Raw genomic sequence first — 57,671 nt, 5'->3', positions numbered from 1 at the left:
GACGGCCGACCTGCTGGTGACGCAAATGCAGCACGACAACGGCCTGATCACCAAAGAGGACCTGCAGGATTACAAGGCGGTCTGGCGCAAGCCGCTGCACGTGAACTTCAACGGCAACACGCTTTACACCGCGCCGCTGCCCAGTTCCGGCGGCATAGCGCTGGCGCAATTGATCGGCATGAAGCAGCTGCTTGCCGATGATTTCAAGGACGTGCCGCTCAACTCGGCGCGCTACATCCACTTGCTCGCTGAAATTGAAAAACGTGTGTTCGCCGATCGCGCCAATTACTTGGGCGATCCGGACTTTTCCGTGGCACCGGTGAATCAGCTGACCGACAACGCCTACCTGGCCAAGCGCGCCCATGAGGTCAACCCGACGGCCATTTCGCCCACGGAAAACGTAAAGGCCGGGCTTGAATCCCACCAGACCACGCACTTCTCCATCGTCGATGCCAAGGGCAATGCGGTCAGCAACACCTACACCCTGAACTGGGATTACGGCAGCGGCGTGGTGGTCAAGGGCGCGGGCTTTCTGCTGAACGACGAGATGGATGATTTCAGCTCCAAGCCAGGCGTTGCCAATGCGTTCGGTGTGGTCGGCGGAGATGCCAATGCCATTCAGCCCGGCAAGCGCATGTTGTCGTCGATGAGCCCGAGTCTGGTCACCCGCGACGGTGCCGTGACACTGGTGCTGGGCACGCCGGGTGGCTCACGGATTTTCACCACGGTGTTTCAGGTGCTGAACAACCTCTATGACTTCCACATGCCGCTTAAAGACGCGGTCGCGGCGCAGCGGGTTCATCACCAGTTGCTGCCGAAAGACACGATTTACACCGAGAAGTTTGCACCGCTGGCCGCACCGGTGGCCGACGAGCTGACGGCCATGGGTTACACGCTGAAGGATCAGGGTTGGTCGATGGGCAATGTGCAGGCGATCAAGATCGACGGCACCAAAGTCGAAACCGCGTCCGATCCGCGTGGGCGGGGCGTGGGGATGGTGGTGAAGTAACGAGAGGCTCACTCCCACATGTCCAGCGGCGCGGCCGAGATCCTGTGGGAGCGAGCTTGCTCGCGAATGCGTCAGTTCAGGCTACTCATACTGTCTGTCATGCCGCTTTCGCGAGCAAGCTCGCTCCCACAAGCGTGGGAACGATCGCATGACGGGGGTAAGCCTTAGTGATGCTCCCGCGTTGCGCGGAATTTCACGTCGGGCCAGCGCTCTTCCATCAAGGCCAGGTTGACCCGCGTTGGCGCGAGGTAGGTCAGGTGACCTCCGCCGTCCACAGCCAGGTTTTCCACGGCTTTGTTCTCGAATTCCTCGAGCTTCTTCTTGTCGCTGCAATCGATCCAGCGGGCTGACCACACGGTGATCGGCTCGTAGGCGCACTCGACTTTGTATTCTTCCTTCAAGCGGCTGGCGACCACATCGAACTGCAGCACACCGACGGCGCCGAGGATGATGTCGTTGCTGCGCTGGGGGAAAAACACCTGCGTGGCGCCTTCCTCGGCCAGTTGCTGCAGACCCTGACGCAGCTGCTTGGATTTCAGCGGATCCTTCAGGCGCACGCGGCGGAACAGCTCCGGGGCGAAGTGCGGGATGCCCGTGAAGCCCAGCGCCTCGCCTTCAGTGAACGTATCGCCGATCTGAATCGTGCCGTGGTTGTGCAGGCCGATGATGTCGCCGGCGTAGGCTTCTTCCAATTGCTCACGCTCGCTGGAGAAGAACGTCAGCGCGTCACCGATGCGCACGTCCTTGCCGGTGCGCACATGGCGCATCTTCATGCCCTTGTCGTATTTGCCCGAACAGATGCGCATGAACGCGATGCGGTCGCGGTGTTTCGGGTCCATGTTCGCCTGAATCTTGAACACGAAGCCGGCGAATTTTTCCTCTACCGGCTCGACCGTGCGCTCGTTGGCAACGCGGGCCAGTGGCTTCGGCGCCCAGTTCACGACCGCATCCAGTACGTGGTCGACACCGAAGTTGCCCAGCGCCGTGCCGAAGAACACCGGGGTCAACTGGCCGTCGAGGAATTCCTGCTGGTTGAACTCATGGCAGGCGCCTTGCACCAGTTCCAGCTGATCGACAAAGCGATCGTACTCATCGCCCAAGTGAGCGCGCGCTTCGTCCGAGTCGAGCTTCTCGATGATTTTCACCTCGGTGCGCTCGTGACCGTGACCGGCGGTGTAGACGATGATGTAGTCGTCGGCGAGGTGATAGACACCCTTGAAGTCGCGGTAGCAACCGATCGGCCAGGTGATGGGCGCAGCCTTGATCTTCAGGACCGCTTCGATCTCGTCAAGCAGCTCGATCGGGTCGCGAATGTCGCGGTCGAGCTTGTTGATGAAGCTCACGATCGGCGTGTCGCGCAGGCGGCAGACGTCCATCAGTGCGATGGTGCGGGGCTCAACCCCTTTACCGCCATCGAGCACCATCAGCGCCGAGTCGACGGCGGTCAACGTGCGGTAGGTGTCTTCGGAGAAGTCTTCGTGGCCCGGGGTGTCGAGCAGGTTGATCATGTGATCGCGATACGGGAACTGCATGACCGAGGTGGTGATGGAAATACCGCGCTGCTTTTCCATTTCCATCCAGTCGGAGGTGGCGTGACGGTCGGATTTACGCGACTTCACCGTACCGGCGACGGAAATGGCCTTGCCCATCAGCAAGAGCTTTTCAGTGATGGTGGTCTTACCCGCATCGGGGTGGGAAATGATGGCGAAAGTGCGGCGTTTCGCGACTTCGGCGGCCTGTCTGGTCATGGGAAATCGCCCGAGAGGTGATTCAAAAAAAGGGCGGCGATTATAGCCCAAACCAAAGCAATAACCGAACCGTTCAGTCAATAAGGGGTGGCCAGATACCATCGCACGTGGGAACCTTTGCGGTTACGGAGACGTCCATTCCCTGGTATCGCAAGACGCCAAGGGTTGCAAAATCAGCAAGTTAGCTTGACGAAGCTGCGCTCATGGCTTGTGTATTCGCCCAGGTTTAACCTTTCCGGCGACCCACCCGCTGCTCTTCGCGAACGTTCGCGTGCTGCCTGAACAGGCCGGTTCCACGCCAGACGTTCGCCGACTGAAATAAGGAGTCCGCCCGTGGCAAATCGCTATGGCAAGGGGCTGTTGGGAGGTGTGATTGTCATCGCACTTCTGGCCCTGCTGGTCCAATGGATCGGCATCAGTACCATCAGGCAATATCAGGATGATCTGCTGTTTTATCTGCAAGCCCATGTCTGGCTTGTGCTGGCTTCGATGCTGGCGGCACTGGTGGTCGGGATCCCGACCGGCATTGTCCTTAGCCGACCGAACATGGTTGGCCGCGCCGAACGCTTCATGCAGATCTTCAACATCGGTAACACCGTTCCTCCTCTCGCCGTGCTGGCCATCGCTCTGGGTATTCTGGGCATCGGCAGCGGTCCGGCGATCTTCGCTTTGTTCCTCGCTTCGTTGTTGCCCATCGTGCGCAACACCTACGAAGGCCTGAAAAACGTTCAGGGTTCCCTCAAAGAAGCCGCTCGCGGCATCGGCATGACACCGCGCCAGGTGCTGTGGCGTGTCGAGTTGCCCAATGCCGTGCCCATCATCATCGGCGGTGTGCGCGTGGCGCTGGCGATCAACGTCGGGACCGCGCCATTGGCCTTCCTCATTGGCGCGAACAGTCTGGGCAGCCTGATTTTCCCCGGCATCGCCCTGAACAATCAGCCGCAACTGGTGCTGGGCGCCGCGTGTACCGCGTTGCTCGCGCTGTTGCTCGATGGCGCCGTGACCCTGGCAAGCCGTCTCTGGCTGGAACGCGGCCTGGCTCGATAACTCGAGCCCCGCTGAGAAAGGAATTGCTATGAAGAAGTTATGCACATTAATCATGGGCCTCGGGATGTTGCTGTCCGGTCTCGCCCATGCAGCCGCTGAAACGCCGGTTCTGCGGATCGGCGCGCGGGTGTTCACCGAGCAGACCATGCTGGCCGAACTGACCGCGCAATACCTGCGCGACAAGGGCTACGACATCCAGATCACCGGCGGCCTGGGCAGTAACCTGGCGCGCAGTGCTCAGGAAAGCGGCCAGCTGGATCTGCTGTGGGAATACACCGGCGTGTCGCTGGTGGCCTACAACCATGTCGACGAGAAGCTCGACAGCGAGCAGACCTACCAGCGCGTCAAGGAACTGGACGCCAAGAAGGGCCTGGTCTGGCTCTCCCCCTCCAAGTTCAACAACACCTACGCGCTGGCACTGCCGGACAAAATTGCCCAGCAGTATCCACAGGTCAACACCATGTCTGACCTGACCACGGTGCTAAAGGCTGAAGCTGACAAGGGCCACATCGTCGCGCTGGACACCGAGTTCGCCAACCGTTCCGACGGTCTGGTGGGCATGGTCAAGCATTACGGCATGAACCTGGGGCGTGAAAACACTCGTCAGATGGACGCCGGACTGGTCTACACCGCGTTGCGCAACGGGCAGGTTTTTGCGGGCCTCGTCTACACCACCGATGGCCGTTTGAACGCGTTCAAACTCAAGGTGCTAGCGGACGACAAGCACTACTTCCCGGACTACACCGCCGCACCAGTCATCCGCAAAGAGTACCTGGACAAGCACCCGGAACTGGCCGATCTGCTCAAGCCGCTTGCTGCGCTGCTGGATAACCAGACCATGCGTACGCTGAACGCGCGCATCGACGTCGACCACGAAAGCCCTACGGTCGTGGCGGCAGAATTCCTGCGCGAGCATCCGATCAATCCTTCCGCCGACAGCGTGCCGGTCCCGCCAGCGCCGGCGGCAAAACAGGAGGAGAAACCATGAGTTTCCTCAGCGCTTTCTCCCATCTGGACTGGAATCAGGTCATGCACCTGACCCTGCAGCACATCACCCTCGTTGGTATCGCGGTCACGCTGGCGATTGTCGTCGGCGTGCCGCTCGGCGTGTTGATGACGCGCTTCCCAACCCTCGCCGGGCCGTTGCAGGCCAGCGCCACCGTGCTGCTGACCATCCCGTCGATTGCCCTGTTCGGCTTGCTGCTGCCGTTCTATTCGAAGTTCGGTCAGGGCCTCGGCCCGATGCCGGCGATCACCGCAGTGTTTCTCTACTCACTGCTGCCGATCATGCGCAATACCTACCTGGCGCTCACTGGCGTCGAGCCCGGCATTCGGGAAGCCGCCAAGGGCATCGGCATGACCTTCGGCCAGCGCCTGCGCATGGTTGAACTGCCGATCGCCGTGCCGGTGATCCTCGCCGGCGTACGCACCGCCGTGGTCATGAACATCGGTGTCATGACCATCGCCGCCACCATTGGCGCGGGCGGTCTGGGCGTACTCATCCTCGCTTCCATCAGCCGCAGCGATATGTCGATGCTGATCGTCGGCGCCGTACTGGTCAGCATTCTGGCCATCTTCGCCGACCTGCTTCTGCAATGGCTGCAACGCTCGCTGACTCCAAAAGGACTCCTGAAATGATCGCCAAACAAATGATTGAGCTGCAGAACCTCACCAAGACTTTCCAGAGCAACGGCAAGGAAGTGAAAGCCGTCGATTCAGTGAGCCTGACCGTCAATGAAGGCGAGATCTGCGTGTTCCTGGGTCCGTCGGGCTGCGGCAAAAGTACGACGCTGAAAATGATCAACCGGCTGATCATGCCGACCTCCGGCAAAGTGCTGATCAATGGCGAGGACACCACCGGTCTCGACGAAGTCACCCTGCGCCGCAACATCGGCTACGTGATTCAGCAGATCGGACTGTTCCCCAACATGACCATCGAGGAAAACATCGTGGTCGTGCCCAAGCTCCTGGGCTGGGACAAACAGAAATGTCACGACCGTGCCCGCGAACTGATGAGCATGATCAAGCTGGAACCCAAGCAGTACCTGCATCGCTATCCGCGCGAGTTGTCGGGTGGTCAGCAACAGCGGATCGGTGTAATTCGTGCGCTGGCCGCAGACGCGCCGCTGCTGCTGATGGACGAGCCGTTCGGTGCGGTCGACCCGATCAACCGCGAGATGATCCAGAACGAGTTTTTCGAGATGCAACGCGCGCTGAACAAGACCGTGATCATGGTCAGCCACGACATCGACGAAGCCATCAAGCTGGGCGACAAGATTGCGATCTTCCGCGCCGGCAAGCTGCTACAGATCGACCATCCGGACACGCTGCTGGCGCACCCGGCGGATGATTTCGTCAGTAACTTCGTCGGCCAGGACAGCACGCTCAAGCGCCTGCTGCTGGTCAAGGCCGAAGACGCGGCGGACAACGCGCCGTCCGTGAGCCCGGAGACGCCCGTCGCCGATGCCCTGGAAATCATGGACGAAAACGACCGCCGCTACGTGGTCGTCACCGATGCCGAAAACAAGGCAATGGGTTACGTCCGCCGCCGCGACCTGCATCGTCAGGCCGGCACATGCGACCAATACCTGCGACCGTTCAACGCCACCGCCGCTTACGACGAGCACCTGCGCATCCTGCTGTCGCGCATGTACGAGTTCAACCGCTCGTGGCTACCGGTGCTGGATGCCGAGAATGTGTTTTTGGGTGAGGTGACGCAGGAATCGATCGCGGCTTACCTGAGTTCCGGCCAGTCGCGCGGGATGAAGACCAGCATTGTTTCGCCGGCTGAGTTGGTTGAACAGGCTGCGCTGAGTTGATGTGAGTGGCCCGGGTGCTATTGGTGCCCGGGCTGGCTTTAAGCGAATGGATTCGCTTATAAAATTGAATGCAGGTCAACTGTGAAGCGGATCTCCTTGCGCGATAAAATCGGTGCCAATCATAGCTACCGCTTTTAGTATCTGCAGAAATCGATTGCGAACCGTCGCTCCTCGTCCTCCAGATAGCCGTTCCAGTTATCTTCGTGATCAGCGCGGAATACGTTGATAAAACTGACTTTGAAGGTAGGGCTCTTCTTAATGAAAAATATTAACTGATCGTCTTCTATCCATCGTGTCTGGAAATAGCTCACGACGAAATTTACCACGATCATGCCGATGGCAGCCGCTGCGAGTACAAGTCTGATACATACGAGCTTTGCTGAAAAGGGGTTAGCGCCTGTTGCACTGCTCAAGATCTTTTTGAGTATCCAGCGTGGTTTCGATTCCATGATGATATTTGCAGTACCTTCTTACCAACTGACGTTCCCCAAATGTCAGATCTGTTAATTGTTTAGGGTCGCTTTGATTTGCAAAAATGTTGTCGAATTTGACCTGAAATGTCGGTGTTTTTTTGAAAAAGAAACGCGTGTACATTTCGGTCTCACCAGTGATTCGGTAATAGCCTATAAAAAGTGCGGCCGTTTGGGATAGCAGCATAACAAGAATGATCTTCTTCATTCTCGTAGTGGTTTTTGTAGTCCGGTCGTGGCACGTACGACTTTCACAAAATTCATCCCAATATTTCCGGGGCAAATTTTGTGCTCTTCCTCCGTTTGATGAGGAAACTCTTTATGTCCTCCGAAAGGTTCGATGAGAAAAGCACTGTTCAAGGTCCTGATAAGATTGATTGTGGCAGCTTGCTGAGCATTGGGAACTTGCATCGTAGTGTTTATACCGAAATGAGTAAAAGTGGTCCGGGCCAGCGCAGTCAGCCCTCCACCCTCCTCAGGACTAGTAAGGTTATCCAAAAGCACAATCCCTATCACATTGGAGTTATAAAGCCTAAGGTGCTCGCCCTTAAAGCGAATGTCTCGACCTTCAAATATGTTGCCGAGACAATCGATTCCATAATGGTAACCAATATCATCGAACCTCTTTTTTTGAAACGTTTGCACAGATCGCATTTGTTCGGCCCCGTTACCGCATGCGTAGCTCCTCCCAGCGTTGTGCAGCGCAATCATTGTGTAGTCCCAGTCACGAACCAACGCCTTCTTAGGCGGTTTTGCATGCCACTCCGACCGCTCGACAAACCTGTGCCCCAACTCCCGCACCTTCCGAATAATCGCCTCGCGCGTCGCGGCTCGATCATTCACGGTGATCACCATGAGCTTGGGCGTATCCCCGTGGATCAACGTCTCGACACGCGTTGTGGTTGTAACTTCGCGCGTAGTCATTCCCGCAAGCTCACTCAACTCGCGCGCGGGCGAGCGGAACACGACGTGGAGAGACACGACGGACTCCGCTGAAGAACCCTCAACGCGCGCCATTCCATTACTGTTGGTGGTACCTGACTTTTGCTGACCATCCACCGTCGCCGTGAATGGCCGGTTCGCGAGCGCCTGCCCCGTTTCGCTGTCGCGGATGACGAACGTACGGGCGAAGATTTTCCCTGGCGCCGGAGTGGTGTGGGGATAAAGAGAGGGCAGGGTATTCGATGTGTGCGTAACGTGGCGTGGCGTCGCAGCGGCGGAGGGTGCGGCTCGACTGGCCCCCGCGCGCCCTGACCGCGAAGAAATCAATCGATTCGTGCCCGGCGGACACGCGCACAACACAAGCGCGTCATGCACGGCGGTCGGGATGCCTAGCCACACGAAGCGACTGTCCCCCTCGACGATTTCGCCGATCTGCCCACACACGCCGCAAGGGCTGGTCTTGTCGCCAACGCGCAATGCCATGCGGCCATTTTCCAGAGAGCTTTGGACGAGGCTGGCGTGGCAGATTGCGCCGGTGGTGGTCGCGTCTCCGTCGAGGCCTTGTTCCCGATTGTGGATGCCGAAGAATCCCATGCATCAACACTCCGCAGCAGGCAGGAAATCGTCCGGCCACGCGAAATCCTTGCGTTGGCTCACCTGAGCCAGTGCTGCCGGACTGAACGTGGTGAGAGCCTCTTCCGAAAAGGGCGGCCGATCCAGATCACGCAGGTACTCGGCGGTAACGTCATTGGTGTACAGCGGGGAGAGGACGTTCTCTCGCATGACTCTGATCCTTGGTTGGGTTGATTCAGCTCCTCGCACAGCTCGTGCGAGGCGAATGGACGCCAACCCTAGTGATCAGGATCAATGGGATACGTGGGGGAGAGAGATCCGGTGCGTAGGGCATTTCGGGTGATTGGGTAGCCGAGGTCTGACGGACAGGTGGCTTTCGTGGCGAGTCCATGACAGGTCGCTGCGGGTGGCAACGTCCTGTCAGGCAGCGGATGGCTACTGGTTCAGTAAACGACGCACAAACTTGAGCACCCATGCTTGCACCCGACGGCACAGGCTGCAGGATCCCCAGACCGGCGCTGCGACGTTGAATGTCGTCTCCGCCGGAAGAGAGGCCTGATTGAAGATATCGGTGACAGTGATTGTCACCTCGTAATCTCCGGGGGCTAATTCGGCCGTGTTAAAAATGGATGAGCGTTTTTGAGGGAGCGCTTCAGAATAAAACGCCACGAGCTCATCTCCCGGGAGGGCGCGGATTTCTATTGCGTAGCTCAACTGAGGGGGTGTCGATTCGTCATTCTTCCAGGCGAAGATCACTTTCTCGGTACCCACTTGCGGAACGACAGATACCGACAAGATAGCAGCCGTGAACATCGCCGGTTTCGGCTTAGGATCAAACTGGTTGGGCTCCAACCGGATCGTGCTTTCGGTATTGCCATAACTGCCACCGGCAATCAGCATGATGTTGGCGTCGCCATCATCCTCGCCGTCACCCACCAGCATGGCATTCCAGGTGTCTGGCTCACCCCCGGCAGTTGCTTGATAGGCGTACGGTTTTTGCCACGAACCGTCGTTGCTCATCCGGAAATGCTGGCCGTAATAACCGTGGTAGCCCAGCGCGTCGCCATTGAAACGCTCCAGGAAGCCCGTGCAGGTATTGCCTGACAGAGGAATGTCAGGGCCGGAAACGGAAGCGGACATATAGTGCGTCCATTTCGTATCGGTGTAGGAATACATGAACATGCCCATGCGCGTGACCGACTCGCCGGGTATGAACCAACGTCGAATCACGATGGCGTACCACTGATCCAGGCGCCATGGCATAGGGTGCGAGGTATGCAGACCAGTGCCCTCGCCGCCGAAATGGCCGGAATACAGGCCTTCAATTCCATAATCCAGACGGACCTCGGCTTCAGCCGGATCGGAGGCGAGGTCCCAGATCGAACAGATATTGTTGTAAGTGAAAATCTGGCCTCCTACCAAATTATCGTTTTGATGCTGGATGCCTGCGTATCCCCCGCGCTCACCAAAATAGAAATTACAGCCTGACCAATAAATATGGATGTTGTCCCCGGCCCAGGGAACGTATTGCTCGACGTATAGAAGCTCCGCCTCGTTTTCCGAGAACCAGGAAGTTATCGACGGGCCGGAAGTCGGTACATCGGCTCGGTCTTTGGGGTAGTTGTCAGGTGGTATTTTCATGGGGCGCATCCTCTCGTCATGAGGCGCCAGTGTTGAGCATTTACGATCGTTTGAAACCTGTCAGAAGTGACAGCTGAGGGCGGATGGCACGGGGGGGGGGCGGCGAGCTGTCTTGAGCAATGGCCACCGATTTTTTGCGCGAGGGTGAACATCACCCTGTCACATCGGTCGGTTACTACGGGTTGATTGAACGCGCGTGGATTCCCGTCTGGCAAAAACGGGCAGAAATGCGACATTTTTAGTTGATCTCCGGCCCCTCAGGTCCTACAGTTCGCGCCGAACGTCCATGCTGGAAACGATCCATCCGGCTCAAGTACTGACGACGAGACAGCAAGGCCACGGGACATAGCGTTCCCATGGCCTTTTTGCTTTCGGCCGAGCAGCCTTGGGAAGTAGGCGAACCAAAGTGGGGATACGGAGGACGTTCACGAGCCGCGCGCTCACACCCATTGTTTTTTACCGTTTGCCAACAGGAGTCCCCGCATGTCGATCCAGGTCGAAGATTATTTCGAGAAAAGCACCTTCGATAAAATGAAGGCGTTTGCCGACAAGCAAGAAACCCCGTTCGTGGTCATCGACACCGCGATGATCAGCAAGGCCTACGACGACCTGCGTGCAGGCTTCGAATTCGCCAAAGTGTATTACGCCGTGAAAGCCAACCCGGCGGTCGAAATCATCGACCTGCTGAAGGACAAGGGCTCGAGTTTCGACATCGCCTCGATCTACGAGCTGGATAAAGTGATGGACCGCGGCGTCAGCCCGGATCGCATCAGCTACGGCAACACCATCAAGAAATCCAAGGACATTCGCTACTTCTACGAGAAGGGCGTGCGTCTGTTCTCCACCGACTCCGAAGCCGACCTGCGCAACATCGCCAAGGCTGCGCCGGGCTCGAAAGTCTACGTCCGCATCCTCACCGAAGGCTCGACCACGGCTGACTGGCCGCTGTCACGCAAGTTCGGTTGCCAGACCGACATGGCGATGGACCTGCTGATTCTGGCCCGTGAACTGGGCCTGGTGCCTTACGGCATTTCGTTTCACGTCGGTTCGCAGCAGCGCGACATCAGCGTCTGGGACGCTGCGATCGCCAAAGTGAAAGTGATCTTCGAGCGTCTGAAAGAAGAAGACGGCATCGTGCTCAAGCTGATCAACATGGGCGGCGGCTTCCCGGCCAACTACATCACCCGCACCAACAGCCTGGAAACCTACGCTGAAGAAATCATCCGCTATCTGAAAGAAGACTTCGGTGATGACCTGCCGGAAATCATTCTGGAGCCGGGCCGTTCGTTGATCGCCAACGCCGGTATTCTGGTCAGCGAAGTGGTGCTGGTGTCGCGTAAATCCCGCACCGCCGTCGAGCGTTGGGTGTACACGGACGTGGGCAAGTTCTCCGGTCTGATCGAAACCATGGACGAAGCCATCAAGTTTCCGATCTGGACCGAGAAAAAAGGCGAGATGGAAGAAGTCGTTATTGCCGGCCCCACCTGCGACAGCGCCGACATCATGTACGAGAACTACAAATATGGCCTGCCGCTGAACCTGGCCATCGGTGATCGCCTGTACTGGCTGTCGACGGGTGCGTACACCACCAGCTACAGCGCTGTAGAGTTCAACGGCTTCCCGCCGCTGAAGTCTTACTACGTGTAAAGATCAGTTGTAACGGAGAAAACGGCACCCGGTGGGTGCCGTTTTTTTTGCGGTTCAAATACTGAACCGAAGAATACTGTCGAGGGTGTAATTGATCAGCCGCTGGGCCTCGCGCGCTGAGCTGGCTGCGGATTGACACGACACGGTCATGCGCCGCGCGGGTTGATTGGCCTTTAGCGCCTGGACTTCCTGGAGTGTGGCGTTCAAGAGGCCGGACAATCGCGAGCAATAGGCCCCCATATTTCCTGCCGAGAGGATCGTCGTATTGTAGGCGCGACGATGCCATTGTATTGCGCTCCTTGCCGAATCCAGACTGCTCTCGTCCGTCACCGCGCTGTTCAGTGTTTCCGGAACGTTGCTGGACTTTCCTTTGACCAGCAGCCCTTTTCGTTTCGCGTATTCATACGTCCTGACGTTCATGAAATCCATGAACCGGGGAATGGTCTGCCTTGCGCATTCGATGATGCGGTCGCATTCCGCCTGTTGCCGCTTGAACTCTGCATCGTGGCGCAACAGATCCCGCGCGAGCTGCGCGATTCGGCTGTCGAACGGGTTGCTGTCCAGCAGTGCGACCAGCTCAGCCAGTGTCTTTTTGGTGTCGTGATGGAGCGAGCGAATCTGCTTCACGCTGCTGCTCCAGAGGGTACTGCCCTGCCGCGCGATGGCGACGGCTTGATCCATCGCGGGCTCCCTGTATTTACCGTATTCGGCTTGAGGCACCAAACCGAGTTTGATCTTGAAGGCTTCAATGTGTTGGGGAAGCTTTTCCAGATAGCCGATGTTGTATCCCAAGTAACTGACGTCGTCGTATTCGATGAGATGTGTTGTCATGATGCCGCCCTCCATGGCGTTACAGCGCAAACTCGTTGTGTTGCCACTGCGCGGTGGCGTAGGTCTTGTCTACGTCGAAGCGTTTGAATTCGTCATGCCTGATGCCCATAGTTCTTGCGGAACTCGCGGTCTGCCTCTTTGAACACTTTGAGCAACGTGTCCGCTTCCCGTTTTATCTGGGTCCAGGGTTCAGCCACCAGATTGAAAGCGTTCATGAGTCGGCGCATTGACAGCGCGTCATCAATTTTGCCCGCTTCTTGAACCGAGTGGGTCAGGAAGATATGCAGACCGTTCCACACCACAACCATGTTCTGGGTGGCAATGTCGGCATCCAGAATGATCAGGCTTAGATCATGCAGGTCATGACGCACGCGCTGCAGTGAGGCGTGGATTCGGTTTTTCTGCTCCAGTAGACGAATGCTATTCTCTTGCTCCAGGCGCAAAGCATTGATCTTCTTACGCACTTTGCCTGCTTCAACCCCGTGGTAAATACCCAGACCAATCAGGGCAAAGCTTGCCCCCGCCGACTTCAGGACCAGCGTCTTGTACTCCCTTTGTTTTTCTTCAATGTCCGCGGCACGTCGGTTGATGGCGTCGTTCAGCGTTTTTATGTCGGCCGGCACATTATTGTTGTCGATGCTCTTTAACTTGAGCTGTACGTCGGGCATTACCTGTGTCGACAACTCCCGCGAAAAGGCATCGAGCCGACCCTTGAGTGCCTCGGTTGCGCTGCGTCGATGCAGAACGAGCGCGGCGACCTGATTGATGTAATGCAGAAAATCCTGGTGATCGGCCGGATCGAGCGTCTCTGCAGCCTTTGCCTTGATCTCGTTATAGAGGTCTCTTACACCGTTGCCGTAAACTTGCATCTGATCGGCGAACACCCACAACTCGCTGCCGACGTTCATCAGGTCGGTACGAAGTGGGTTCCATTGCGCGGCGTGAAGATGAATGCGATTGAAGCTCGCCTGAAAATCCCTGGCTTCAAGATTCAGGCCGGCGCCTGTCTCATAGCCCAGATACCAGACAACATCTTTGAGTGCGATGGGAAGCGCGAGACCGTGGGTTGCGTAACGCATAAGGTCAATCAGTTGTGCTTTGGTCAGAAAGAGGCCTGGCGCGCGAATGGCTTCTTCTACCGTACCCGCTGCAGCGGAAATCAACGTGCCGGGCAGGCGCTCTGCCAGGTCAAGTTTCTCATCGCGAACGGGTGCGTCATCCATGGCTCCGGATGATTTCATATCGTTAATCCTTTAATGAGATGAATGGCGTGAAAGGGGAGGCCTGACGTGAACCAGGCGCTCCGGCATGGGGCCGGGAAGAACATCCCTTGTACTTCCCAGCCTGCATTGTCGCGCACGGGCGGATGAAGTCAGCCCATGACTTTCAAGTGTTTTGCCAACGACAGCGCGTCAACGCTGAACTGAGCGACCGCGTCCTGATCATCACCGTTTACGGTGTTGTGAGTAGTGAGGAAGGCACGTTTGGCGGCGACACATTTCTCGAACTCGGCGATGTACTGCGCCCTATGTTCATCGAAGTTATGGCACGCCGTGATCAGCTCTTTTTTCAACGTGACCAGACGCAACTCGTTGTTCTTCGCCTGAGCGCTGTTTATCAGGTCATCAATCTGTTTGCGCAGGGTGTTGCGGGCTTCAACCATACCCAGGTAGTTAATCAGGCTTTCGGCCCGTTCCAGGACCTGTTGCGCCAAGCCGATGGCCGCCTCTACGGCAATTAACTGGGGTGGTGTCATGCCCATTTTGACCAGTTCCTGAGCGGTCAGCGCTGTGTCTTTGGCCAGCTCGGTGAAGCCTTTGGCTTCGATCAGTGCCATGGCATCAGTCAGCGCTTTGCGTTTTGCTTCCAGCGCGTCCTGCCGTTCCTTGATCTTCAGCACTTCTGCCGGCAGGCGCGCCTGGTCGGCCTCAAGCTGCTTGATGTACGTGCCAGTGGCCGCTCGATCGATGGGGCTTGCCATGGCCGGGATCAGGTTATGGAGCGTCAGCTCTTTCTGGCTCACTTTGTCCATGATGGTCTGAACCCGAAGGACGATGTCTTCAATAATTTCTTCTTTGTCGGACTCAGGCGCGCCCTGGAACTCACTTTGAAGTTCTCTGAGGGTTTCTACTTGAATTCCCAAAACAGTACTCAGTGATTGAATGGTGTCCCGAAGTCTGAAGTCAGACTCACGCATTGCCTTGTCCAGTTCAGAGACTCGGCTGTGCAATGACGGCAGGTACTGTGTCTGAATGAACAGATCTTTCACTTGAATGGTTGCATCGTTGGCATTGGCTTTCGCCTGTTTGAACGCTTGAACGTTCAGCTCCGGGTAGTCGAGGCTGCCTGGAAATTGAGAAATGTTATTCATGATTAAACTCCGTAATCTTCTCTGAATTCGCGGTCCGCTTCTGCAAACACGTGTTGTAATTTCTTGGCATCTACTTCAATGGTTTCCCACGGTTTAACCACCAAATTGAATTGGTTACGGAACCTGCGCATGGACAGGCCGTCGTGGATACCATCTACTTCAGCAGCGGAAGCCGCGATGAACGTGCCTAACGAGTTCCAGACACTGATCAGGTTTTGGGTGGCGATGTCGGCATCGATCACAATGAGATCCAAGTTCTGGAAGTCCATTCGTAGACGACCCAACGACGCCAGGATCCCGTTTTTCTTCGCCATCAGCGCGATATCTTTCTCTTGCTCTTCGGTGAGCTTGTTGCGTTCCTTGCGGATTTTTTCGGCCTGGACGCTGGAGTAAATCATCATGACCAGATTGCCCATTACGGCACCAATGGCCTGCTTGACCATTTCTTTGTATTCTTTGTTCTTCTCTTCAATGGCCAACGCGCGGTTATCGATTTTCACCTGAAGCGCCTGGATATCCCTGTCCATGGTGTTGTTTTCGATGCTCTTCAATTTGAGCTTGATGGCAGGGCCAACCTGTTGGGCCAGTTGTCGGCCGAATGAGTCCAGGCGCTGTTTGATCGCAAGCGCTTCAGCCTCTTGCACTTTTATCTTCTTGAGTATTTCATCCAGATAAAAACCCAGATCACTACGATCCATCGCCTCAATGTCGGGGAATTTTTTGCCCAGCTGAAGTTCGACTTTTCGCAGATCTTCAAGTGTCTTGATGTTGTATTTTTCGATCAGGCCCAATACCGCCATTTCATCGAATACTTCTTTCATGCTTGCGCCATAGGTTTGCATGGAGCCGGCGAATACCACGAGTTTGGTATTGACGGTCAGCAGGTCAGTGCGCAGCGGATTCCACAGCCTGGCGTGGCCGTTGACGAGCTTGAACGTGCGCTGGAAGTCAACGGGCTCCAACCCGAGACCGGCGCCGTTCTCATAGCCCAGATAAGCGATGACGTTGTCTAGCTCGGTCGGAAGAGCCAGGCCGGCGATTTCATACTTCTTGAGGTGCTTGAGCTGTTCTTTGGTCAGGATCAGCCCGGTGTCCCGGGTATCGCTTTCGGTTGTTGCGACCGATGAACCAAAAAGGCTTGCAGGATCACTCGCTGCGTCGGTGACGAGGTTTTCCGTAAGTTGAGACATATCATTAATCCTTTAATGATGCGTGTTAAATGTTCTGAAGCTAATTAATGCTTCAGATGCAGAGTGGTTAAGTTGTCTGCACGAGAAGGAGAGTAAGTCGTGTTTTTGAGGCGGTCAAAGTGCGAAGGCAGTCTAAGTTTGTAGGATGATTCCTTTCCGCCCCATGCACAATGTTGGCATGTCCCCGGAAATGGGGGCTTAACACACGATTGAGAGGTATTTGTGCAACTGTGTTTGGCAAATGAAACTTACAATTGGCGGTTATATAACTTTCAGTAGTACACGATATTCCGCCGTGTCTGCTTCATCTCCCAATTGGGCCGCCCGCTCATGGTAATCGAGAGCCAGCGCTCGAACCTGAGGATGGGGCGCTTGCAACAGCGTCTTGCGACTGACCCGCAGGAAGTTGAGATTGCCATTCTGCATGGCAGTTTTCAGCCAGCCGACGGCTTCCTCGATGCGCCCATGATCCGCCAGCACTGCGGCATGACTGAACTGCCCACGGAAATCACCTGCCTGCGCCGACCGTTGATACCACTTATGGGCTGCAGCGAGATCCTGCACGCAGCACAGGCCCTCTTCCAGATAACGCCCCAGCAGATTCATCGACTTTGCGTGGCCCAGCTCTGCCGCTTTGCGATAGCAGGCCAGCGCGCGGGCCTGATCTTTGTTCACCCCGCGCCCGGTGGCGAGCAGGTTGCCGTAGTTATAAAAGCCCCAATCCAGACCGGCCTCGGCGGCGAGACGATAATGCTCGGCAGCCTTTGCCGCGTCCGGCTCGCAGCCCCACCCATGTTCATGGCAACGGCCTGCCATGTTCTGCGCCATGGCGTGTCCGCGACGGGCCGCAATCTGAAACCAGACCAGCGCCAGCGGCTGATCGCGCGCGATACCGTTGCCGTCGAGCTATATCTGCCCGAGCAGCGCCTGGGCATCGACCATGTTTGCCTGCGCCGCAATCAGAATCGCCCGTGCGGCACTGGCCGGGCTGTCTTCAAGCATGGCGCGCAGTTGGTCGCCGTCGAGCACCTCTTCACGTCGCAGATTCCAGGTCATGACTCAGACCTCGACCCACTGCCGCAGCAGGTTGTGATAGGTGCCGGTGAGTTGCAGCAGTGAAGGATGATCAGGCACGTCGCGGCTCAATTGCTGAATGGCCCCGTCCATTTCGAACAGCAGCGTGCGGTGGCCATCGTCCCGCACCAGGCTCTGGGTCCAGAAGAACGAGGCGTATCGCGCGCCCCGTGTCACGGCGTTGACCTTGTGCAGGCTGCTTGCGGGATAAAGCAGCAGGTCACCCGCCGGCAGCTTGACCTGACGTGTACCGAAGGTGTCCTGAATCACCAGCTCGCCGCCGTCGTAATCGTCGGGATCGCTGAAGAACAGCGTCGATGACAGATCCGTGCGCACACGCTCGGTGCTGCCTTTGGCCTGACGCACGGCATTGTCGATGTGGAAATCGAAACTGCCGCCGCCGGTGTAGCAATTCACCAAGGGCGGGAAGACCTTGTGGGGCAGGGCGGCAGACATGAACAGCGAGTTCTGCCAAAGGCGTTCAAGCATCGCCGCGCCAATCTCCACGGCAAGTGGATGGCCCTCCGGCAACTGCAGGTTGTGCTTGGCTTTCGCCGACTGGTGTCCGGCGGTGATCTTACCGTCCGCCCATTGGGTTTCCTCCAGCGCGTGTCGGATGCGACGCACCTCCTCGGGTGAAAACAGACCGGGGATATGTAGGAGCATGAATCGCGACCTGCGAGAAGAACGAAGCGGCGGATGATAGTGATTCTTATTGGTCGTGTAAAACGCCACCCGCGCGTGTGAATGGGCAGATGTGAAAATTGAGTAATGGAAAAGTGTAAAGAATGTAAGTTTTCTGCGAATGCGAAGCAGTCTCAACTATATTCCGCCGCCTTATTGTTTCCTTGGGGAAGGAAAATGTCGCGCCAAGCACAACCGGTTACCGTCCATTCGCAGCGTTCCATCGTGGGCGCCGTCAGCGTCGCCCTTGCAGCGATGTCAGCCGCCCATATGGCGCAGGCTGCGGAACCTGCATCGGATGCTCTGAATCTCGGGGCCACCAATATCGACGGCGAGCGCGCCGACACGGCTTACAAGACCGAAGAATCGGCCTCGAAAAAGTACACCGCACCCCTGCGCGAAACGCCGAAGAGCGTCACGGTGATCCCGCAGCAAGTCATCCGCGACACCGCGGCGACGAGCCTGGCTGACGCATTGCGCACCACCCCCGGCATTACCTTTGGCGCGGGCGAGGGCGGCAATCCGAATGCGGATCGCCCGATCATTCGCGGCTTCAACGCAGAGAGCGACGTATTCGTCGACGGCATGCGCGACGTAGCGGCGCAGAGCCGGGAGATTTTCAACGTCGAATCGGTAGAGGTCAGCAAGGGCCCGGGCTCGGCGTTCACGGGTGCAGGCTCCACGGGTGGCAGCCTGAACCTCGTCACCAAAGGCGCTCATCTGGGCGATGCCTTCAACGGCGGCTACACCTTCGGTTCGGACCAGACCCAGCGCTACACCCTCGACGTCAACAAGCAGATGACCGACACCTCGGCCTTCCGCCTGAACCTGATGAAACATGATTCCAACGTCGCCGGCCGCAATGATGTCGACAACAGCCGTTGGGGTGTGGCGCCTTCGTTCGCGTTCGGTCTGGGCACCGACACGCGGGTCAAGGTCGACTACTACCACCTGTCCACCGACGACATGCCCGACTACGGCATCCCGCTGACCAACACCACCGGCCGCAGCAAGTACGTGGTCGACAAGCCGGTCCACGTCAACGAAAACAACTTCTACGGCCTGACCGACCGCGACTACCGCAAGAGCGTCAACGACAGCGGCACGATCCGCCTCGAACACGACCTCAACGACAGCCTGACGATCTCCAACAGCTTCCGCATGTCACGCTCGACCCTGGACTACATCGTCACCAACCCCGACGACAGCCGCGGCAACGTTGCCAGAGGCCTGGTCTCGCGCTCGGCGAAGAGCCGCAATTCCACCTCCAGCGGCTTCGTCAACCAGACCGACCTGCAAGCGAAATTCGATACCGGTTTCATTCAGCACAGCCTGGTGACCGGTCTCGAGTTTTCGTATCAGGACACCCACAACCGCGGCTACAACGTGCTCAGCGCCAGCGGCGGGACCATCGGCTCGACGTGTAACGCAGCGCTCTTGGCGTCGGGCGACTGCACCAGCCTGTACAACCCGTCGCCGAAAGACGACTGGAACGGCACCATCACCGACAGCCAGGCGTACACCGATACCGACACCAAAACCAGTGCCGCGTATGTGTTCGACACGCTGAAATTCAACGAGCAGTGGTCGTTGAACCTCGGCTTGCGTTACGACGATTACGACGTGCGCTCCAGCGGTTACAGCACCGGTGGCCGGGGGGGCGGTGGCAGGCAGCTTCAAGCGTGAAAACACCAGTCAGCTGTGGAATTACCAGGTCGGCGTGACCTACAAGCCGCTGCCGAACGGCAGCATCTACGCGGCATGGTCGACGTCCAGCAACCCGTCGGGTGAGACCAGCGGCAATGGTGGTCTGGAAATCGCGGCAAACAACGCCAACCTTGATCCGGAAAAAAACCGCAACTACGAGCTGGGCACCAAGTGGGATTTCTTCGACGACAACCTGTCGCTGACCGCCGCGCTGTTCCGCACCGAGAAGACCAACGCGCGGGTGACCGATCCAGATAACGCGACGTTCCAGGTGCTGGACGGCGAGCAGCGGGTCGACGGTCTGGAGCTGACCTACAGCGGCAACATCACCGGCAAATGGAAAGTCTACGGCGGCTACACCTACATGGAGAGCGAGATCGTCAGTGCGACCAGCACGGCGGACGAGGGCAATCACATGCCGAGCACGCCGCGCAACAGCTTCAATTTCTGGTCGACCTACGAACTGATGCCGAAGCTGACCGTGGGCGGCGGCGCGACTTTCGTCGATTCCCGTTTCGGCAACGAAGCCAACTCGGTGGAAGTGCCGTCCTACTGGCGCTACGACGCCATGGCCACGTACGCGCTGACCAAGAACGTCGACCTGCAGCTGAACGTGCAGAACCTGACGGACAAGCGTTACTACGATCAGGTCTTCACCACCCACTACGCCCACATGGCTGCAGGGCGTACCGCGCTGATGAGTGCCAGCTTCCACTTCTGATCCGGTCACTCCCACAAGTCCGGCGAACGATCCGAAATATCGAGTCAGTCCACTGCCTCGTGGGAGCGAGCTTGCTCGCGAAGACCTGAGTTCAGTCGCTGAAGATTTCAGCGACTGTGCCGGCCTCTTCGCGAGCAAGCTCGCTCCTACAGGATTCATGTTGGCCGGGCGATCGTGGGATGGAATGTCCGGGCTATCACCGCGCTGGACCTGTGTGCGAGCTTGCTCGCGAATGCGGACTATCTACCGCTGGGTATCCAGCGGATCCCCCGGCCTCTTCGTGAGCAAGCTCACTCCTACAGGATTTATGTTGGCCGGGTGAGCGCGGGGTGGCAGGGCAAGCTCGGTCCCACAGGTTTGCATCAAGAATCAGCCACAGATGAGAATGTATGCCGTTTGTGCGCATAATGCGCGCCGTAGCGGGTGAGTGAGGTGTCGAGGGTGTTGAAGAAAGTCCTGTTTCAAGTGCACTGGTTCTTCGGAATCACGGCCGGTCTGGTGCTTGCCCTGATGGGGATCACTGGCGCGCTGTATTCCTTCGAGGACGAAATACTCGACGTGCTCAACCCCGATGTGTTGTTCGTGCAGCCCCAGGGTCATCAACTGTCACTGGCGGAAATGGTCAGCAAGGTCGAAGCCCAGGGCAACGACACGGCGGCGATGTTCCGCATTGACGTCGACGGCGACAAGGTCGCTCAGGTCTGGTTCAAGCCGCCACCGGGCCAGCGTCGCGGCGAGATGCACAACTTCAACCCCTACACCGGCGCGTTCACCGAGGACGCCGTAGGCCAGGATTTCTTCGGCTTCATCCTCAATCTGCACCGATTCCTCGCGGCGGGTGAGTACGGCAAGCAAGTCACCGCGGCGTGCACGCTGATCCTCGTGTTCTTCTGCCTGTCCGGGCTGTATCTGCGCTGGCCGCGCAAGCCGCTGAACTGGCGCGTCTGGCTCACCATGGACTGGGCGAAGAAGGGACGCAGTTTCAATTGGGACCTGCATTCGGTGTTCGGCACTTGGTGCCTGATCATCTATCTGTTGCTAGCGATCACCGGGTTGATGTGGTCTTACGACTGGTTCAGCAACGGCATGACCAAACTGATTGGCGATCCTCCCGTGGCGGGCGAACAGCGCCGTGGCGGAGGGCCGCGTCCTGGCCCTGCTGTGAAAGAGGCGCCCAGGGAACTCACGGCTTCGACCCCGGATTACGACGCCATCTGGCAGACCATCCAGAGCGCCGCCGGACCGGAGCTCAAGACGTACAACCTGCGCATGCCCCAGGCTCCGGGCCAGATGGCGACGGTGTTCTACCTCCTTAAATCCGCGCCGCACCCCCGTGCCTTGAACCAGATCAGCCTCGATCCGGCCGATGGCTCCCTCAAGGCGGTGTCACGTTACACAGAGAAAAGCCTCGGCGCGCAGCTGTTGATCAGCAACTACGCCCTGCACACCGGCAGCTACTTCGGCCTGATCGGGCGCATCGTCGTAACCGTGGCCGCGCTTTTGATGCCGCTGTTTTTCATCACCGGCTGGCTGCTCTACCTCGACCGCCGACGCAAGAAGCGCGAGATCCGCAACGCGCGCGGTGAAGTGTCAACGACGGGCGAGCAGGGCGCGGCGTGGTTGATCGGCTTTGCCAGCCAGAGCGGGTTCGCCGAGCAACTTGCCTGGCAGACGGCTGGCCAGCTGCAAACCGCCGGGGTGCCGGTGAAGGTGCAGCGGCTGGGCGACATCACCGAGCAGGACCTGCACCAGAGCCGCAACGCGCTGTTCGTGGTCAGCACCTTCGGCGACGGCGAGGCACCGGACAGCGCCCGTGGCTTCGAGCGCAAAGTGCTGGGCCGGCCGCTGGCGCTGGACAATCTCAACTACGCTGTGCTTGGGTTGGGCGATCGCCAGTATCAACAGTTCTGCGGTTTCGCTCAGCGGCTGCACGGCTGGCTGGCGGAGCGCGGCGGACGCACGCTGTTCGCGCCGGTTGAAGTGGACAGCGGCGACGGCGTGGCGCTGCAACACTGGCAACAGCAATTGGGGCAGTTGACGGGCTCGACGCCCGCGACCGTCTGGCAAGCGCCGGAGTATCACAACTGGACGCTGGTCGCCCGGGAATGGCTGAACCCCGGAAGCGTGGGTTCGAAGGTGTTCTTGCTGGGACTGACGTGCGATTCAGCGGCTCGTTGGGAGGCCGGCGATCTGGTTGAGATAGTGCCGCGTAACCCGGCGTCTGCGGTCGAGCAGTTCCTGTCCGGGTTGGGCATCGCTGCTGACACCCAGGTCACCGTCGACGGCTTGAGCGAGGCCCTCGGCCAAGCCTTGTGCTCGCGACAGCTGCCAGTCAATCGTAGTCATCTGGTGGGCTTGCACGCGCAGGCGTTGGTCGATGCACTGGTGCCGTTGGCCAGGCGCGAGTATTCAATCGCCTCGATTCCCGAAGACGGTGTGTTGCAGCTGATCGTGCGTCAGGAGCTGCACCCCGATGGCAGCCTTGGGCTGTGCTCGGGCTGGTTGACCGAGCATGTCGCCGTGAGCGGCGCCGTCAGCGTGCGGGTGCGTCGTAACAGTGGTTTCCATCTGCCTGCCGAGCCCGTACCGATGATTCTGATGGGCAACGGCACCGGACTGGCAGGCCTGCGCAGCTTGCTCAAGGCGCGCGTCGTTTCGGGTGAGCAGCGCAACTGGTTGCTGTTTGGTGAGCGAAACAGGGCGCACGATTTCCACTGCGCGAACGAACTTAATGGCTGGCTGGCGAGTGGGGAACTGGCGCGTCTGGACCTGGCGTTTTCCCGGGATCAGGCTGAAAAAATCTACGTGCAAGACCGGTTGCGTGAGACGGCTGATGAGCTGCGGCGCTGGTTGGCCGAGGGCGCTGTGATTTACATCTGCGGCAGCCTGGAAGGCATGGCAGCCGGGGTGGATGAAACGTTGAACGCGCTGCTGGGTGAGGACGCGGTGCGGGAGTTGATCGAGCAGGGTCGGTATCGGCGGGATGTTTACTAACTCGACTGATGATGGATTTGTGGGAGCGAGCTTGCTCGCGAAGAGGCCTCAACATCCGCTAAATCTTCAGCGGTTGAAATGCCGTATTCGTGAGCAAGCTCACTCCCACAGGGACTGTGTTTGCTGCGCGAGTTCCGTTTATCCGTGATGAGGTGGACGCCACGAATGGCAACGGCGGCGATGATGTAAACGTCATAATCAAAGCCAAAAAAAAAGGCCGTTGCGCTCACACGCAACGGCCTTTTTTATGACTCAACCATCACGCCACAAACTGTTCCGCGTAATGGCAGGCAACCTGACGGTTGTCGACCCAGCGCAGCTCCGGCACTTCGACGGCGCAGCGCTCGGTCGCGTACGGGCAGCGCTTGTGGAACGCGCAGCCTGACGGCGGGTTCAGCGGGTTGGGCAGCTCGCCGACGATTTTGATCTTCGGCTTCGACGGGTCCGGGTGGATCGTCGGCGTCGCAGACAGCAGCGCCTGGGTGTACGGGTGCAGTGGACGGTTATAGATCTCGTCCTTGGGACCCATCTCGGCCGGGCGACCGAGGTACATCACCAACACCGTGTCGGCGACGTGACGCACCACCGCCAGGTTGTGGGAGATGAACACGTAACCGGTGTTGAACTCTTGTTGCAGATCCATGAACAGGTTCAGCACCTGGGCCTGAATCGACACGTCGAGGGCCGACGTCGGTTCGTCCGCCACCAGCACTTTAGGCTGCAGCATCATCGCCCGCGCCAGCGCGATACGTTGACGCTGACCGCCGGAGAACATGTGCGGGTAACGCTGATAGTGCTCGGGACGCAGACCGACCTGAGCCATCATTGCCTGCACTTTCTCGCGGCGTTCGGCGCTGGAAAGGCTGGTGTTGATCAGCAGCGGTTCGCCCAGCTGATCGCCGACTTTCTGCCGCGGATTGAGCGACGCATACGGGCTCTGGAACACCATCTGCACGTCTTTGCGCAGCTGTTTGCGTTGCGCCTTGGTCGCGCCAGTGACTTCCTGGCCGGCGATTTTCAGCGATCCCGAAGAAGGCTCTTCGATCAGCGTCAGCGCGCGGGCCAGCGTCGACTTGCCGCAGCCGGACTCACCGACCACCGCCAGCGTCTTGCCAGCTTCGAGTTCGAACGACACGCCGTTGAGCGCGCGCACGGTTGCATGGGGCTTGAACAGCCCACGGGACACATCGTAGTGACGAGTAAGGTCACGAGCGGTCAGTACGATTTCGCTCATCACGCCACCTCCTGATTCAGCGGAAAGAAGCAACGCGCCAGGCTATGGGCTTTCGGATCAAGGCCCGGGCGTTGCTGGCGGCATTTGTCCTGGACGTAAGGGCAGCGCGGCGAGAGCAGGCAGCCACTTGGACGGTCGTAGCGACCCGGGACAATACCGGGCAGCGTCGACAGGCGCGCGGCGCCCATGCTGTGCTCGGGAATCGCCGCCAGCAACGCTTCGCTGTACGGGTGCGCCGGGACGTCGAACAGCCCCGGCACCTGACCCACTTCCACGGCTTGACCGGCATACATCACGCAAACCCGCTGAGCGGTTTCAGCCACCACGGCGAGGTCGTGCGTAATGAGCACCAGCGCCATGTCCTGCTCTTTTTGCAGGGCCAGCAGCAGGTCCATGATCTGCGCCTGAATGGTCACGTCCAGCGCGGTGGTCGGTTCGTCGGCGATCAGCAGCTTCGGCTCGCCGGCGATGGCCATGGCGATCGCAACACGCTGGCTCATGCCGCCCGACAGTTGGTGCGGGTAGGCGTCCAGACGCTGTGCGGCGCCCGGGATTTCCACCTTCTGCAACAGCTCCAGTGCGCGCTGATGGGCGGCACGCCCCGACAGACCCAAATGCTGCTTGAGCACTTCCTTGATCTGGAAGCCCACGGTGTAGCTCGGGTTCAGCGCGGTCATCGGGTCCTGGAAGACCATCGACATGTCTTTGCCGACGATCTTGCGACGCTGGCGCGCATTGAGCGTGAGCATGTCCTTGCCGTCGAAGACCAGGGCGTCGGCGGTGACGATGCCGGGGTGCTCGATCAGGCCCATGAGCGCCATCATGGTCACGGATTTGCCCGAGCCCGATTCGCCCACGATCGCCAGTACTTCGCCCTTGTCGACGGCCAGATCCAGGCCGTCGACCACCGGGGTGGCCGTGGCATCGCCGAAGCGCACGTTGAGGTTCTTGATGTTTAAAAGAGACATTCGGACGTCCTCAGGCGGCGTTCTTGAGTTTCGGGTCCAGCGCATCGCGCAGACCGTCGCCCATCAGGTTGATTGCCAGCACGCTGAGCAAAATGGTCAGACCCGGGAGGCTCACTACCCACCAGGCGCGTTCGATGTAGTCGCGGGCCGAAGCGAGCATGGTGCCCCACTCAGGCGTCGGCGGTTGTACACCCAGACCCAGGAAGCCCAGCGCCGCAGCGTCGAGGATCGCCGAGGAGAAACTCAAAGTGGCCTGAACGATCAGCGGCGCCATGCAGTTGGGCAGCACGGTGATGAACATCAGGCGCGGCAGCGTTGCGCCGGCCAGACGCGCGGCGGTCACGTAGTCACGGTTCAGCTCGCCCATGACGGCTGCACGAGTCAGACGCACGTACGACGGCAGCGAAACGATGGCAATGGCGATGACGGTGTTGATCAGGCCAGGGCCAAGGATCGCGACAATGGCCACAGCCAGCAGCAGCGACGGCAGCGCCAGCATGATGTCCATCAGACGCATGATGGTCGGGCCGAGGATTTTCGGGAAGAAACCGGCCAGCAGACCCATGAGGATCCCCGGAATCAGCGACATCACCACCGACGACAGACCGATCAGCAGCGACAGGCGCGAACCCTGGATCAGACGCGACAGCAGGTCGCGGCCCAGTTCATCGGTGCCCAGCAGAAACTGCCATTGGCCGCCTTCCAGCCAGACCGGCGGCGTCAGCAGGAAGTCGCGGTATTGCTCGCTCGGGTCATGGGGGGCAACCCACGGCGCGAACAGGGCACAGAACACGATCACCAGCATGAACGCCAGGCCCGCGACGGCGCCTTTGTTCTTGGAAAAGTGCTGCCAGAACTCTTTGTAGACGGACGGGTAGAGCAGGCTTTGATCGACTGCTGCTACGGAAGTAGGTGTGCTCATAAAAAGGGATCTCAGCGCTGATGACGAATGCGTGGGTTGGCAAAGCCGTAGAGGATGTCCACCACGAAGTTGACCAGAATCACCAGGCAGGCGATTAGCAGGATGCCGTTTTGCACGACAGGGTAGTCACGGGCGCCGATGGCTTCGATCAGCCACTTGCCGATGCCCGGCCAGGAGAAGATCGTTTCGGTCAGTACCGCACCGGCCAGCAGCGTGCCCACTTGCAGACCGAACACCGTCAGCACCGGGATCAGCGCGTTGCGCAGGCCGTGAACGAACACCACGCGAGCCGGCGACAGACCCTTGGCGCGAGCAGTGCGCACGTAGTCTTCACGCAGGACTTCGAGCATCGAGGAGCGGGTCATCCGGGCGATGACCGCCAGCGGAATGGTGCCCAGCACGATGGCCGGCAGAATCAAGTGACGCAGGGCGTCGATGAACGAACCTTCTTCATCGCTGAGCAGGGTGTCGATCAGCATGAAACCGGTTCTGGGGGGAATGTCGTAGAGCAGGTCGATACGGCCCGATACCGGGGTCCAGCCCAGCGATACCGAGAAGAACATGATGAGGATCAGGCCCCACCAGAAGATCGGCATCGAGTACCCCGCCAGGGAGATACCCATAACCCCATGGTCGAACAGGGACCCTCGCTTCAGTGCCGCAATGACACCGGCCAGCAGACCGAGAATGCCTGCGAAGATCAGCGCCGCAATCGACAGTTCCAGTGTTGCCGGGAACAGCGAAGTGAATTCGGACCACACGCTCGTGCGCGTACGCAGCGATTCGCCCAGGTCGCCATGGGCGAGCTTGCCGACGTAATCGATGTATTGCGCATAAAGGGGTTTGTTCAGGCCAAGACGTTCCATGGCTTGGGCGTGCATTTCCGGATCGACCCGGCGTTCACCCATCATGACTTCGACAGGGTCGCCAGGAATCAGGCGAATCAGGGCGAAGGTCAGCAAGGTGATGCCGAAGAAGGTGGGTATGAGCAACCCCACTCGGCGAGCGATAAAACTAAACATCTTCTCGTGTACCTCATCAGGTACCGGCGGGTCTCTGGGTAGCAGAGCCCGCCGGATTCTTCTTCTACTTCACTTGGGTGGTAGCGAAGTTATTAGTGGTGAGAGGGCTGATGTGGTAACCCTCCACGTTATTGCGCATTGCAGTGAACATTTTGGTGTGGGCCATGCTGATCCACGGCAGGTCCTGATTGAAGATCGCCTGAGCCTGCTCGTAGAGCGAAGCGCGTTCGGCCGGGTCGGTTTTTTCCCGTGCCTGATCGATCAACGTCTGGAACTTCTGATTACACCAGCGCGCGTAATTTTCGCCGTTTTTGGCGGCCTCGCAACTGAGGTTCGGGGTCAGGAAGTTATCAGGATCGCCATTGTCACCTGCCCAGCCGGCCGACACCATGTCGTGTTCGCCGTTTTTGGCACGTTTGAGCATTTCGCCCCATTCCATGACGCGTATATCTAACTTAATGCCGACTTTGGCCAGGTCGGCCTGCATCATTTGTGCGCCGAGCATTGGGTTCGGGTTAGTCGGCCCGCCACCGTTGCGCGTGAAGAGGGTCAATACCGTGCCCTCAGGAACACCCGCTTCCTTGAGCAGGGCGCGGGCCTTGTCCAAATCGTGGGCAGGGTTTTTCAGGTCTTTGTTGTAACCCAGCAGCGTGTCCGGGTACGGGTTCACGGCGACGGTGGCGTTGCCCTTGCCGAACAGCGCGTTGACATAGGCTTCTTTATCAAACGCGATCTCGATCGCTTTACGCACCCGCACGTCGCTCATGTATTTGTGCGTGGTGTTCATGGCGATGTACGCGGTGGTCATCGCGTTCAGCTCATCAACCTTGAGGTTGGTGTCTTTCTTGATGCTCGGGATGTCGTCGGGCTTCGGATACAGGGCGATCTGGCACTCATTGGCCTTGAGCTTTTGCAGACGCACGTTGTTGTCGGTAGCGATCGCGAAGATCAGGGTGTCAGCCGGCGGCTTGCCACGGAAATAATCCGGGTTGGCCTTGAAGCGAACCTGAGCATCTTTTGCGTAGCGCTGGAAGACGAACGGACCGGTGCCGATGGGCTGGCTGTTGAGGTTGTCGGTCTTGTTGGCCTTGAGCAACTGATCGGCGTATTCCGCCGAGTACACCGAAGCAAAGGCCATGGCGACGTCAGCCAGGAACGGCGCTTCGCGGCGGGTCAGGGTGAACTTGACGGTGCTGTCGTCCACTTTCTCGACGTTCTTCAGCAGCTCTTTGAAACCCATGCTCTCGAAGTATGGGTAGCCGACCTGCGACTGTTTGTGCCACGGGTGGTTGGGGTCCAGTTGACGCTGGAAGCTCCAGACCACGTCATCGGCGTTCATGTCGCGGGTCGGTTTGAAGTAGTCGGTGGTGTGAAACTTGACGCCCTTGCGCAGGTGAAACGTGTAGGTCAGGCCGTCATCGCTGATCTCCCACGTGTCGGCCAATGCCGGGACGATTTCCGTGGTGCCTGGCTTGAAATCCACCAGACGGTTGTAAATGGTTTCCGCCGACGCATCGGCGGTCACGGCCGTGGTGTAGAGCGCCGTGTCGAAACCTTCCGGGCTGGCTTCGGTGCAGACCACCAGAGGCTTGGCCGATACGCCGACCGCGACGCTGAATACCGCCAGTGCGATCGCGCTGCGCAATGTTGCGAGTTTGAATGTCGATTTCAAGTAACGCACTCCGCAAGTGATGAAGCCATAAGTGAGTCGGTATCGGGCCACGAAGTTCGGTAAACCGCACCTTGAGGCCCGATCGATCGTGCTGATTACATAATGTTGAATGGAATCGTGGTCACCAGACGGAACTCGTTGATGTTGCCGTCAGCCTGGTTGGCGCTCGCGCGGTGAGTGGTGTAGGTCGCACGCATGGTCGAGGCCTTGAGTGGGCCGGACTGCAGGGTGTACGACGAGCCAACACCGTATTCATAGTGAGTTTCGCCGTCCATGCCGCGGACATCGTAAGCGGTGCCTTTGTAATGGGTACCGTCGATGTCGAAACCGCGCGCCTGATAGATGTTGAACTTCAGGCCTGGCACGCCATAGTCAGCCATGTTCAGCAGGTAGCTCAGCTGAACCGACTTCTCGTTCGGGCCGTTGAAGTCCGAGAGCAGGGAGTTGGCCAGGAAGATGGCGTTGGTGTCGTGGACGTAGTCGAAGTAGGTGTCGCCTTCGACTTCCTGGTACGCGACGCTGAAGCTGTGCGCCTTGTGAGTGGCGGTCAACGACAGGCTGTACGTGTCGTTGTCGATCTCGCCCATCTTCTTCTGACCGGAATCCTTGGTCTTGTAATAGTTCAGGTTGGTGCTCAGGCCCAGTACATCGGGGTCACCCAGTTCGTGGGTGAAAGCGAAGTAGTACTGATGCCAGAAGTCTTCGACGTTGGAGGCGTAGAAGCTGGTGGTCAGGCTCTTGAACGGCTTGTAATCCACGCCCGCCATGTCAACGCGATCGGCGGTGGCGGTGTTGTTGGTGTACTCGGAACGGAACTTGGTCAGGCTCTGCTCGGTACGGGGCGACACGCGGTCGAAGCTGCCGGCCTGGATCGAGATGTTGTTGAACTCTTCGCTCAGAATGCTCACACCTTCGAAGCTCGAAGGCAGCGCACGGTTGCCGATGTAAGCCAGCACCGGGGTGTTCATCGACTGACGGCCGGCGGTCAGGGTCGTATTGGAAACGCGCGCCTTGATGTTGCCCAGGCCCAACTTGCTCCACTGTCCGACAGGGTCGCCGTTGTTCTCGGTCAGCGTACGGTTGGCGCCGCCCATCAGGTCGTCTTTGTCACGGTCCAGCGCAACGGCGTTGTAGACCGCCATTTGCGTGGCGAAGCCGACAGTGCCTTGGGTGAAGCCCGAGCTGTAGTCAACGATGGTGCCCTGAACCCAGTTGATCCGGCGCGGGTCGCTGTCGACCACAACGCCGTTCTCGCTGCGGCGGAACTCGCCGCCACGGCGCAACAGTTCGTTGGCGTACCAGTTCTTGGTCGAACCGGTCACTTTCGAGTCTTCCAGAAAACCCTTGGCTTCGCCCTGGAGGTTGCTGGTGGCCAGTGTGGTCGGAACGAATTCCTGACTGGTCGGCTCTGCCTGGGCCGCGACGCTGAGGGCGAGTACGGATAAGGCGAATACAGCGGTGCTGGCTTTTTTCACGTTTTGAAGCTCCCGATTGCTGCTTTTTTAGAGGCGGGCTTTTTATGGTGTAGCCCGCTCGGTGGTGCGGCCTCATGGCCATTTTCTTGCCTATCCCGCTAAACGCGGATAAAGCGATGCCAAAGGGCGTGGTTGCGCCCCCAGGCATGTTTTTGAATCAGTCGGCGATGCTGACGCCCGAGAAATTGTTGCGGTTGAACGGACTCACCAGGAAACCTTGCACTTCCTTACGCAGCGGCTGGATCACCGTCGAGTGGGCAATCGGCGTAATGGGCACCTGTTCCTTCAGGTAATGCTGCGCCTGTTTGTACAGCGCAATGCGTTGGTCCTTGTTCGTGGTCGAGACAGCGGCCTTGACCAGTGCGTCATATTTTTCGTCGCACCACATGGAGTAATTGTTGCCGCCGATGGATGCGCAGCTGTACAGCGTGCCCATCCAGTTGTCGGGGTCGCCGTTGTCACCGGTCCAGCCGATCAGCGAAATATCATGCTCGCCGTTCTTGCTGCGCTTGAGGTATTCGCCCCACTCGTAACTGACGATGGTCGCCTTGATGCCCACCTTGGCCCAGTCGGCCTGAAGCATCTGGGCCATCAGCTTGGCGTTGGGGTTGTAGGGGCGCTGAACCGGCATGGCCCAAAGGGTCAGTTCGGTGCCTTCCTTGACGCCGGCAGCGCGCAACAACTCGCGGGCTTTTTCCGGGTTGTAGGGCGCGTCCTTGACCGTGTCGTCGTAGGACCATTGCGTCGGTGGCATGGAGTTCTGGGCCAGTTGCCCGGCGCCTTGATACACCGCAGCGATGATCGCTTGTTTATCCACCGCCATGTCCAACGCCTGGCGAACCTGCAAGTTGTCCAGCGGGGCGTGGCGTACGTTGTACGAGATGTAGCCGAGGTTGAAACCGGGCTTTTTGATGACCTGCAGGTTTTTGTCCGCCTCGATCGATTCAACGTCCGCCGGGCGCGGATTCAAAGTGACCTGACACTCATTCTTTTTAAGTTTTTGAATGCGTACCGACGCATCTGTATTGATTGCAAAGATCAGTTGATCAATCTTGACCCGACTCGGGTCCCAGAACGCTTTGTTTTTCACGTAGCGAATCTGCGAATCTTTTTGATAGCGCTGAAACACAAACGGGCCGGTGCCAATAGGCGCCTGGTTAATATCGCGCACATCACCCGTTGCCATCAGTTTGTCTGCATATTCAGCAGACAGGATTGACGCGAAGTTCATGGAGACGTTCTGGATGAACGCCGCGTCGACTTTGTTGAGTGTGAACACGACGGTCATTGGATCGGTCTTTTCCACCGACTTGATGTTCTTGTCCAGGCCCATGCTGGTGAAGAACGGAAACTCCGTCGGATAAGCAACGCGGAACGGATGGTCTTTGTGCAGCATGCGATTGAACGTGAACAAGACGTCGTCGGCATTGAAATCGCGCGTGGGCGTGAAGGTCTTGTTGCTGTGGAATTTGACGCCTTCGCGCAAATGGAACGTGTAGGTCAGGTTGTCAGGGGAGATGTCCCAGCTCGTTGCGAGAGCGGGTACGACGGTGGTCTCCCCTCTGGCGAACTCGGCGAGACGGTTGTAGATCGGCTCGGCAGCATCGTTGTCAGTGCCGGAGGTGTACTGACCGATATCAAACCCGGCCGGGCTGCCTTCCGAACAGAAGACCAGGCTTTTGCTGGCGGCCTGAACGCCGGGCGTCATAGCCAGAAGGCCAGCGGCAATAAGTGATGGCATAACGATATTCGAACGCATGATATTCCTTATCGTGAGAAGCGTATTAAATGCGAATGCCTGCGCGATCCATGGCAATCGTTTGCGCAAATGGAGAGTCAACGCCCGGATACATCTCACTGTTCAAGATAAACAACGGACAATATTGGCGGCTTGTCAGAAGGTATGTCTCTGGCGCCACACAGTCCATAGTTACGCGTGCTTCAAAGTTTGTAGGAAAAGTGCTTATCGTTAGTAGGCAAGGACTGTAAGCAAGTCGCTACTCATCTAACGATAGTCAATTTCATTTAACGATCGTGCACATGACAACGCGGTCGCGTTGCCCTGAGGCAACGCGACCGGTTGGTCATTTATAGATATTACTTGCCGCTGACGCTGACGCCGTAGAACGAGTTCAGACCGAATGGGCTGATCTTGAAGTCCTGAACTTCTTTGCGCATCGGCTGATAAACAGTCGAGTGGGCAATTGGAGTCATAGGCACGGCATCTTTCAGCAGGTGTTGAGCCTGCTTGTACAGCTCGGTGCGTTTGGCCTGATCGGTGGTTTCCTTGGCCTGGTGGATCAAGGTATCGAACGGCTTGTCACACCATTTGGCGAAGTTGTTGCCGTTGAGGGCGTCACAGCCAAACAGGGTACCCAGCCAGTTGTCCGGGTCACCGTTGTCGCCGCTCCAGCCGATCAGCATTGCGCCGTTCTCGCCGGCCTTGGCGCGCTTGATGTACTCGCCCCACTCGTAGGAAACGATCTTGGCGTTGATGCCGATTTTCTTCCAGTCGTTCTGAAGCATCTCGGCCATCAGCTTGGCGTTCGGGTTGTAAGGACGCTGAACCGGCATCGCCCACAGGGTGATTTCGGTACCTTCCTTCACGCCCGCCTGCTTGAGCAGGTCCTTGGCTTTGGCGACGTCGTACGGAGCATCTTTGATGGTGGTGTCGTAGGACCACTGGGTCGGCGGCATGGCGTTGGTCGCCAGTTGGCCCGCGCCCTGATACACCGCGTCGATGATGGCTTTCTTGTCGACAGCCATGTCCAGCGCCTGACGTACTTTCAGGTCAGCCAGCGGGTTTGGCTTGTCTTCGCCCTTGATCTTCGGCATCACGTTGTAGGCGATGTAACCCAGGTTGAAGCCGGCCTGATCAGGCATCTTCAAAGCAGGGTCAGCCTTCAGTGGCGCGAGGTCGGCCGGACGCGGGTAAGCAGTGATCTGGCATTCGCCTTTCTTCAGCTTCTGCGCACGAACCGAGGCGTCAGTGGTGATGGCGAAAATCAGGTTGTCGACTTTGACGTCTTCAGGCTTCCAGTAGTCCTTGTTCCCGGTGAAGCGGATGTTGGAGTCTTTCTGGTAGCTCTTGAACACGAACGGACCAGTGCCGATCGGCTTCTGGTTGATGTCTTCCGGCTTGCCTTCTTTCAGCAACTGGGCGGCGTATTCAGCGGACTGAATGGACGCGAAGCTCATCGCCAGGTTCTGGATGAACGCAGCATCAACAGTGCCGAGGGTCATTCTGACGGTGTGATCGTCGACCTTCTCGATCTTGGTGATGTTGGTGTCCATCGCCATATCGGTGAAGTACGGGAATTCGGTCGGGTACGCCTTACGGAACGGGTCGTCCTTGTTGATCATGCGGTTGAACGTGAACAACACGTCATCGGCATTGAAGGTACGCGTCGGTTTGAAGTACGGCGTGGTGTGGAATTTCACACCTTCACGCAGGTGGAAGGTGTAGGTCAGGCCATCCGGGGCAACGTCCCAGCTGGTGGCCAGGCCTGGAATGACAGCGGTGCCGCCACGTTCGAACTGGCTCAAACGGTTGAAAACGGTCTCGGCCGAAGCATCGAAGTCGGTACCGGTGGTGTATTGACCTGGATCGAAACCAGCAGGGCTGCCTTCGGAGCAGAACACCAGGTTCGATGCTGCATGGGCGAAGGGAGCGCTGGCGATCAAACCTGCGCCGAGAAGAAACGGAATGACCGCTTTTTTGAGCATGGTGGCCTCAGTTGTTGTCATTTTTTGATTGAGGGTACGGCCTTTTGAGCCTGTCCCGCGGATACTTATGCAGGCGCCATACCCAAAGCAAGATGTTGGCGCCAGCAAGGTGACAAACAGTGGCACGAACGTACACGAATGTCGCATAAGTGTAATTTCTGACGCAGTTGAACGTTTGCGTGTCGCATATCGATATCTTTGCAGCACCAAAAAGGTGCATCGCAACGTGGCGATTGCACCCGCTTCGGTCATCAAGTGTTACTTCGCTGTTGGTTTCAGCGAATTATTTGGCCAGGCTCACACCGTAGAAGGGCGTCAGGCCAAATGGACTGAGCTTGAAATCCTGAACCTCTTTGCGCATTGGCTGAAACACTTTGGAATTGGCGATGGGTGTAATCGGCACGTCGTTTTTCAGAATGTTCTGCGCCTGCTGGTACAGCTTGATCCGCTCGTCCTTGTTGCTGGTCAGCTTGGCCTGGGTGACCAGCTTGTCGTAGGCAGGGTTGCACCACTTGGCGTAGTTGCTGCCCTTCACCGCGCCACAGCTGTACAGCACGCCCAGCCAGTTGTCGGGGTCACCGTTGTCACCGGTCCAGCCGTAGATCATCACGTCATGCTCGCCAGCCTTGGCGCGCTTGATGTACTCGCCCCATTCGTAGCTCACGATGTTGGCCTTGATACCGATTTTTGCCCAGTCCGACTGAATCATCTGCGCCGACATGCGCGCGTTGGGGTTGGACGCACGCTGCACGGTCATCGCCCATAGGTTGATCTGCGTGCCTGGCGCAACGCCTGCTTCCTTGAGCAACTGCTTTGCTTTTTCAGGATCGTGGGGTGCGTCCTTGATGTTCGGGTCAAAGCTCCACTGCGCCGGTGGCAGAGCGTTTTGTGCCAGTTGGCCTGCGCCCTGGTAAACCGCTTTGATGATGGCCGGCTTGTCGATGGCCATGTCCAGCGCCTGACGCACCTTCAGTTGATCGAGCGGCGGATGGGTCACGTTGTAGGCCAGAAAACCCAGGTTGAAACCGGCCTGGCTCAGCACCTTGAGGTTCGGGTCTTTCTGCGCTTCTTCGATGTCCTGAGGGCGCGGATACCCGCTGATCTGGCATTCCCCGGTCTTGAGCTTCTGCAAGCGGGTGGCGGCATCGGTGTTGATCGAGAAAATCAGGTTGTCGAGCTTCACGTCCTCCGGCTTCCAGTATTCCTTGTTGCCGACGTAACGGATCTGCGCGTCTTTCTGGTAACGCTTGAACACGAATGGGCCTGTACCGATCGGCTTCAGGTTGATGTCGCCGGCCTTGCCTTGTTTGATCAGTTGCGCCGCGTATTCAGCCGACTGAATCGAGGCAAAGCTCATCGCCAGGTTCTGGATGAAGGCGGCATCGATGTTGTTCAGCTGAAAACGAACGGTCTGATCGTTGACCTTTTCGACCTGCTTGATGGTGGTGTTCATGCCCATGTCGGTGAAGTACGGCGACTCCGACGGGTACGCCTTGCGGAACGGGTCATCTGCGTTCAGGAGGCGGTTGAAGGTGAACAGCACGTCATCGGCGTTGAAGTCGCGGGTGGGTTTGAAATAGTCCGTGGTGTGGAATTTCACCCCGGGCCGTAAATGAAAGGTGTAGGTCAAGCCGTCGTCGGACACTTCCCATTTGGTAGCCAGCCCCGGCTCGACATCGGTGCCGCCGCGCTTGAACTGGGTGAGGCGGTTGAAGACTGTTTCTGCTGACGCATCGAACTCGGTGCCGCTGGTGTACTGACTGGGATCGAAGCCGGCAGGGCTGGCTTCCGAGCAATAGACAAGGGTGCTGGCCGCCTGCACCGAGGGAACGCACAGCGCCATTGCGGCTGCCAGGAGCAGGGGTTTGAAGGTTGTGTCCATGTGAACCTCATTAAGTGCGGCACTCATGCCTGAATTCATCGACGGGATGATAGACCGCCAAGAATGCCGCACGGCTCACTTGGGCAACAAGCCACGGAAATTCATAAGCTTATTACTTGATGAATGTTTGCAGCTCTTTCCACCATGATGTGTTGGCAACCAGCTTCATGAACGCCTGCTCCAGATAGCCCTGAAAGTCTGAAGGCTGCGGGGCCTTGCTGTTGAATACGTAATCCAGATAACTCTGACTTTGCTTGATGAAGGTGTTCTGGATGGCGCGGAGTTCGTCGATCGCCGCTTGTTGGGTCTTGTCCAGCTCGCTCTTCGATTCACTGCGCGCTACTTCCGCCGGATTGCTGCCCGCCCATGCCGTGACAATCGGGTACTGCCACTCGCTGTCGGCGGGGTGGCAAAAGAACGCCGACGCAATGGCTACCGGATCGGCGCCAGGTTTTCCTGCCCAGTGATCAACCATGGCCTGCGCGACCTGGCGCACGGCTTCGGTAGCGAGCAGCGCTGCCAGGTCGTGAAGAGGGTGTTCGGCATGGTCCTTGGAAAGTTGCGAGTGGCTCGGTTCAAGAGTCGGATCGACATTCGGATCGCTGCCCAGCAGGGTTTGCGCGTCGTCGACGCTATTGCCGATCCAGGTCAGAACACCTTGCGCCGCGCTGTTGTAGGCGTTCAAGAGAATGCCCGCCGGGGTGTTGATCAGCCAGCGATAGAACTTGAGAGTGTCTACGCCCATTTTCTTCGCAAGCGTCACCAGGCCGTCCCTGGCCGTGAGTAGCGCGTCGAATGCCTTGAAATAGTCCTGATCAGGATGTTCGCTCAGCAACACCAGCATCACTTTATCCCGGTCCGAGCGATAACCCGGCTGGGTGAGCTCGAACTCAAGCTCTTGGGTGGAGAAGAGGATTTTGCCCAGCGGCCCCGCCAGGCTAGCCACCACGTCGGTGGCCCCAAACGTGCCCGTGACCAAAGGCAGATTCCATTTGACGTGAACCGGCGTTGTCCAGGGCAGAACCCTGACATGCCCCGCCTTGATCAGGCTCAGTTCTGCAAAGTTTGAATGGGCGAACAGGTCTTCGAGCACATGCAGCGCGGCGCCGAAGCTGCGCAGCCCGTCGAGGGAGCGGCCTTTGCTCATGGCAAGACGCAGTTCTTGCTCCATGTAGCTCACCGCGTTGCCGATGTAGCGCTTCATCGACGTGGCTCGGTCCGCACCAAGGGTTGGATCGCCGGGTAGCACCCAGGCTTCAAAGTCGGGGTCACGCACCTTCGGGTCCGGGAAAGGCGGATCAGTGACCAGCGGATTGTCGATGTGCTCCGTCGGTCGATAAACGCCGAGCTTTTCGGGCGTAACCTTCATTTCGTTGGGGTAGCGCATCCGCAGATCGACGAATTTTTTAGCGGCCAGCACATCCACGAGGTTGCTCCAGCTTGCGCGCGAGAGCGCCGCGGGAAACTCCTTTGGCATGTCTGCTGCGCGGGTGATCTTGGGGTCGACGACCTGGGAGTAATCCCGCAGCCAGTTGCCGAAGTACACGGCGTCTATCTCTACTCGACTGAAATTGAAATCCCTCAGAACCCATTCGATTGTCTGGTGGGTGCTGCCTTTGGAGTCAGTGCCCGCTTCGAAGGCTTCCCGATCGGCATGGCTGTGGGATGGCTCGAAGCGCAGATCGGTCGAGGCCAGATAATCGCGAATGGCTTCGCAGGCTTTGTCCCACGAAATCGCGTACTGACGTTCGGTGGAGGCAACCTCGGAATACGTGGCAAAGGTCAGTTCGTGCTGCGCCGGACGAGTAGCTTCGGTTATCCACAAGGTGAACAGATGGCCCTCTTCGAATGGCGCGTCGGTCGCCACGGGTGCGTTCTCGTCGATCAGCTCACGGCGCAGGACATTGTCGATGTGGTGGCCGAATTCGTGGAGCAGTGCGGTGAGCAGCCACCAGTAGTGCTGTGGGTGGGCAGTGGTGCGGACGAAGAATCCCCAATCGACGCGGATGACACGCTCGCGGTTGTCGTAGTCCGCCTCGAAGCCCAGCTCCCATGTGAGGAGAACCTCAGGATTTTTCACTTCGCCGGCCAGCAGTTTGTCCTGCAGTTTTGTATAGATGTGCGGCGAGATGTCATCGCCAAAGACGTTGCTCATTTCCTGGGCAAAGGCCTCAGGCGTGTGTGTGCCGGCCACCTGGGTCAGCAGGTCCAGCGCGAAGCTACTGCGTAACGTGCGGGTGGTCATGTCGACCGGAATAACGGGTTGAGCTTGAAAAGGCATGACTGGATTCTTCCTTGAATCATTAGCTGCGCACGGTCACGCCCCATAGGAGGAGGCGGCCGTCATTGCGCGTTTAGGTTGGGTACTGCCGGGGACGATTCTATGTATTTCAGGCGATGTGAAAATCGGCCGAATCACCCGGGGACGTAGGAGATAAGGGGCGCGCGGATGTGGAAGGGGCCACGGGATAGCGGGATAAAGGCAGGGCCGGGGGAGGGAAAAGGCGGCAACCCTTGGCTGCCGCCGTGTGCATCAAGGAATGGCGACTTCGATGACACCGTCTGCCGCGACGCTGACCTGACTGGTGCCGGCCTCGACATCCGGCGTCGGCGCTGCGTCGGCACGAGCGGCCTTCATCATCATGACCGGTGCTCGCAGGTAGGGCTGCGGGAAACCGGAGGTGTTCAGGTTCAGGTTGACCACCTTGTAGCCAGTGCCGCCCAGTGCGTCAGTTACCAGTTTGGCGCGGGCGCGGAAGGCCGTCACAGCGTCCTTGAGCAGCGCGTCTTCGCTGGTCTTGCGCGCAGGGTTGGAGATCGAGAAGTCCATGCCGCCCATCTTCATGTCGCCGCCCAGCAGGTCGCCGGTCAGTTTGGACAGGGCAGCGAAGTCGGCGCTTTCCAGTCGCAGTTCGGCGTGCTCGCGCCAGCCGGTGATCTTCTGGCCTTTGTCGTCGTAGATCGGGTAGCTGTTGCGGCTGCCCTGACGAATGTTGATGTCCTTGACCTGACGCGCTTCACCCAAGGCCTTGTTCAGGGTTTCAGTGACGCCGGCCGCCAGTTTGGCCGGGTCGGTGTTTTGGGATTCGGTGTAGAGGGTGACGGTCATCAGGTCGCGCTGCACTTCCTGGCTGACCTCGGCGCGGACCGAAACCTGGTTGTAGTGAACGTCGTCGGCGAGGGCAGGGGTGCTGGCCAGCGCGAGTGGGCCAAGGGTGAACAATGTGGCAGTAGGGCGAAGGCTGAACATAAAAACTCCTTGTTTGGCGAACCGTCCTGAGGCGCATTGCAAGCCCCCGGCGGACGGATGCCCATGAGACTATGAACCCGGAGGCTTGTTCCTGCGCCGTCACACACCCGTCAGATGGATGTGGCGCTTTGACGCACTTTGACGGCAACTGTTGTCGCATTGGTTATACTCGCTCCGATTCGCCTGGAGCGCTCATCAGGAGAGCTCATGCTCGCCCCCTTGCAACTGCTTTCCGCCACCCGTCAGAACCTCTGGCGCCTGACGTTCATCCGCATTCTGGTGCTGGGTGCACAGGCGGGCTCGGTGGGGTTCGCCTATCTCTTCGATCTGCTGCCGCTGCCCTGGCTGCAGCTGGACATCACCCTCGGTTTTTCGGCGATCGTTTGCCTGCTGACGGCCATTCGCCTGCGCACCTCGTGGCCGGTGACCGAACTCGAATACGCGGTGCAATTGGCGTTCGACCTGTTTATCCACAGCGCGCTGCTGTATTTCTCCGGCGGCTCGACCAACCCGTTCGTTTCTTATTATCTGGTGCCGCTGACCATCGCTGCGGTGACCCTGCCGTGGCGTTATTCACTGATCCTGTCGGGCATCGCGCTGGCGCTGTACACGCTGATGCTGGCCAAGTTCTTTCCCCTGGATGCCTTTGTGGCGCGCGAGAACATGCAGATCTACGGCATGTGGCTGAGTTTTGCGCTGGCGGCTGGTGTGATCACCTTCTTCGCCGCGCGCATGGCCGAAGAGCTGCGTCGTCAGGAACACATGCGAGCCTTGCGCCGCGAAGAAGGCGCCCGCGATCAGCAACTGCTGGCGGTGGCGACCGAAGCAGCCGGCGCCGCCCATGAACTCGGCACGCCGCTGGCCACCATGAGCGTGCTGCTCAAGGAAATGCAGCAGGACCACAAGGACCCCGCGCTGCAGGAAGACCTCTCGGTGCTGCAGGATCAGGTCAAACTGTGCAAAGAGACGCTGCAGCAACTGGTTCGCGCTGCTGAGGCGAATCGTCGGCTTTCAGTGCAGGAACAGACCGTCACCCACTGGCTCGATCAGGCGCTCAACCGCTGGCACCTGATGCGCCCGGAAGCCACCTACCGCTTTCAACGCCTGGGGCAGGGCGATGTGCCGATGCTGGCGCCGCCGCCGGATCTCACTCAGGCGCTGCTGAACCTGCTCAACAATGCCGCCGACGCCTGCGCCGAAGGGCTCGAGGTGAATCTGGACTGGACCGCCACTGAAATCCGCATCAGCATCCGCGATCATGGCGCCGGTGTACCACTGGCCATCGCCGAGCAGATCGGCAAACCCTTTTTTACCACCAAGGGCAAAGGCTTCGGCCTGGGCCTGTTCTTGAGTAAGGCCAGCGTGACCCGCGCGGGCGGCTCGGTGAAACTCTATCCTCACGAGGAAGGCGGCACGCTTACCGAGCTGCGCCTGCCCCGTGACGCACGAGGAGATGAAGCATGACTGACGAAATCCAGGTTGAAGGCGAAGAACTGCCGCACCTGCTGCTGGTGGACGACGACGCCACCTTCACTCGCGTGATGGCACGGGCCATGGCGCGCCGTGGCTTCCGCGTGAGCACCGCCGGTTCCGCCGACGAGGGCCTGGCCCTCGCGCAGCAGGATATTCCGGACTACGCCGCTGTCGATTTGAAAATGGAAGGCGACTCGGGGCTGGTGCTGTTGCCCAAGCTGCTGGAACTGGACCCGGAAATGCGCGTGCTGATCCTGACCGGTTATTCGAGCATCGCCACCGCAGTCGAAGCGATCAAGCGCGGCGCCTGCAACTACCTGTGCAAACCGGCCGATGCCGATGACGTGCTGGCAGCGCTGCTGTCTGAACATGCCGATCTGGACACGCTGGTGCCGGAAAACCCGATGTCGGTTGACCGTTTGCAGTGGGAGCACATTCAGCGCGTGCTGACCGAGCACGAAGGCAATATCTCGGCCACGGCGCGGGCGCTGGGCATGCATCGACGCACCTTGCAGCGCAAGTTGCAGAAGCGCCCGGTCCGTCGTTAAGCAGGGACTGCTTTTTAAAGATTTATTCATGGAAGATCGTCTGTGGCGTCTGGCACATTGGCGCCAACGCCTATAACTGCCCGCTGCCGAGCTTTTGCCATGAATTTTGATGTAGATGAATCCAGGGTCAATGACGCTGTGAACGGGAATTTCTTTTCCCGGGTCTGGAAGCTGGTGACGCCTTACTGGCGCAGTGAAGAAAAAGGCATGGCCTGGTTGCTGTTGATTGCAGTAATCGTGCTGTCGCTGTTCAGCGTGTTCATTTCGGTGTTGGTCAACAGCTGGTACCGAGACTTCTACAACGCGCTGCAGAATAAGGACCTGGGGGCCTTCACCCATCTCATCCTGTACTTCTGCGGCATTGCCGCCATCGCCATTCTCGGCGCGGTCTATCGCCTCTATCTGACCCAGATGCTGACCATCCGCTGGCGTCGCTGGTTGACCGAACAGCACTTCGCCAAATGGCTCGCGCACAAGAACTACTATCGGCTGGAGCAGGGCGGTTATACCGATAACCCTGACCAGCGTCTGTCCGAAGACCTCAATAACTTCACGTCCGACACCCTCAGCCTGAGCCTAGGCCTGCTGCGCACCGTGGTCAGTCTGGTGTCTTTCTCGGTGATTCTGTGGGGCGTGTCCGGCAGCATCGAGCTGTTTGGCATCACCATCCCCGGCTACATGTTCTGGGCCGCACTTCTTTATGCCGCGGTGGGCAGCTTGCTGACTCACCTGATCGGCAAACGCCTGATCTTGCTGAGCAACCAGCAACAGCGCTACGAAGCCGACATGCGTTTCTCGCTGGTGCGCGTTCGCGAGAACGCCGAAAGCATCGCCCTGTCCGATGGCGAGGCCAACGAGAATCAGCGCCTGAGCGCGCGATTCGGCATGGTCTGGAGCAACTTCTGGACGATCATGAAGGTGCAGAAGCGCCTGACGTTCTTCACCGCTGGTTACTCACAGATCGCGATCGTCTTCGCCTTTGTCGTGGCCGCACCCCGCTACTTCGCCGGCAAGATCGAACTGGGCGAGTTGATGCAAATCAACTCGGCGTTCGGCAACGTGCAGGAGAATTTCAGCTGGTTCATCGACGCGTACACCCAACTGGCATCGTGGCGTGCCACCTGTGATCGTCTGCTCAGCTTCCGTCAGGCCATGGACGAAAACGAAGCGCGCGTGCCGGCGATCAAGGTCAGTCATGAGAGCAACGCCTTGCAGCTTGAAGGCCTGGCGCTATCCCTCGTGGGCGGTCGCCAGCTCCTGAACAACGCCAATATCAGCATTGTAGCAGGCGAGAAGGTCATGCTCAGCGGGCGCTCTGGCAGTGGCAAAAGTACGCTGCTGCGGGCGATGGGCGGGTTGTGGAAAGAGGGCCATGGTGCGGTGAAATTACCGGCCAAACGCGCGTTTTTCCTGCCGCAAAAACCGTATCTGCCGATCGGCACGTTGCGGGAGGCGTTGAGTTACCCCCAGGCGCCCGAGGTTTATCCCGCCGAGCGCTTTGCCCAAGTGTTGGAAACCTGCCGCCTGGGTCATCTGATTCCGCGACTGGACGAGACCGAGCACTGGCAGCGCATGCTGTCGCCGGGTGAGCAACAACGCGTCGCGTTCGCCCGCGCCCTGCTGTTCGCGCCGGACTGGTTGTACCTGGATGAAGCCACATCAGCGATGGATGAAGAGGATGAAGCCGCGCTGTATCAGGCGCTGCTGGACGAATTGCCGGGCGTGACCTTGCTCAGCATCGGCCACCGCAGCAGCCTCAAGCGCTTCCATCGTCGTCACGTGCGCATTGACGGTGGCCAGTTGCACGAGCAGCCGCTCACCGAAACGGCACTTTGAGCGTAGAGTGCTGAAGCGATAAAGTGTCGTAAACCAGGCGCCTCGCCGGGGTTGTTGTGTGATCACACAACCCGGTGAGCTATCATCAGCGTTCAGCGTATTTAGAGATGCATGTTGGATATGGAAAATCAGAGCGCTCCGCCTCGCGCCCGCCGAAAGCACCGCAGTCTCGCGCAGGAATTGGTCACCGAACTCTCCGAGCGCATCCGCACCGGCGGACTCAAGCGCGGCGATAAGTTGCCCACCGAGTCAGCCATCATGGAAGAGCAGGGCGTCAGCCGTACCGTCGTACGCGAAGCCATTTCGCGCTTGCAGGCTTCCGGGCTGGTGGAAACCCGGCATGGCATCGGCACCTTTGTCCTCGACACGCCAAGCCCGAGCGGTTTCCGTATCGACCCAGCCACCATCGTCACCCTTCGTGACGTCCTGGCGATTCTCGAGCTGCGCATCAGTCTTGAGGTCGAGTCGGCCGGTCTGGCCGCTCAACGCCGATCCGCCGAACAACTGGCGGACATGCGCGCCGCCCTCGACGCTCTCAACGAAAGCGCGGCCCATGCCAGCGATGCCGTCGGCGCCGATTTCCAGTTCCACATGGCAATTGCCCTGTCGACCGGCAACCGCTACTTCACCGACATCATGAATCACCTGGGCACGAGCATCATTCCCCGTACCCGGCTGAACTCCGCGCGCCTCGCTCATGATGACAACCAGCATTACATGAGCCGCCTGAGCCGCGAGCATGAGGAAATCTACGACGCCATCGCGCGCCAGGACTCCGACGCCGCTCGCGCTGCCATGCGCCTGCACCTGACCAACAGCCGCGAACGACTGCGCCATGCCCATGAAGAGGCTGAATCGCAACGGGCTTGAGGCGGATTGTTTGAAAGGGCATGGCGCTGCCGCCGTGCCCTTTGAGGCGTTTGCGGGGATCGGTGATTCCGGCTTGGACCTTGGCTCGCTGATTCTGGCCGGAGGCCGTAGGAGTGAGCTTGCTCGCGATCGGCTGCGTAGCAGTCGTAAAGCTGAGGCTGCGGTTCTTTCCGACACGCCGCATTCACCGAATGCTGCCGCTTCGCGCCAGATCGAGAGCAAGCTCACTCCTACACGATCGAGTTCAGAGCCCAACTGCGCGGCGTCCATTCAGGCGATGGTCTGCGGTGATCACACCTTCGCCATACCGTCTGATCTAAAGAATCTCCACTCATCCTCCCCCGTCATAAATATTTCAAAACGCTATTGAGTGATCCTCTCCCCAGTTGTACGATGACTTACGACATCAGCGCAGGACTGGTGCTTCATCCACAAAAATAGCTCCCCAGGGTGTTCGAATAATGAATCCACAAGAACTGAAGTCCATCCTCTCTCACGGTCTGCTCTCCTTCCCGGTTACCGATTTCAATGCCCAGGGCGACTTCCACCGCGCTGGCTACATCAAGCGTCTGGAATGGCTCGCTCCGTACGGCGCCTCTGCGCTGTTCGCGGCAGGCGGCACAGGTGAGTTCTTCTCCCTGACCGGCGACGAATACTCCGAGATCATCAAGACTGCCGTCGACACCTGCGAAACCACAGTGCCAATTCTGGCTGGCGTCGGTGGTCCTACTCGCCAGGCGATTCAGATGGCTCAAGAAGCCGAGCGTCTGGGTGCCAAAGGCCTGCTGCTGTTGCCTCACTACCTGACCGAAGCCAGCCAGGACGGCGTTGCCCTCCACGTTGAAGCGGTCTGCAAGTCGGTCAAGATCGGCGTTGTCGTCTACAACCGTAACGTCTGCCGCCTGACGCCTGCGCTGCTGGAACAGCTGGCCGAGCGCTGCCCTAACCTGATCGGCTACAAAGATGGCCTGGGCGATATCGAACTGATGGTTTCGATCCGCCGTCGTCTGGGCGACCGCTTCTCGTACCTGGGTGGTCTGCCAACTGCAGAAGTCTACGCAGCGGCCTACAAGGCGCTGGGCGTGCCGGTTTACTCGTCGGCGGTGTTCAACTTCCTGCCGAAAATGGCCATGGACTTCTACCACGCCATCGCCAAAGACGATCACCAGACCGTCGGCAAGCTGATCGACGATTTCTTCCTGCCGTACCTGGACATCCGTAACCGCAAACACGGCTACGCAGTGAGCATCGTCAAGGCCGGCGCCAAGCTTGCCGGCTACGACGCAGGTCCGGTCCGCGCGCCGCTGACTGACCTGACGTCGGACGAAGTCGACATGCTGGCTGCACTGATGGACAAGCAGGGCAAGCAGTAACAGTCCCGTTCTCGCAGAACCGCTGAGCGATCAGCGGTTTTTTGCCCTCGGGGCTTCGCTAACAGACACCTGGCAGGACAGCTTCACATCGCATCTGTTTTAGGGGCAGGGGCGAGCAGCACACACACATAAGATCGTTTACCCGCACAAAAAAATAATTAGTGGGAGTTTCGAACATGCTGAAAACCAAGCCGACTCACGTCCGCTACTTGATCTTGCTCATGCTGTTTCTGGTGACCACGATCAACTACGCCGACCGTGCAACCATCGCCATCGCGGGCTCCAGCCTGCAAAAAAGCCTCGGCATCGACGCCGTCACCCTCGGTTTTATCTTCTCCGCATTTGGTTGGGCGTACGTCGCCGGCCAGATCCCCGGCGGCTGGCTTCTGGACCGCTACGGTTCCAAGAAAGTCTACGCAATGAGCATATTCACTTGGTCGCTGTTCACCGTGCTGCAAGGCTACGTCGGTGAATTCGGTCTCTCGACCGCCATCTTCCTGCTGTTCGCCCTGCGCTTCATGGTGGGCCTCGCCGAAGCACCGTCGTTTCCCGGCAACGCCCGTATCGTGGCGGCCTGGTTCCCGACGTCCGAGCGCGGCACGGCCTCGGCGATCTTTAACTCGGCGCAATACTTCGCCACCGTCCTGTTCGCCCCGATCATGGGCTGGATCGTTTACACCTTCGGCTGGCAGCACGTGTTCCTCGTGATGGGCAGCATCGGCATCCTGTTCTCGCTGATCTGGCTGAAAGTTATCCACAGCCCGCGCAACCACCCGAAAATCAACAAGGAAGAGTTCGATCACATCGCCAACAACGGCGGCATGGTCGACATGGATCAGGACAAGGGCAAAGGCTCGGCCAGCGGTCCGAAATGGGACTACGTGCGTCAGTTGCTGACCAACCGCATGATGCTGGGCATTTACCTGGCTCAATACTGCATCAACGGCATTACCTACTTCTTCCTGACCTGGTTCCCGGTGTACCTGGTTCAAGAACGCGGCATGACCATCCTGAAAGCGGGCTTCATCGCTTCACTGCCGGCCATCTGCGGGTTCATCGGCGGCGTACTCGGCGGGATCATCTCCGATTACCTGCTGCGCAAAGGCCACTCGCTGACCTTCGCACGCAAGGCGCCGATCATTGGCGGCTTGCTGCTGTCGACCTCGATCGTCACCTGCAACTACGTCGACATCGAGTGGGTCGTCGTGGGCTTCATGGCACTGGCCTTCTTCGGCAAGGGCGTGGGCGCACTGGGCTGGGCGGTCATGTCCGACGCATCGCCGAAACAAATCGCCGGTTTGAGCGGCGGTCTGTTCAACATGTTCGGTAACATCGCTTCCATCACCACCCCGATCGTCATCGGCTACATCATCAGCACCACCGGTTCGTTCAAATGGGCCCTGGTGTTCGTCGGCGCCAACGCGCTGGTGGCGGTGATCAGCTACATCTTCATCGTCGGTGAAATCAAACGCGTAGAACTCAAGGAAACCCCAACGAAGGGTGCCTTGCCGGCCAGTGAAGCCGAGCTTTCTCAAGCGAAACTCTGAGGAAAAACCGTGATGAACTTGATCCAACATGCCGACTCGCCGCGTTACATTCGCTTGCATGCGCTTGATAACGTCGTCGTCGTGGTCAATGACCAGGGCGTTCCGGCGGGGACTGAATTCGATAACGGTCTGGTGACCGTCGACAATGTGCCGCAGAGCCACAAGGTGAACACCGTGGACATCGCCGAAGGGGAGCCGATCATTCGTTACGGCCACACCATCGGCTATGCGCTGCAGCCGATCCCGAAGGGCAGTTGGGTCAAGGAAGATCAGCTGCGCATGCCGTCGGCGCCGGCGCTGGACAGCCTGCCGATGTCTGATGCCGTGCCGGTCAGGGGGGAGCCGCTGGAAGGCTTTACCTTCGAGGGTTACCGCAACGCCGACGGCACCGTCGGCACGCGCAATATCCTGGGCATCACGACGACGGTGCAGTGCGTTACCGGGGTTCTGGATTTCGCCGTCAAGCGCATCCGCGAAGAACTGCTGCCCAAGTACCCGAACGTCGATGACGTGGTGGCGCTGACCCACAGTTACGGCTGCGGCGTCGCCATCACCGCCAAGGACGCGTACATCCCGATCCGCACCGTGCGCAATCTGGCGCGCAACCCGAACCTGGGGGGCGAGGCGCTGGTGATCAGCCTGGGCTGCGAGAAGTTGCAGGCCGATCAGGTCATGCACAGCGACGACGCCTCGGTTGATCTGAGCGAGCCCTGGCTGTATCGCCTGCAGGACTCCAAACACGGCTTCAACGAAATGATCGAGCAGATCATGGAATTGGCCGAGACGCGTTTGAAGAAGCTCGACCAGCGTCGTCGCGAAACCGTGCCGGCGTCGGAATTGATTCTGGGCATGCAGTGCGGCGGCAGCGATGCGTTTTCCGGCATCACCGCCAACCCCGCGCTGGGTTATGCCTCGGACCTGCTGCTGCGCGCGGGCGCTACCGTGATGTTTTCGGAAGTGACCGAAGTGCGTGACGCGATCTACCTGCTGACCTCCCGTGCCGAAAACATGGAAGTCGCTGAAGGCCTGGTTCGTGAAATGGACTGGTATGACCGTTATCTGGCCAAGGGCGAAGCGGACCGCAGCGCCAACACCACGCCGGGGAACAAGAAGGGCGGGCTGTCGAACATCGTCGAGAAGTCCCTAGGGTCGATCGTCAAATCCGGCAGCAGCGCGATCAACGGGGTGCTTGGCCCTGGCGAGCGTGTGACGCGCAAAGGCCTGATCTTCTGCGCGACGCCGGCAAGCGATTTTGTCTGCGGGACGCTGCAACTGGCAGCAGGGATGAACCTGCACGTGTTCACCACAGGACGTGGCACGCCGTATGGTCTGGCGATGTCACCGGTGGTGAAAGTGTCGACCCGCACGGAGCTGGCGCAGCGCTGGCCGGACCTGATCGACGTTGATGCAGGGCGCATTGCAACCGGGCGCGCCAGCATCGAGGACTTGGGATGGGAGCTTTTTCACTTCTACCTCGACGTCGCCAGCGGCAAGAAGACGACCTGGACCGAGAAGTATCGTCTGCACAACGACATCACCCTGTTCAACCCGGCGCCGATTACCTGAGCCGGAATTCAGCCCTTTACCAGCCGGGCTTGTTAGTCCGGCTGGTGCATGGTCATGTGGGAATGGTCGTGTCGCCACAGGTTTCTGCGCCGTACTCAGCCCCCTGTGGGAGCGAGCTCGCGAATACGTCACTTCAACCGCTGAAGATTTAGCGGCTGTACCGACCCCTTCGTGAGCAAGCTCACTCCCACAGGATGGTGGACTGCCTTGAAATTTCGGCCAGTTCGTTGGACTTGTGGGAGCGAGCTTGCTCGCGAATACGTCACTTCAACCGCTGAAGATTTAGCGGCTGTACCGACCCCTTCGTGAGCAAGCTCACTCCCACAGGATGGTGGACTGACTTGAAATTTCGGCCAGTTCGTTGGACTTGTGGGAGTGAGCTTGCTCGCGAAGACGTCACTTTTGCCGCTGAAGATTTAGCGGTTGTGCCGACCCCTTCGTGAGCAAGCTCACTCCCACAATTCAATCATGTCGCCAGAAAATTCTGCACCGTTCTCATTCACCGGTGGGCGCCGCACCGGTCGGTTAGTTTTGTGAAACCCCCTGACATCTCAGTTCAACGGCCCGTCACCAACGCTCCCTTCTCTTCACCCGCCTCAGGCTCCGGCTCCGGGAACGCCTCGGTGTGATCAAACTCCACGCCTTCGCCCATCGCTTTGTACTTCTTGCGCAGCGCGTGCAATTCCTTCTGGTCGAGGTTATCCAGGCTGAGCACGGCGTTCTGCGCGTCTTTGGTCACGCGCAGCAGCTCGTCGATCTTGATATGCATCTCATCGGTGTCGCGGTTCTGGGTGTTCTGAATCAGAAAAACCATCAGGAAGGTGATGATGGTGGTGGACGTGTTGATGATCAGCTGCCAAGTGTCGTTGTAGTGGAAGAATGGCCCGGTCACGGCCCACACACAGATCAGCGCAATCGCCACGAGGAAGGTTCGTGGGCTGCCGGACCACTGCGACAAGGCCTGCGCGAACTTCGAGAATTTCATTAACGGGTTTCCTTAGTTAACCAAAAGAGTTACCCAAGGGACCGCGCTGCGTCTTTGAAATTTCTTATCGCAACATGAAATCGGCGACAGGTTTCAGTCCCAGCCGAACACTTCACACGCGTTGGCGGTGCTCGCTGCGGCCAGTTCGTGTGCAGGGATTTTCATCAGTTCGGCGATGGCCGCGCAGATGTCGGGAAGATGCTCCGGGCTGTTGCGCATGCCGGGGAACATCGCAGGCGCCATGTCAGGGGAATCGGTTTCCAGCACGACGCTCTCCAGCGGCAGCTCGGCGATCACCCGGTGCATGCGCAGGGCCTGCGGCCAGGTCGCCGCACCGCCCAGCCCCAGCTTGTAACCCAGCTTGATGTATTCCCGCGCTTCTTCGCGGCTGCCCGCGAAGGCGTGAACGATGCCGCGGCGCTTGAGTTTGAACCGCTTCAGTGCAGCGATGGTGTCGGCGTGGCTGCGGCGCACGTGGAGCAGGGCAGGGAGGTTGAAGTCGGCGGCCAGCTGCAACTGCTGGTCGAGCAACGTCTTTTGCCGCGAGCGGTCCAGGGATTCGATGTAGTAATCCAGACCGATCTCGCCGACGGCGCACAGCTTGGGATGCCCGGCCAGACGGGCCAGCCAGTCGCGCAATTGCTGCACATGCTCGGGCTGATGCTCTTCCAGGAACACCGGGTGCAAGCCCAGCGCGGCGTACACCGAAGGTGCGCTAAGCGCCAGATCCCACACCCGTTGCAGATTGCGCTGATAGACGCCCAACACCACGATGCGCTCCACCCCAAGCTGCCGGCTGTTGGCGAGGACGTCGTCGCGGTCGGCGTCGAAATCGTCGAAATCCAGGTGCGTGTGGGTGTCGATCAGTCGCACGTTGCTTACGCCTCGTGAATCCGCTGTTTGAATGTCCGCACGATGGCGTGCACGCCGGGTTCGTACTGGTCCTGCTCAATGGCCGACAACGCCAGCGCCAAGGCCTTTTCAGCAATCAGATGATGCTGCTGAGCCATGGCATTGACCGGCAACGGCAGGAAATCCAGCAACTGCGTGTCACCGAACGTGCCCAGGTGAAGTTGATCCGGATTCAGGCGGCGCTGGTGCAGCAAATCGAACACCCCTTGCAGCAGGACGTAGGAGGTCGTGATCAGCGCGTCGGGGAAATACCCCAGGCGGTCAAACATGTCGCTGGCCAGTTGCAGGCCACAATCACGGCTGAACGCGTCGCCGTGTTCGATGATCACCGAGCCTTCGAAACCCTCCAGCGCGTCTTCGAAGCCGCTGGCCCGCGCTTTACTGACGCTCAGTTCGGGCTGCGCGCCGATCAGGGCGATGTGCCGGGGTTTGATCTCCAGCAGGCTGCGGGTCAGCTGCTGGCTGGCGTCGTGGTCATCGCTGACCACCGAGCAGAAGTGCGCCGGGTCCATCTCCCGGTCGATCGCGATGACCGGAACCCCTTGCTGCTGCAGCGCGCGGTAGCTGTCATCGCTGGCCGGCAGGCAACTGGCGACGAACAGCGCATCGCAGCGTCGCGCGCGAAACAGCTGCAACAACTGCAACTCGCTGATGGGATCGTCGTCTGAACTGGCGATCAGCAATTGGTAACCGCGAGCGCGCGCCCCCTGTTCCAGTTGCTTGGCGATGCGCGCGTAACTGGGGTTTTCCAGGTCGGGCAGGATGAAGCCGAGGGTCCGGGTATGCCGGCTGCGCAGCCCGGCGGCCTGCGGGTTGGGCCGGAAGCCGTGGGCGTCGACCACCGCGCGCACGCGCTCGACCGTTGCACTGCTGATGCGTTGCTGTTCGGCCTTTCCGTTGATCACGTAGCTGGCCGTGGTCACAGAAACACCGGCCAGACGCGCAATATCACTGAGTTTCAAGCCGGGCATCCTTTCGTGATGAGAAGCAGAATTGAGAGCTGAACTACCGTGGCAGGGATTTTCACCGATTAACAGTCATCATGACAGCAGACCGTCGCCTTGTAGGAAGCATGTAGCCCGCTCGGGATGTTTCCTACACGATTCGACCGGATGAGCTTCAAACCGCCGGGATTATCAAGTAACGTGCGCGACACTTTAGATTAAACGATTCAGCAGGCCTGTTTATGGCACTTTTTGCCCAATCGCACCTCTGAATGCCGCATTCGATATTCGCAAACCGTAAGTCATCGGTGTCTACGACCGGTCCTACAACAAGAATCTGGCGCGACCCCGCGCAGCACAGGAGAACGCAATGCTCGAGCTGACCATAGAGCAAATTTCCATGGACCAGTCGGCGGTGGACAAGCCCGCCGCGTTGCAACTGCTGGCTGACTTGCTCGTCGCTGACGGCCTGGTGGCTGCCGGCTACCTCGCAGGCTTGCAGGCGCGCGAGCAACAAGGCTCGACCTTTCTGGGGCAGGGCATCGCCATTCCCCACGGCACGCCACAGACCCGCGACCAGGTGTTCGCCACCGGCGTGCGCCTGATGCAATTCCCCGAAGGCGTGGACTGGGGCGATGGGCAAATGGTCTATCTGGCCATCGGCATCGCCGCCAAGTCCGATGAGCATTTGCGTTTGCTCCAGCTGCTGACCCGCGCTCTCGGCGAGAACGACCTGGGCGAAGCATTGCGTCAGGCCAAGGACCCCGAGTCGCTGCTCAAACTGCTGCAAGGCGCGCCACAAGAACTGGCCCTCGATGCGCAGATGATCAGCCTGGGCGTCATGGTCGATGATTTTGAAGAACTGGTCTGGCGCGGCGCGCGTCTGCTGCGCAAGGCCGAGTGCGTGAACAACGGCTTCGCCGCTGTGCTGCAGCAGGTCGAGCCGCTGCCATTGGGCGAAGGCCTCTGGTGGCTGCACAGCGAGCAGATGGTCAACAAGCCCGGCCTGGCTTTCGTCACCCCGGACAAACCCATGCGTCATTTGGGCCAGTCGCTGACCGGGCTATTCTGCCTGGCGAGTCTGGGTGAGTCCCACCAGGCGTTGCTTGAGCGCCTGTGCTCATTGCTGATCGAAGGCCGCGGCCACGAATTGGGCCAGGCCACCAGCAGTCGCGCCGTGCTTCAGGCATTGGGCGGCGAAGTGCCGCCAGACTGGCCGAGTGAGCGCGTGACCCTGGCCAATGCCCACGGCCTGCACGCGCGGCCGGCGAAAATCCTCGCGCAGTTGGCCAAAGGCTTCGACGGCGACATCCGCGTGCGCATCGTCGACGGCACCGAAAATCCCGTTTCCGCCAAGAGCCTGAGCAAACTGCTGAGCCTCGGCGTGCAGCGCGGTCAGTCCCTTGAGTTCATTGCCGAGCCGACGATTGCTGCCGACGCCTTGCCTGCTTTGATCGCTGCGGTGCTCGAAGGCTTGGGCGAAGAAATCCAACCGTTGCCGACCCACACCGAAGCCGCACCCGCACCGGCAGTCGTCGAGAAAACCCTCAGCGCCCCCGCAGCTCGCACTCAGATTCAGGCCGTTCCTGCTGCGCCCGGCATCGCCGTCGGCCCGGCCCACGTGCACGTGCTGCCGGTGTTCGAATACCCGGCCCAGGGCGAATCGCAAAGCGTCGAACACGAGCGCCTGCACAGCGCGCTGGCGCAGGTCCGCCTCGACATCGAGCAATTGATTCAGCGCAGCACGGCGAAGGCCATTCGCGAGATTTTCGTCACCCACCAGGAAATGCTCGCCGACCCTGAACTGGTCGACGAAGTGGCGCAGCGCCTAAAACAAGGCGAAAGCGCCGCCGCCGCGTGGATGAGCGTGATCGAGGCCGCCGCGCGTCAGCAGGAACAGCTGAAAGACGCATTGCTGGCCGAGCGCGCCGCTGACCTGCGGGACGTCGGCCGCCGCGTGCTGGCGCAGATCTGTGGCGTCGAGGATCTGGTTGAGCCGGAAGAACCGTACATTCTGGTGATGGATGAAGTCGGTCCGTCCGACGTCGCGCGTCTGGACCCTGCACGGGTTGCCGGGATTCTCACCGCCCGCGGTGGCGCCACAGCCCACAGCGCGATCGTTGCCCGGGCATTGGGTATTCCGGCGCTAGTCGGTGCCGGCGATGCCGTGTTGCTGATCAAATCCGGCACGCCGTTGTTGATCGACGGCCAACGCGGGCGTCTCGACGTAGCGCCGGATGAAGCGACCCTGAAGCGCGCCTTGCAAGACCGCGACACCCGCGAGCAACGCCTCAAAGCGGCGGCCGCGCTGCGCATGGAGCCGGCGATCACCCAGGACGGCCACGCCGTTGAGGTGTTCGCCAACATCGGTGACAGCGCCGGCACGCCGGCAGCCGTAGAGCAGGGCGCCGAAGGGGTTGGCCTGCTGCGCACCGAATTGCTGTTCATGGCGCACAGTTCCGCGCCCGATGAAGCGACCCAGGAAGCGGAATACCGTCGCGTGCTCAAAGACCTCGACGGTCGTCCCCTGGTGGTTCGCACCCTGGACGTAGGCGGCGATAAGCCGCTGCCGTACTGGCCCATCGATAAAGAAGAAAACCCGTTTCTCGGCGTGCGCGGCATTCGCCTGACCTTGCAGCGGCCGGACATCATGGAAAGCCAGCTGCGCGCGTTGCTGCGTGCGGCGGACAATCGTCCGTTGCGCATCATGTTCCCGATGGTGGGCACCGTCGAGGAATGGCGTCAGGCCCGGGACATGACCGAGCGCCTGCGTCTGGAGATCCCGGTGGCCGACCTGCAACTGGGGATCATGATCGAGGTGCCGTCTGCGGCGTTGCTCGCGCCGGTGCTGGCCAAGGAAGTGGACTTCTTCAGCGTCGGCACCAACGACCTGACCCAGTACACGATGGCCATCGACCGCGGTCATCCGACCCTGTCCGCCCAGGCCGATGGCCTGCACCCGGCGGTGTTGCAACTGATCGACATCACCGTGCGTGCGGCCCATGCCCATGGCAAGTGGGTGGGCGTCTGTGGGGAATTGGCCGCCGATCCGCTGGCCGTGCCGGTGCTGGTCGGCCTGGGTGTGGATGAATTGAGTGTCTCGGCGCGGAGCATCGGCGAAGTCAAAGCCTGCGTCCGTGAATTGAATCTGACTGAAGCCCGAAAACTTGCGCAGGCGGCCCTGGCCGTTGGCAGCGCGGCAGACGTGCGAGCCTTGGTGGAGGGGCTGTAATGGCGAAAATTCTGACATTGACCATGAACCCGGCGCTGGACCTGACCGTGCAGTTGGGCCCCTTGCAGATCGGCCAGGTCAACCGCAGCGACGCCATGCTCAGCCACGCGGCGGGCAAAGGCATCAACGTCGCCCAGGTGCTGGCTGATTTGGGCCACGACCTGACCGTTGCCGGCTTCCTCGGCGTGGATAACCAGCAGCCGTTCGAAACCCTGTTCGCCAAGCGCGGCTTCGTCGATGAGTTCGTGCGGGTGCCGGGCGAGACGCGCAGCAACATCAAGCTGGCCGAAAGCAGCGGGCGCATCACCGACCTCAACGGCCCAGGCCCGGAAGTCAGTGCCCAGGCGCAACAGGCGCTGGCCGCTCGGGTTGAGCAGATCGCGTCGGGTTTTGATGCGGTGGTCGTGGCCGGCAGTCTGCCCCGTGGCGTGAGCGCGCAGTGGCTGAAAACGCTGTTGCTGCGCCTCAACGCGATGGGCCTGAAGGTGGCGCTGGACACCAGTGGTGAAGCCTTGCGCGCCGGACTGGAAGCGTCGCCGTGGATGATCAAACCCAACACCGAAGAACTGGCCGACGCGTTGGATGCGCCGATCATTTCCATCGCCGCCCAGGCGGAAGCAGCGGCGGACTTGCGCCAGCGTGGCATCGAGCACGTGGTGATTTCCCAGGGCTCGGAAGGCGTTCACTGGTTCAGTGCCGCCGTGGCGCTGCAGGCACTGCCGCCCAAGGTCACTGTCGCCAGCACCGTCGGCGCAGGTGATTCGCTGCTGGCCGGGATGGTTCACGGTTTGCTCTGCGGTCACAAACCCGAGCAGACCCTGCGCACCGCCACGGCCATTGCGGCCATGGCCGTCACTCAGATCGGCTTCGGCATCAATGATCCGGCGCAATTGAAACGTCTTGAAAGCGGCGTCAACGTCCGCTTCCTGACGGCATAACAAGAGAGGAAGTGTGATGAAGTTAGCCATCGTTACGGCCTGTCCGAACGGCAAAATCAGCAGCGTCCTCAGTGCCCGTCTGCTGGATGCGGCGGCCCAGCGCCAAGGTTGGAGCACCAGCGTCGAGATCCACGACCCGCGTCATCCGGAGAAGCAACTGTCGCCGGGCGACATCGAAGCGGCCGACTGGGTGCTGGTGGTCAACACCGGCGCGCTGGACCTGGCGCGTTTCTCCGGCAAGCGCCTGTATCAGGCCACGCCCGCGCAGGCGTTGCAGGACGCCGACGGCTTTCTGCGTTCAGCGGCGGCGCTGGCGACCGAGCATACGGCGACTTCCGCCCCGTCTGCTACGTCCAGCGCGCAGCCGCGTCTGGTGGCGGTGACGGCGTGCCCGACCGGTGTTGCCCACACCTTTATGGCGGCCGAGGCGATTCAGCAGGCGGCGAAAAAGCTCGGCTATGACCTGCAGGTGGAAACCCAGGGCTCGGTCGGTGCGCGTAATCCGCTCAGTGCCCAGGCCATTGCCGACGCCGATGTGGTGCTGCTGGCGTGTGATATCGAAGTCGCCACCGAGCGTTTTGCCGGCAAGCGCATCTATCGCTGCGGCACCGGTATCGCGCTTAAGCAAGCTGAAGCGACGTTGAAAAAAGCCTTGGCGGAGGCGGAGGTTGAATCCACGGCTTCAACGTCCAAGGCCTCTTCCAAAAAGGAGAAGACCGGCGTCTACAAACATCTGCTCACCGGCGTGTCGTTCATGCTGCCGATGGTGGTGGCGGGCGGTTTGCTGATCGCGCTGTCGTTCGTGTTCGGCATTCACGCGGCGGAAGAGCCGGGCACGCTGGCGGCAGCCTTGAAGCAGATCGGCGCGGGCGCGGCGTTCCAGTTGATGGTGCCGTTGCTGGCCGGTTATATCGCTTATTCGATTGCGGACCGTCCGGGCCTGGCGCCGGGGATGATCGGTGGTCTGCTGGCGAGCACCTTGGGCGCCGGCTTCATTGGCGGGATCATCGCCGGGTTTCTTGCGGGCTATAGCGCCTGGGCGGTGAATCGCTACGCGAAACTGCCGGCAAGTGTCGAGGCGCTGAAGCCGATCCTGATCATTCCGCTGCTGGCGAGCCTGTTCACCGGGCTGGTGATGATCTACGTGGTAGGCAAGCCGGTTGCCGGCATGCTCGAAGGGTTGACTCACTTCCTCGACACCATGGGCACGGCCAACGCCGTGCTGCTCGGCGTGCTGCTGGGCGCGATGATGTGCGTGGATCTGGGTGGGCCGATCAACAAGGCGTCCTATGCGTTTTCGGTGGGCTTGCTGGCCTCCAGCAGCGGCGCGCCGATGGCGGCAACGATGGCGGCCGGCATGGTGCCGCCGATCGGTATGGGCATCGCCGCGCTGATTGCCCGTCGCAAGTTTGCCCAGAGCGAGCGTGAAGCGGGCAAGGCGGCCTTTGTGTTGGGGCTGTGCTTTATCTCCGAAGGCGCGATCCCGTTTGCGGCGAAAGACCCGCTGCGGGTGATTCCGGCCAGCATCGTGGGCGGCGCGCTGACCGGGGCGCTGTCGATGTTCTTCGGCTGCAAACTGATGGCACCCCACGGTGGGTTGTTCGTGCTGCTCATTCCGAACGCGATCAATCATGCGCTGCTGTATTTGCTGGCGATCGTGTCGGGCAGCATCGTGACAGGCGTGCTGTATGCGCTGTTGAAACGGCCTGAAACGGCGGAGCTGGACGCGGTGCCCGCCGGCGCCTGACCGCTGACCGTACCGCCCTCTTCCCGGCTAAAGCCGGTCCTACAAATTGGGGTTCCAACCGGTCCTGCTGGATGCACGCGA

General features: G+C 59.4%; 42 protein-coding genes and 2 pseudogenes (1 of these 44 cut by a window edge). 19 read left to right on the top strand and 25 right to left on the bottom strand.

Translation table 11 applies throughout. The features are described from left to right. Positions 1 to 1,009, top strand: partial view of a gamma-glutamyltransferase gene (gene ggt / locus QWI20_RS05635; RefSeq protein WP_369304571.1) — the 3' portion only. 659 nt of this gene lie to the left of the window's left edge; only the last 1,009 of its 1,668 coding nucleotides appear in the window; the start codon falls outside the window, past its left edge; the stop codon is at positions 1,007 to 1,009. Between the two features lie 164 nt (positions 1,010 to 1,173). On the opposite strand, the gene QWI20_RS05630 is transcribed toward ggt, so the two are convergent. Then, positions 1,174 to 2,757 (bottom strand): peptide chain release factor 3, encoded by a 1,584-nt coding sequence (locus QWI20_RS05630; protein WP_282372734.1) that lies wholly within the window; start codon positions 2,755 to 2,757, stop codon positions 1,174 to 1,176. Between the two features lie 333 nt (positions 2,758 to 3,090). On the opposite strand from QWI20_RS05630, the gene QWI20_RS05625 reads away from it, so the two are divergent. The 4 genes from QWI20_RS05625 to QWI20_RS05610 are packed head-to-tail and all read left to right on the top strand — an operon-like array spanning position 3,091 to position 6,623. After that, positions 3,091 to 3,804 carry an ABC transporter permease gene (locus tag QWI20_RS05625; protein ID WP_074886589.1) on the top strand — a complete coding sequence of 238 codons (714 nt, stop codon included), beginning with the start codon at positions 3,091 to 3,093 and terminating at the stop codon, positions 3,802 to 3,804. 28 nt (positions 3,805 to 3,832) lie between these two features. After that, entirely contained in the window at positions 3,833 to 4,792 is a 960-nt protein-coding gene (locus tag QWI20_RS05620; RefSeq protein ID WP_369304570.1) for a glycine betaine ABC transporter substrate-binding protein, read from the top strand. Next, complete coding sequence (locus QWI20_RS05615) at positions 4,789 to 5,442, top strand: ABC transporter permease (protein ID WP_065990219.1); 654 nt, start codon at positions 4,789 to 4,791, stop codon at positions 5,440 to 5,442. The genes QWI20_RS05620 and QWI20_RS05615 overlap by 4 nt, the downstream gene beginning before the upstream one ends. A gap of 11 nt (positions 5,443 to 5,453) precedes the next feature. Then, positions 5,454 to 6,623: a betaine/proline/choline family ABC transporter ATP-binding protein gene (locus tag QWI20_RS05610; protein WP_122623439.1), complete on the top strand. Its 1,170-nt coding sequence runs from the start codon at positions 5,454 to 5,456 to the stop codon at positions 6,621 to 6,623. Positions 6,624 to 7,013: 390 nt separating this feature from the next. On the opposite strand, the gene QWI20_RS05605 is transcribed toward QWI20_RS05610, so the two are convergent. The 4 genes from QWI20_RS05605 to QWI20_RS05590 form a co-directional block, all read right to left on the bottom strand. After that, on the bottom strand, positions 7,014 to 7,301 hold the full coding sequence (locus QWI20_RS05605; protein WP_369304569.1) for a hypothetical protein: 288 nt from the start codon (positions 7,299 to 7,301) through the stop codon (positions 7,014 to 7,016). Beyond that, a complete protein-coding gene (locus tag QWI20_RS05600) occupies positions 7,298 to 8,629 on the bottom strand; it encodes an N-acetylmuramoyl-L-alanine amidase (protein WP_369304568.1) in 1,332 nt (443 codons plus the stop codon). The genes QWI20_RS05605 and QWI20_RS05600 overlap by 4 nt, the downstream gene beginning before the upstream one ends. A 3-nt stretch (positions 8,630 to 8,632) precedes the next feature. Beyond that, a complete protein-coding gene (locus QWI20_RS05595; RefSeq protein ID WP_369304567.1) occupies positions 8,633 to 8,818 on the bottom strand; it encodes a hypothetical protein in 186 nt (61 codons plus the stop codon). Positions 8,819 to 9,043: 225 nt separating this feature from the next. Beyond that, positions 9,044 to 10,249, bottom strand: coding sequence for a DUF3472 domain-containing protein (locus tag QWI20_RS05590; protein ID WP_369304565.1), 1,206 nt, complete (start codon positions 10,247 to 10,249; stop codon positions 9,044 to 9,046). 483 nt (positions 10,250 to 10,732) lie between these two features. Here QWI20_RS05590 and QWI20_RS05585 point away from each other — a divergent pair, with 483 nt between their 5' ends. Beyond that, complete coding sequence (locus tag QWI20_RS05585; RefSeq protein WP_369304564.1) at positions 10,733 to 11,896, top strand: type III PLP-dependent enzyme; 1,164 nt, start codon at positions 10,733 to 10,735, stop codon at positions 11,894 to 11,896. Between the two features lie 54 nt (positions 11,897 to 11,950). On the opposite strand, the gene QWI20_RS05580 is transcribed toward QWI20_RS05585, so the two are convergent. The 6 genes and pseudogenes from QWI20_RS05580 to QWI20_RS05555 form a co-directional block, all read right to left on the bottom strand. Continuing rightward, the gene (locus QWI20_RS05580; RefSeq protein ID WP_369304563.1) at positions 11,951 to 12,727 is read right to left on the bottom strand and encodes a hypothetical protein; all 777 of its coding nucleotides are present in this window, start codon (positions 12,725 to 12,727) and stop codon (positions 11,951 to 11,953) included. Positions 12,728 to 12,819: 92 nt separating this feature from the next. After that, positions 12,820 to 13,968 (bottom strand): alpha-xenorhabdolysin family binary toxin subunit A, encoded by a 1,149-nt coding sequence (locus QWI20_RS05575; RefSeq protein ID WP_369304561.1) that lies wholly within the window; start codon positions 13,966 to 13,968, stop codon positions 12,820 to 12,822. Positions 13,969 to 14,099: 131 nt separating this feature from the next. Then, positions 14,100 to 15,098 carry an alpha-xenorhabdolysin family binary toxin subunit B gene (locus QWI20_RS05570; protein WP_369304560.1) on the bottom strand — a complete coding sequence of 333 codons (999 nt, stop codon included), beginning with the start codon at positions 15,096 to 15,098 and terminating at the stop codon, positions 14,100 to 14,102. 2 nt (positions 15,099 to 15,100) lie between these two features. Further along, positions 15,101 to 16,288: an alpha-xenorhabdolysin family binary toxin subunit A gene (locus tag QWI20_RS05565; protein ID WP_369304559.1), complete on the bottom strand. Its 1,188-nt coding sequence runs from the start codon at positions 16,286 to 16,288 to the stop codon at positions 15,101 to 15,103. 261 nt (positions 16,289 to 16,549) lie between these two features. Then, positions 16,550 to 17,344 (bottom strand): annotated as a pseudogene (locus QWI20_RS05560) (tetratricopeptide repeat protein). 3 nt (positions 17,345 to 17,347) lie between these two features. Further along, positions 17,348 to 18,028, bottom strand: a complete 681-nt coding sequence (locus QWI20_RS05555) for a Fe2+-dependent dioxygenase (protein WP_369304558.1) — start codon at positions 18,026 to 18,028, stop codon at positions 17,348 to 17,350. Between the two features lie 195 nt (positions 18,029 to 18,223). Here QWI20_RS05555 and QWI20_RS05550 point away from each other — a divergent pair. After that, positions 18,224 to 20,474, top strand: a pseudogene (locus QWI20_RS05550) (TonB-dependent receptor). Between the two features lie 444 nt (positions 20,475 to 20,918). Beyond that, the gene (locus QWI20_RS05545) at positions 20,919 to 23,468 is read left to right on the top strand and encodes a PepSY domain-containing protein (protein ID WP_369304602.1); all 2,550 of its coding nucleotides are present in this window, start codon (positions 20,919 to 20,921) and stop codon (positions 23,466 to 23,468) included. Between the two features lie 259 nt (positions 23,469 to 23,727). Here the strand turns inward: QWI20_RS05545 and QWI20_RS05540 are convergent, their stop codons facing one another. From QWI20_RS05540 to QWI20_RS05490, 11 genes are all read right to left on the bottom strand, one after another. Further along, complete coding sequence (locus QWI20_RS05540) at positions 23,728 to 24,702, bottom strand: peptide ABC transporter ATP-binding protein (RefSeq protein WP_369304557.1); 975 nt, start codon at positions 24,700 to 24,702, stop codon at positions 23,728 to 23,730. Then, positions 24,702 to 25,670, bottom strand: a complete 969-nt coding sequence (locus tag QWI20_RS05535) for an ABC transporter ATP-binding protein (RefSeq protein ID WP_065990186.1) — start codon at positions 25,668 to 25,670, stop codon at positions 24,702 to 24,704. Before QWI20_RS05535 ends, QWI20_RS05540 begins: the two co-directional genes overlap by 1 nt. Before the next feature lie 10 nt (positions 25,671 to 25,680). Further along, on the bottom strand, positions 25,681 to 26,592 hold the full coding sequence (locus QWI20_RS05530; RefSeq protein ID WP_369304556.1) for an ABC transporter permease subunit: 912 nt from the start codon (positions 26,590 to 26,592) through the stop codon (positions 25,681 to 25,683). An 11-nt stretch (positions 26,593 to 26,603) separates the two neighbouring features. After that, positions 26,604 to 27,614: an ABC transporter permease subunit gene (locus tag QWI20_RS05525; protein WP_369304555.1), complete on the bottom strand. Its 1,011-nt coding sequence runs from the start codon at positions 27,612 to 27,614 to the stop codon at positions 26,604 to 26,606. Positions 27,615 to 27,678: 64 nt separating this feature from the next. Beyond that, positions 27,679 to 29,286 (bottom strand): ABC transporter substrate-binding protein, encoded by a 1,608-nt coding sequence (locus QWI20_RS05520; RefSeq protein WP_369304554.1) that lies wholly within the window; start codon positions 29,284 to 29,286, stop codon positions 27,679 to 27,681. A gap of 95 nt (positions 29,287 to 29,381) precedes the next feature. Further along, positions 29,382 to 30,761, bottom strand: coding sequence for an OprD family porin (locus QWI20_RS05515; protein ID WP_369304553.1), 1,380 nt, complete (start codon positions 30,759 to 30,761; stop codon positions 29,382 to 29,384). A gap of 157 nt (positions 30,762 to 30,918) precedes the next feature. Then, a complete protein-coding gene (locus tag QWI20_RS05510; protein WP_369304552.1) occupies positions 30,919 to 32,520 on the bottom strand; it encodes an ABC transporter substrate-binding protein in 1,602 nt (533 codons plus the stop codon). Between the two features lie 338 nt (positions 32,521 to 32,858). Continuing rightward, positions 32,859 to 34,487, bottom strand: coding sequence for an ABC transporter substrate-binding protein (locus QWI20_RS05505; protein ID WP_282372486.1), 1,629 nt, complete (start codon positions 34,485 to 34,487; stop codon positions 32,859 to 32,861). 283 nt (positions 34,488 to 34,770) lie between these two features. Beyond that, positions 34,771 to 36,369 carry an ABC transporter substrate-binding protein gene (locus tag QWI20_RS05500; RefSeq protein WP_369304550.1) on the bottom strand — a complete coding sequence of 533 codons (1,599 nt, stop codon included), beginning with the start codon at positions 36,367 to 36,369 and terminating at the stop codon, positions 34,771 to 34,773. 112 nt (positions 36,370 to 36,481) lie between these two features. Continuing rightward, positions 36,482 to 38,650: an HET-C-related protein gene (locus QWI20_RS05495; RefSeq protein ID WP_369304549.1), complete on the bottom strand. Its 2,169-nt coding sequence runs from the start codon at positions 38,648 to 38,650 to the stop codon at positions 36,482 to 36,484. Between the two features lie 252 nt (positions 38,651 to 38,902). Continuing rightward, entirely contained in the window at positions 38,903 to 39,619 is a 717-nt protein-coding gene (locus QWI20_RS05490; RefSeq protein ID WP_369304548.1) for an SIMPL domain-containing protein, read from the bottom strand. Positions 39,620 to 39,826: 207 nt separating this feature from the next. Here QWI20_RS05490 and QWI20_RS05485 point away from each other — a divergent pair, with 207 nt between their 5' ends. From QWI20_RS05485 to garD, 8 genes are all read left to right on the top strand, one after another. Next, the gene (locus QWI20_RS05485; RefSeq protein WP_346625629.1) at positions 39,827 to 41,083 is read left to right on the top strand and encodes an ATP-binding protein; all 1,257 of its coding nucleotides are present in this window, start codon (positions 39,827 to 39,829) and stop codon (positions 41,081 to 41,083) included. After that, on the top strand, positions 41,080 to 41,640 hold the full coding sequence (locus QWI20_RS05480) for a response regulator transcription factor (protein WP_065990162.1): 561 nt from the start codon (positions 41,080 to 41,082) through the stop codon (positions 41,638 to 41,640). Before QWI20_RS05485 ends, QWI20_RS05480 begins: the two co-directional genes overlap by 4 nt. A 99-nt stretch (positions 41,641 to 41,739) precedes the next feature. Beyond that, positions 41,740 to 43,476 (top strand): ABC transporter ATP-binding protein/permease, encoded by a 1,737-nt coding sequence (locus tag QWI20_RS05475; RefSeq protein ID WP_369304547.1) that lies wholly within the window; start codon positions 41,740 to 41,742, stop codon positions 43,474 to 43,476. Between the two features lie 120 nt (positions 43,477 to 43,596). After that, entirely contained in the window at positions 43,597 to 44,346 is a 750-nt protein-coding gene (locus QWI20_RS05470; RefSeq protein ID WP_133776307.1) for a FadR/GntR family transcriptional regulator, read from the top strand. Then, positions 44,318 to 44,716: a hypothetical protein gene (locus QWI20_RS05465; protein WP_369304545.1), complete on the top strand. Its 399-nt coding sequence runs from the start codon at positions 44,318 to 44,320 to the stop codon at positions 44,714 to 44,716. The genes QWI20_RS05470 and QWI20_RS05465 overlap by 29 nt, the downstream gene beginning before the upstream one ends. Before the next feature lie 91 nt (positions 44,717 to 44,807). After that, the gene (gene kdgD, locus QWI20_RS05460) at positions 44,808 to 45,719 is read left to right on the top strand and encodes a 5-dehydro-4-deoxyglucarate dehydratase (protein WP_369304544.1); all 912 of its coding nucleotides are present in this window, start codon (positions 44,808 to 44,810) and stop codon (positions 45,717 to 45,719) included. A 176-nt stretch (positions 45,720 to 45,895) separates the two neighbouring features. Then, positions 45,896 to 47,266: an MFS transporter gene (locus tag QWI20_RS05455; RefSeq protein WP_369304543.1), complete on the top strand. Its 1,371-nt coding sequence runs from the start codon at positions 45,896 to 45,898 to the stop codon at positions 47,264 to 47,266. 12 nt (positions 47,267 to 47,278) lie between these two features. Beyond that, on the top strand, positions 47,279 to 48,832 hold the full coding sequence (gene garD, locus QWI20_RS05450; protein WP_192170687.1) for a galactarate dehydratase: 1,554 nt from the start codon (positions 47,279 to 47,281) through the stop codon (positions 48,830 to 48,832). A gap of 556 nt (positions 48,833 to 49,388) precedes the next feature. On the opposite strand, the gene QWI20_RS05445 is transcribed toward garD, so the two are convergent. The 3 genes from QWI20_RS05445 to cra form a co-directional block, all read right to left on the bottom strand. Then, the gene (locus QWI20_RS05445) at positions 49,389 to 49,817 is read right to left on the bottom strand and encodes a low affinity iron permease family protein (RefSeq protein WP_369304542.1); all 429 of its coding nucleotides are present in this window, start codon (positions 49,815 to 49,817) and stop codon (positions 49,389 to 49,391) included. A gap of 93 nt (positions 49,818 to 49,910) precedes the next feature. After that, entirely contained in the window at positions 49,911 to 50,690 is a 780-nt protein-coding gene (locus QWI20_RS05440) for a TatD family hydrolase (protein ID WP_369304541.1), read from the bottom strand. Positions 50,691 to 50,695: 5 nt separating this feature from the next. Beyond that, a complete protein-coding gene (gene cra / locus QWI20_RS05435; RefSeq protein ID WP_369304540.1) occupies positions 50,696 to 51,691 on the bottom strand; it encodes a catabolite repressor/activator in 996 nt (331 codons plus the stop codon). A 352-nt stretch (positions 51,692 to 52,043) separates the two neighbouring features. Here cra and ptsP point away from each other — a divergent pair, with 352 nt between their 5' ends. From ptsP to QWI20_RS05420, 3 genes are read left to right on the top strand one after another with little or no spacing between them, the layout of a single operon-like run. Beyond that, complete coding sequence (gene ptsP / locus QWI20_RS05430; protein ID WP_369304539.1) at positions 52,044 to 54,905, top strand: phosphoenolpyruvate--protein phosphotransferase; 2,862 nt, start codon at positions 52,044 to 52,046, stop codon at positions 54,903 to 54,905. Continuing rightward, positions 54,905 to 55,843: a 1-phosphofructokinase gene (pfkB, locus tag QWI20_RS05425; protein WP_369304536.1), complete on the top strand. Its 939-nt coding sequence runs from the start codon at positions 54,905 to 54,907 to the stop codon at positions 55,841 to 55,843. Before ptsP ends, pfkB begins: the two co-directional genes overlap by 1 nt. A 16-nt stretch (positions 55,844 to 55,859) precedes the next feature. Beyond that, entirely contained in the window at positions 55,860 to 57,590 is a 1,731-nt protein-coding gene (locus QWI20_RS05420) for a PTS fructose-like transporter subunit IIB (RefSeq protein WP_369304534.1), read from the top strand. The last annotated feature ends 81 nt before the right edge of the window (positions 57,591 to 57,671 follow it).

Source organism: Pseudomonas sp. W2-17, assembly GCF_041060445.1.
Classification (GTDB): Bacteria; Pseudomonadota; Gammaproteobacteria; order Pseudomonadales; family Pseudomonadaceae; genus Aquipseudomonas.
Note: the sequence above shows the minus strand (reverse complement) of the source record. Positions and strands in the feature narration are given on the sequence as shown.

Excerpts from the sequence above, each read along its gene's own strand:
- QWI20_RS05540 (WP_369304557.1), bottom strand. The coding sequence starts at position 24,702 with ATGAGCGAAATCGTACTGACCGCTCGTGACCTTACTCGTCACTACGAT.
- QWI20_RS05620 (WP_369304570.1), top strand. The coding sequence starts at position 3,833 with ATGAAGAAGTTATGCACATTAATCATGGGCCTCGGGATGTTGCTGTCC.
- ptsP (WP_369304539.1), top strand. The coding sequence starts at position 52,044 with ATGCTCGAGCTGACCATAGAGCAAATTTCCATGGACCAGTCGGCGGTG.
- QWI20_RS05615 (WP_065990219.1), top strand. The coding sequence starts at position 4,789 with ATGAGTTTCCTCAGCGCTTTCTCCCATCTGGACTGGAATCAGGTCATG.
- QWI20_RS05495 (WP_369304549.1), bottom strand. The coding sequence starts at position 38,650 with ATGCCTTTTCAAGCTCAACCCGTTATTCCGGTCGACATGACCACCCGC.
- QWI20_RS05470 (WP_133776307.1), top strand. The coding sequence starts at position 43,597 with ATGGAAAATCAGAGCGCTCCGCCTCGCGCCCGCCGAAAGCACCGCAGT.
- QWI20_RS05445 (WP_369304542.1), bottom strand. The coding sequence starts at position 49,817 with ATGAAATTCTCGAAGTTCGCGCAGGCCTTGTCGCAGTGGTCCGGCAGC.
- QWI20_RS05590 (WP_369304565.1), bottom strand. The coding sequence starts at position 10,249 with ATGAAAATACCACCTGACAACTACCCCAAAGACCGAGCCGATGTACCG.
- QWI20_RS05575 (WP_369304561.1), bottom strand. The coding sequence starts at position 13,968 with ATGAAATCATCCGGAGCCATGGATGACGCACCCGTTCGCGATGAGAAA.
- QWI20_RS05600 (WP_369304568.1), bottom strand. The coding sequence starts at position 8,629 with ATGGGATTCTTCGGCATCCACAATCGGGAACAAGGCCTCGACGGAGAC.
- QWI20_RS05595 (WP_369304567.1), bottom strand. The coding sequence starts at position 8,818 with ATGCGAGAGAACGTCCTCTCCCCGCTGTACACCAATGACGTTACCGCC.
- QWI20_RS05510 (WP_369304552.1), bottom strand. The coding sequence starts at position 32,520 with ATGCGTTCGAATATCGTTATGCCATCACTTATTGCCGCTGGCCTTCTG.
- QWI20_RS05480 (WP_065990162.1), top strand. The coding sequence starts at position 41,080 with ATGACTGACGAAATCCAGGTTGAAGGCGAAGAACTGCCGCACCTGCTG.
- QWI20_RS05570 (WP_369304560.1), bottom strand. The coding sequence starts at position 15,098 with ATGAATAACATTTCTCAATTTCCAGGCAGCCTCGACTACCCGGAGCTG.
- QWI20_RS05485 (WP_346625629.1), top strand. The coding sequence starts at position 39,827 with ATGCTCGCCCCCTTGCAACTGCTTTCCGCCACCCGTCAGAACCTCTGG.
- QWI20_RS05605 (WP_369304569.1), bottom strand. The coding sequence starts at position 7,301 with ATGAAGAAGATCATTCTTGTTATGCTGCTATCCCAAACGGCCGCACTT.
- QWI20_RS05565 (WP_369304559.1), bottom strand. The coding sequence starts at position 16,288 with ATGTCTCAACTTACGGAAAACCTCGTCACCGACGCAGCGAGTGATCCT.
- QWI20_RS05555 (WP_369304558.1), bottom strand. The coding sequence starts at position 18,028 with ATGCTCCTACATATCCCCGGTCTGTTTTCACCCGAGGAGGTGCGTCGC.
- QWI20_RS05475 (WP_369304547.1), top strand. The coding sequence starts at position 41,740 with ATGAATTTTGATGTAGATGAATCCAGGGTCAATGACGCTGTGAACGGG.
- QWI20_RS05505 (WP_282372486.1), bottom strand. The coding sequence starts at position 34,487 with ATGCTCAAAAAAGCGGTCATTCCGTTTCTTCTCGGCGCAGGTTTGATC.
- QWI20_RS05610 (WP_122623439.1), top strand. The coding sequence starts at position 5,454 with ATGATTGAGCTGCAGAACCTCACCAAGACTTTCCAGAGCAACGGCAAG.
- QWI20_RS05465 (WP_369304545.1), top strand. The coding sequence starts at position 44,318 with ATGAAGAGGCTGAATCGCAACGGGCTTGAGGCGGATTGTTTGAAAGGG.
- garD (WP_192170687.1), top strand. The coding sequence starts at position 47,279 with ATGAACTTGATCCAACATGCCGACTCGCCGCGTTACATTCGCTTGCAT.
- QWI20_RS05455 (WP_369304543.1), top strand. The coding sequence starts at position 45,896 with ATGCTGAAAACCAAGCCGACTCACGTCCGCTACTTGATCTTGCTCATG.
- QWI20_RS05525 (WP_369304555.1), bottom strand. The coding sequence starts at position 27,614 with ATGTTTAGTTTTATCGCTCGCCGAGTGGGGTTGCTCATACCCACCTTC.
- QWI20_RS05580 (WP_369304563.1), bottom strand. The coding sequence starts at position 12,727 with ATGACAACACATCTCATCGAATACGACGACGTCAGTTACTTGGGATAC.
- QWI20_RS05490 (WP_369304548.1), bottom strand. The coding sequence starts at position 39,619 with ATGTTCAGCCTTCGCCCTACTGCCACATTGTTCACCCTTGGCCCACTC.
- QWI20_RS05500 (WP_369304550.1), bottom strand. The coding sequence starts at position 36,369 with ATGGACACAACCTTCAAACCCCTGCTCCTGGCAGCCGCAATGGCGCTG.
- QWI20_RS05585 (WP_369304564.1), top strand. The coding sequence starts at position 10,733 with ATGTCGATCCAGGTCGAAGATTATTTCGAGAAAAGCACCTTCGATAAA.
- QWI20_RS05630 (WP_282372734.1), bottom strand. The coding sequence starts at position 2,757 with ATGACCAGACAGGCCGCCGAAGTCGCGAAACGCCGCACTTTCGCCATC.
- QWI20_RS05535 (WP_065990186.1), bottom strand. The coding sequence starts at position 25,670 with ATGTCTCTTTTAAACATCAAGAACCTCAACGTGCGCTTCGGCGATGCC.
- kdgD (WP_369304544.1), top strand. The coding sequence starts at position 44,808 with ATGAATCCACAAGAACTGAAGTCCATCCTCTCTCACGGTCTGCTCTCC.
- QWI20_RS05530 (WP_369304556.1), bottom strand. The coding sequence starts at position 26,592 with ATGAGCACACCTACTTCCGTAGCAGCAGTCGATCAAAGCCTGCTCTAC.
- pfkB (WP_369304536.1), top strand. The coding sequence starts at position 54,905 with ATGGCGAAAATTCTGACATTGACCATGAACCCGGCGCTGGACCTGACC.
- QWI20_RS05420 (WP_369304534.1), top strand. The coding sequence starts at position 55,860 with ATGAAGTTAGCCATCGTTACGGCCTGTCCGAACGGCAAAATCAGCAGC.